Genomic DNA, 45,711 nt, shown 5'->3' on the forward strand with positions numbered 1-45,711 from the left:
GTTTGATTTTTTCATCTCACCAAACAAATAGACAATCGTCAAGTCGAAAATAGCTGGAAAAAAAAATTTCGGTAATTAAGTTATCCCGCTTGAATGTTTAGGTGTTTTTTTACGAGCTGAATTGCTGTCGGTCCAGAAGCTGATATGGAGAAAATTATCCAGATAATTTCCGGTATTCTGAACAAAGGCATCAAGAATCATTACGGTGGGCCCCAGGATCAAAAGAAAGATCAGAAGCAGGGCACCCAGATTGAGGTTCATTTCACTCAAACGCTTTACTCCGCGATCCAGGCCCAAAACAACCGATACGGTAGCCCCCAGGGTGATGCAGACCACCAGTACGACCTGCATGGGCATTGTGTCCGGCCATCCAAAGAGATGATGCAATCCGGCACTGACCTGTTGCACCCCGAATCCCAGTGAGGTGGCCAATCCGAACAGGGTGGCCAGAACCGCCAGAACATCAATGCAATCCCCCCAGAAACCATGTACTTTATCTTTGAGCAGGGGATAAAAAATTGAGCGGATGGCCAGAGGCAGCTTGCGGTTGAATGTAAAGAACGCCAGGGACATGCCCACCAGTGCATATACCCCCCATGGGTGCAAGCCCCAGTGCAAAAAGGTCATTTTCATGGCCGTACGGGCGGCATCCTCGGGTGAGGCCCCGGCAAACGGGGGCTCCAGAAAATGGTACACCGGCTCGGCTACACTCCAGAAAAGGATACCGATACCCATCCCGGCACTGAACAGCATGGCGAACCAGGAAAGTCTTGAAAAATCAGGCACTGCGTTTCGGCCACCGAGACGGATGGTTCCCAGTCGGCTGAAGGCCAGAAAGATCATGAGAAACAAACAGGTATTGATGACAAGGATCAGGAACCAGCCGAAGTTGTTGGAAATGACGCGCTGGATCTCCGAAAACACCTCTGTCATCGGATCTCCCACCATCAGGGTGACAAGGATGAACAGCACACTGAGCAGGGCTGCTGGCCAGAAGACCGGAGGATGAACATCAAAATACCTTTTGCTTTTTTGGCTTTTGGCTGGGTTTGAATGGGTATTGTTTTCCATAGCTGTGGTGTTGTCTCGACGCCTACCTTGAAGCGCCTTTTTGGCGTCACATCATATTTTATACCCAAAGATCTCTTGTGATGCGACAGGTCGGATTTTCATTAAGATAGAGTCAGCGCATGAGCTTGATGTCGTTCATGTGCCGGGCACTGCATACGTTTTATTCTTGTTGCAAGCGAATCAAGCATAGCATACAGTCGCCTTGCTTGACAAGTCTTTGAACCAGCTGGATGGAGGTATGTGCTTTGGCCGGGGGAGCCTTTCGCGAAAGATATTTTCAGCAATCCGACTTTACCCAATTCTCAAGGCGAAGTCCTGGGACTCTTTCAAATTCCTTGGTATTATTGGTCGCCAGAATAAGCCCCAAAGATCGGGCATGACCAGCAATCATCATATCGTATGGCCCTATGGGTTGACCGATCCGATAAAGTTCCGCCCGTATCTGACCGAAATGGTAGGCTCCGCTATTGTCAAAAGGCAGTACCTCCATTCGGGAGACCATCCTTTCAATATCAGCAAGGTTGCGTTCCACCTGTTGTGAACGCTCTGCACCAAAGATTAATTCACCGAGGGTGACGGTGGAAATACACATCCGCCCCTGATGCGCTTTGAAGGACTGGCGTATCTGCCGGGGACGGTTTTTTATCGCATAAATAACGATATTAGTGTCCAGCATATACTTCAGCATTACAGGGTCTCCCGAATCTGATCATCAGGCTGTCCCCTTTCTTCCATGAAATCATCGGAAACACCCGGAGCATTGAACCAGTCGTCCCAGGATTGGTCTGTCGGAGTAATAATGCGTTTGTTACCGACAGCTATAATTTCAACGTTTTTCACAGTTTCGGGAAAAGAAACAGCTTTGGGCAGGCGGACTGCCTGGCTTCTGTTGCTTGTAAATATTTTGGTTTGAGCGCAGTTCATGGGGGTACCTTTGTACAAAAATTGATCATAACAAAGTTCATCAATACAACAGGTATATTATTCCGTTCGGGGAGGGATATGTCAAGGGGATATACAATATATGCATATAACTTTACTGCTGCTTCTTGGCCCATTCCAGCACTTGGTCGAATTTGCTTTGGCCGGGGGGCAGCGGCAGTGTCAAGCTCATCCGGTTTGACTTACTTTTTTCCTGTTGCCAGCAACTCGAAACCTTCTGCTTTGCCTGCCCCGTCATCCTGCACAATGTATCTTGCCAACACATTGGTGTCGATGCCTGTCACAATTTGCCTCCTTGTTCCTGCACGGCATTGTTCATGTCTTCTATTGAGACGTATTTTTTCGGCTTTGGAATCATTCCTTTTAATTCTGTAACGTCAGAGGTGACCGGCAGGATGGAAACCGCTCCGGTCTTATCCACCATAAATTCAACTTTACTTCCTCTGTCGAGACGTAAAAGTTTTCTGGTTTGTTTCGGTATAGTTACCTGTCCTTTTGCTGTGACGGTTGCTGTTGCCATGTTTTTTCCTCCTGTTGTCATGAAGCGGAAAGGGTAGTTGCTGGTGAAAATATAGGCCCTTATTACAGGATACAGCGTGATCAATCAGGACGCAAGGAAGGTGTAAAGGCGTTTCCCGCAATGCTTCTATTTCCCCTGCTGCTTCTCAGCCCATTCCAGCACCTGGTCGAATTTGCTTTGGCCGGGGGGCGGGGGATTGAGTAGGGGGCGGAATTTGGGATCATAGACGAAGTTATAGCCGTCTTGGGCATATAAAGAAGGTTTAGAGTAATCATAGTTTGGTACAAAGTTTAACCCGTCTCGTTTTGCCTGCCAGAGAAATTTTACACCCTGTATAAAATTTTTGTACAAAGGAGTAGGTTTAGTACCTTGTTGGAAAAGCAAATAAGCTCTGATGTCCAATATTTTTATATTAATTTTACTACTAAAAGGGGCCCAGAAAGCCGATGCTACTTTTTTACCATCGGCACTAAATGACACGCTATGGACAGTATGAGGATATTGATCCAAGCACATTAGTTCGTTGCCAGTTTCAGTATCCCAAAGGCTCACTGAATTATCTCTGGAAGCAGAAGCAAGCAGTTTGCCATCAGGGCTAAAGGAAACGCTCAGGACAGCATTTGCATGTCCTTTTAATATATTAAATTCCTTGCCACTTTCAATATTCCAAAGCCGAACCGTCTTATCTTCGGAACCAGATAGAAGCAGTTTGCCATCAGGACTAAAGACTATATTATTGACAGAATCTGTATGACCTTTAAACAGCTTTAGCTGCTGCCCGTTTTCAACATTCCAGAGACGAATTGTCTTATCTTTGGAAGCAGATGCGAGCTGCGTGCCATCAGGACTGAAGGTAACACTATTGACAGAATATGTATGCCCTTTAAATACTCTCAGCTCCTGCCCGTTTTCAAGGTTCCAAAGCCGAATAGTATTATCTGCGGAAGAAAACGCCAGCAAAGTTCCTTCAGGGTTAAATGACACGCTGCTGGAGTCATCTTCCAGCCGTATCAGCTCCTGTTTGCTTTCAACATTCCAGATCCGAACTGTATCATCCATGGAAGCCGATGCCAGCCATCTTCCATTTGGGCTGAGGGATACACTGGTGACAGCAGAAGTATGGCCTCTGAACACGATCGACTTTTGAGTTTTTCCAATATCCCAAAAGCGAACTGTACCATCAATGTAGCCTGATGCCACTCGTCTGCCGTCGGAACTGAAATATACTGCATTGACATCGAAATTCTGCCGCCCTTTGCCACCTCCTAATATTATTATTTTTTTGTCTGCATCAACCATATTCCAAAGGCGAACAGTATTGTCCCAGGAAGCCGATGCCAGCTGTTTGCCATCTGGACTGAATGCCACACTCTCGACCCAGCCAGTATGCCCTTTGAGTATCTTCAGCTGTCGACCATTCTTAATATCCCAGATTTGAATCGTCTTATCTGCGGAAGCGGATGCCAGTCGCCTACCATCGGGACTAAATGATACGCTAGTGATTAACTCAGGTGCCCTGATCACGATAAGGTTTTTTCCTGTCTCAACATCCCAGAGCCTAATCGTTTTATCTCCAGAGGCAGATGCTAGTAATTTGCCGTTAGGACTGAACGATATGCTGTTCACATCATAGGTATGACCTCTAAGTACAGTTTGTTTCCCGCTCTCAACATCCCAGATCCGAACTGTATTATCCTTACCACCTGAGGCCAATAGTTTGCCGTCAGGACTAAATGAGACACTGGTTACGCCATTCAATATGCTGGAGACAGTTTCGGTATGCCCTTTGAATGTAGCCAATTCGTTACCGCTTTCAATATCCCAGATTCGAGCTGTATTATCTGAAGAAGCAGAGGCCAGTCGAGTTCCATCAGGACTAAATGAGACACTGCTAACAGAAGCAGTATGACCTTTGAGCGCAGTTAGTTCTTTACCACTCTTGATATTCCAAATTCTAACTGTGTTATCGTTGGAAGCTGAGGCCAGTAGTCTGCCATCAGGACTGAACGATACACATTCTGCATAGCCCTTGAGTACAGTCAGCTCTTGGCCGCTCTCAACATCCCAGATCCGAACTGTATTATCCCTGGATGCAGAAGCTAATTGCTTGCCATTAGGGCTAAAAGATACACTCACAACATCTTGAGTGTGACCTTGGAATTCGGTCAACTCCTCACCATTTTTAGTATTCCAGATTCGAACTGTATTATCTCTGGAAGAAGATATCAAATGTATATCATCAGGATGGAATAATGCACTATTGATGCCGCCAGTATGTCCCTTGAGTAATGTCAGCTCCTCACCGCCCTCAACATCCCATATCCTAATTGTTTTATCCGATGAGGCAGACGCCAGTCGTCTTCCATCAGAACTGAATGATACGCTGGTGACACCGTCGGTATGACCTTTAAAAATAGCAAGTTTTTGACCACTTTCAACGTCCCATATCCGAATTGTTTTATCTCTGGAGGCGGATGCCAATCGTCTCCCATCAGAACTGAATGATACGCTGGTGACACCGTCGGTATGGCCTTTAAAAATAGCAAGTTTCTGACCACTTTCAACGTTCCATATCCAAACAGTTTTATCACTGGAGGCGGATGCCAGTCGTCTTCCATCAGAATTGAACGATATGCTGGTGACATTATTGGTATGGCCCCTAATTACTTTTAATTCCTTACAGCTCTCTATCTCCCATATCCGAATCGTCTTGTCCCATGAGGCTGATGCCAATCGTCTGCCATCAGAGCTGATGGATACGCTATTCACTCTACCTTTATGGCCCATTATCTGTTTTATCTCCTGACCACTTTCAATATCCCAAAGCCTCACCGTATTATCATAGGAAGAAGATGCTAGCTGTTTACCATCTGAGCTGAAAGAGACACTGGTGATACTTTCTGTGTGACCTTTCAACACGATCAACCTCTGCCCGCTCTCTATATCCCAAATCTGAATCGTTCTACTTGAAGCAGAAGCCAGCAGGCTTCCATCAGGGCTTAAAGATATACTGTTGACATCACCATAGTGAATATCAGCAACTGGAGAACGCCATTCTTCTGCCAAGGACCTATTGAATACTTCGGGAGAAAAAAGTCTCGCTGTGGACCTTGGGTTCAAGGCGGATTTATCTTCTTCAATTACCTGATCCAGGGCTGCTGATGTAAAAAGAACTGCTTCCTTATATGCGCGGTTATCATTTTTTTCTTCTACTGTCTTTAGATCCCGTAATGCCTTTTCTTCAAAGATTTTTGCAAGATTAAAATTGGCTGCACGAGTTTGTTGTTTCGCCTCAACGGCATTTTGTTCGGCAATTTTGCTCTGCTCAACAGCATGCTGGCGTTCCTGCTCGGCAACGGTTTTCTGCCGCTCTGCATCCTTCCACAGCACAAAAAACGTCACCATCACCATAGCGGCAAGCAGCATCCCTGCGACTACAGCAATACCTTTCTTTCTTCGTTGTTTTCTTTGCGCCTCTTCGCTGGCCTTGATAAACCCCAGCTCTTCATCCACCAAATGAACTGCATGAGTTTCCCGCCACCGCAAAGCCTCATCCAAAGGCAACCCCCGCAACAAAGCCCCCTCATCCTTCCCGCTCTCCTTCCACTGCCGGAGCAGCACCCGCAACTTTTCCTGCCAGACCAAAAACTCTCGTTCCTCATCCACCCATTGCCGCAGGGTCTGCCAACGACGAATCAAGGCCTCATGTACCACCTCAACAGTCTCTTCCTCGCGCTCCTCATCCCGCCCGGTCACGATGAGTCGTTTATCGGCCAAGCGGGTAATCAAAGTCCGATCTTCCGCCCGAATCTGCTCTAAACTAGCCACCTGCCGGGTATCCTCAGTGCCCTGTCCCGGACGGACCAGCTTGAGAAAGATATGGCGGAGCTGCTCCCGTTCCTGTTCATCAAACTCCGCATAAACCGCATCAGCATGATTCGCCAAGGCCTGCTGCACCCCGCCGATGTCTTTATAGGCATCATGGGTGATCCGGCGGAACTCCTGCCGCTCCCAGAGCTGGGTCAGGCAGAACTCCAGCAAGGGCAGGCTGCCCGGTTCTTGGCCCACATCCCGGATAATCAGATCAATCAGGCCAGCTTCAAAGCGGATACCGAGTGACTTGGCAGGTCGTTCAATCACTTCCCGTAAATTCTGCTCATCAAGCTGAGGTAGAATGATCGGTGCATAGCTGTCCAGAGCCTGGGCAAGGGCAGGGTGGCTGACAGCAGCGGCAAAGAAATCGGCCCGCATGGTAAAGAGGACTGTGAAATCGTCCTCGTCCATGCGCAGGCATTCCAGCAGGATGGCGATGTACTGCCGGGTTAAATTCTGATCTGTATTCAGGGTGAAGAGTTCTTCAAACTGATCCACGATCAGGAGGAAACGCTGGCTCTCGTGTTGTTCCCTTCGTTCCGTGATTTGGCGAATAATTCCAAGCAAGCCGACGGAACCGGCTTGCAGCTTTTCTTTCAGCTCGTCGGTCTTCTCCAAGCGAAGAATGGGATCATCGTAGAGCAAAGGAATCAGACAGGCGGCCAGCTCGTAAAAAGGCTCTTTCTTGGGACGGCAATGAGCGATGAGCCAATTTCCGGTCTGGCGCAGGGCCGGAACCAAGCCAGCAAAGACCACCGAGGATTTGCCACTGCCGCTGGCACCGATCACCGTCGCAAAGGGCTGTTCTCTTACAACCTGCCGGAGTCGCTCAATGGTATGCTCCCTGCCGAAATAGAGAGCCGCATCCTTTTCCCGAAAGGCCTCCAGGCCGCGATAAGGATTGGCCGGACGGCTGTGCTGATCCAGCTCAGGAAAGGCCTTGATCAGGGTGGCAACTGGCAACATGTAGCCGGTAATAACCGGCCCGTTTTCCAGATCCGGCTTTCTCCGCAGCCTGCTGCTGATCATGCCGCAGACCGCATTCTCCTTCACCGCCCAGACCGATGTGCCGCTAAAGCCCTGCTCAATCGGTCGGGTCTTATCCAGCGGGTGGATTTCCCAATAACCAGCCCCGGTTCGCCCTTTGAGCAGCCCGTCAATATGCGTGCCCTGATCAACACCACCAGGAAAACCACACATCCTGAGCTGGTGCTCGGTAAAGGAGGGAGAGCTGTCCAAGGCAACAAGCGGTGCGGGCTGGGCCTCGACAGGCAGAGGTGTTTCCGGGCACAGCTCCAACACGGCAATATCTTCCAGCCTATCAGGAGGAGGTCCTTCGGACACCGGAAACCAATGGAGAATCGTTGCCCTGAGCAGGGGCTGATCATCCAGGAGAGGAAAATCAAGAAAGATCTCGGCATCAGGCGGGTCTATGGTGTACTCATCCCGCCCCAGCACTGCATTGACCACATGGGCGCAGGTGAGGATATGCTTTGGCGTGACCAGAAAGCCTGCACCCTCGGGGCGGCGTGGCTCCTGGTCATCAATCAGGATGCGGACAAGGGAGGATTCCAGAGATGGGGAGGACATGGGATTAATCCTTGCTTCAGAGTTGTAGATTCAGTACTCTGCAAGAGTCCATGAAACAACACCTCATTTGCAGGAGAACTCAACTATGGAAACAACAAACATTTCTTTGAGATATAAAACTGTGATTCAACAATGGATCAGAAAGACTCTTCAGTTGATTCCCAGAAAGAATGTTCAGCTTGTTCTTCACGAGAACGGAGGAGAACTCATTCTCCCAAAAAGCGTCAGAGAAATGCGCGGTTTTTTGAACGGTATTAACACCGATTTTCAGCGGGATGGAGACAGGGTATAAATATCCGTGATTCCTTCCTTGCTATCTATCCTCTTTTCCATGCCAAATTCTGAGGATATACAAAGTCGTGCCACGTATCTCATACCGCACCACATAACGACCGAAAATCAGCTCCCGAATTTCTCCGGGAAACCCCTCAACTGGTCTTCCGATCTTCGGGGTATCCGTAAGATTGCTGATAGCTCCCCGCAGCCTTTTCGCCACCTGTTGTGCCGCTGTCGGATTATACTTCGCAATAAATGCACGCAATCGTGCCAAGTCATTCAATGCAGCTTTGGAGAATTGCAGTTTCATTGGGGCGGTTCCGGCTCGTCTTCATCTCCCCAGCTTGCCAGCCAGCTCATAACCTCTTCACCCGCAACGACTCTGCCGCACTCAATATCTTCAAGGGCTTCCAAGGTCTCCTTATGTCGGCGGAGCTTTTTTTTCTCCTGTTCGACATACTGCGTCATGAGCATGCGGATCACATGGCTTAAGTTCATCTCGTGAGACGCAGCAACCGCCTCAAAATTCTTTTTTAATTCTTCTGGTACCCTTGCCCTTACCACAGCTGTTTTCATTATTTTACCTCCGTTGTTCTACATTGTAGAACATCAACAAGGGAAAGACAAGCCTTGTTGTTATGGTCATTTTTTGTCATTCGTCCACTTCAACGAAACCTTAAAGGTGGCCTCACTGTCTGCGGAAGCAAAGACCACCCCGGTCTTGGCATTGAATTTCAACCCGAACTCCAGCCCGATTTCATCCGGGGTATTCATCTCCTGAAAGGCCTTCAATACCACCTCAGCAGCCGGTTTAATCCGGGCCACTGCATCAACAAAACGAGATTCCGCCTGAAGTGGTTCACTCTCTCCGCCCCGGCTGACCCGCTGCATTTCAGCCTCAGAGACCTCGGCCTCCACATAGACCGGTTGGCCGTTCAATTCAAATTCAATGAGTTTTTTCATGGATATTTGTTCCCGCATCTACACGAACATGTATTTTGTATTTCACAATCTTTTTCTGATGTCGGCAATTACTTCGTTTGCACTGCGTCCCTTGATGCCGTCAGTTTTATAGGCATCCAGGCGTCGGTCGAGTTCATTTTTTTGATCTCCCGTAAGGGATAATGCGGCCTGATCAGACGCTATGCTGTCCCAAAGTTCTTCGACTAACCGGATTCTTTCAGATATCGGAAGCATGCGTAGTTTATCGGTCATAGTCTTTCCTCAATGAAGTATTTTTAGTATGTTGTAGCAGGATCATCCGCTCCTTCCTTTTAGCTGTAAAAGACCACCACGGGAGCGGCTCCCCGCCTTCCATAAAATGAATCACTGCCATAAACACATCAAGCACACAGGGATCATGTCTTGTCCCGGTTTGCGCACAGAGAAGATCATATAGCGCAACGGCATCCTGCCCGATGAGCTGCTGCGGCTGATTCATGCCAATGGCCTGGAGATCGGCTGCCATCTTCTTGCCAATGTTTGGTAGCTCTTCAAGGCGGGTAACGGTTGCTCTGTCAGGATTTTTCATGTCCCTGTATCTGCTGCCAACAGCAAGGCCAGATTCTCCGTAGCAAAGGTAATACTGGGATCCTGTCCCAAGGCGATTTGATAATTGGTGATGGCCTCTTGGTTGCGCCCAAGCCGCTGTTGATTCAGGGCCAGGTTAGCGTAGTCAATGGAAGAGACCGGGTTCAACTGCACTGCCCGTTGAAAATGATGAACAGCCTGTTCAAAACGATCTGCCTTATAATGACATACCCCGAGGATATTATGGATATCCGGGCGTTCTTCATCACAAGCCAGCCCCTGCTCCAGGATGGGCACAGCCTCCTCAAAGCGTCCCAGATCACGGAGACAGCTGCCGAGATAGGAATACAGATAGGGCTTATCCTCTTCATTGGGCTGCATGGTCAGGGCCTGCTGAAAATGAGCCAAGGCCGGTTCCACCATGTTTTGATCGTAACAATTGCGTCCTCTATAGAACTCCAGATAATAGGCATCAGGGAGCTGTTGCTGCATTTCTGCCAGCTTGACTTCCAGTTCATCAGGGGCCAGGAGATCTGCTGCCAATTTGGCTGCAAACAGAGGCGCATCACCCGAGGCAGCACGTTCCCGGAAATGGGCACCAGGGATTATGGTGTAGGCAGTGGGGATCTGGAGGTCTGGATGCATGGTATTGACCATCAGAACCTCCATGTCGATCTTCTTCAATGCATCAAGGCTGTTTTGCAATTCCTCAAGCATGTCATCCGCATCAACCTGGGGCAGTTGGTCAATACTGACGGTCTGTTCAGGGGTAAAGAGATAATCCACTTCATCCAGACTGAGTGGTTTGGGCAGGCCCGAGGCTACATAATTAGAACCAGATTCAAAATCACCAGCCAGCTGGGCCACCTCGGTCAGGGCACGGATCAGGGCTTTATTTGCATCCGGCGTGGTGCCCGCTGTATAGACCAGTTCACTTTTTGCCGGGAAGGTGGCAGGATCCCAGGCCAGAGCAGCTACAGTTGGGATACCGGTATCCAGAGAGAAATCATTGACCTGTAATGTGATACCGTTATGTCTGAATTTTTCGACCAAGGTCCGGGCCACCGGATCAATCACTGTGTCCAGATCAATGGTCGGGGTACGGAGTTTTTTGTGGGCAACCACCGCACAGACATGGCGTTCCACCACCTCAGAGATCCCCTGCAGGACTGCTTCTTCAATGGTGTTACCAGCACAGGGGCCGTTGAATTCATTGATGGCATAAAACCAGGAGAAAGGCACCAAGACATCCTCATCCCTGGTGATGTTTCTGGCCCAGGTCCAGCGTAGGGGCAGCCCGATTAGCAGTTGTTCCAATTCTTCCGGGCTACGCTGTTCATCATGGACAGACTGGAGCAGGGAAGAGATCGGCAGAACCGGATAGCTAGCCTCTTGCATGGTGGGGTAGTCACCGCTGATGAAATTATCTGCATTTTTGAGAAAGGAAAAAAAGCTGAAGCGTTCAGCAAGCTCCATGCAGGCACTGGCTCTGGATTGTTCAGGCGTGGACCCCTTGCCCATCTGTTTCTTGGTGCCAATGGTTGCCAGGGCATCCTTGCCGCAAACACTAAAGAAGACCGGGATATCCAGTCTGCCAGTATCAATCCGTTTCACCTCTTTCAGGATATCCAGACCTGTGGCCTTCAGACGTTGGTGAAAACGTTCCACGGTCTGTTCAGGGGTGCAGGCTTTGTCCTGATCATAGGTATATTCTTTCAGGCAACTGTGCAAGCGGATGGTATTTTTTTCCATTTGTCTTTCTCAGAAAATATGAGTAGATGGTATATATTTTTTATTCTGGCTTAATTTGGTAGCCACACATCAAAACGATAATGCTGCGATTCGGTCATACCATGATTCTCCGTGGGGGTGCAAGGTGCAGGTCCTTGTTGTTGCATCAACGGCTTCGAGAAAGAGATCCAGCCGCTCCCTGGGCTGAAGGCTTCCCAATCTGTCCGGCCATTCGATAACAGTCAGGCCAGGGCTGTTGATATAATCAGCCAGGCCTGCTCCTTCTATATCCTCTTCTCCAGCCAGGCGGTAGCAGTCCATATGAAAGAGGGAAAGACGACCAGAATACTCGTGCATCAGAGCAAAAGAAGGACTGGAGACGTACTGGTCTTCTGGTACGTCCAGGCCTTGGGCGATGGATTGGGTCAGGGTGGTTTTCCCTACCCCCAGATCTCCATGAAGGAGGATGACATCGCCTTTTTGGGCGAGTTGGCCCAACTGTTGGCCCAAAGCGGCTGTTGCTGTGCTGTCTTGTAGGGTATGCGTAATGTTATGTTGCAAAAAGGGTTCAGTGTGCATTAGTCTTTTTCAAACCACCAGGTATAAAGCAAATCATAGGGATTGTAGTACAGTGGAAGCTGTTTGGGTTGTTTGAACCTGGAAGAAAAGGTCAGGCGGTGATAGGCCAGATACCAATTCGGCACCACATAATAGCCATACCAGAGCACCCGATCCAGGGCCTTGCAGGCTGCTGTCAGCTCTTCCCGGGTTTCAGCATAGATCAAAGCATCGACCAGACTATCGACAACTGGTGATTGAATGCCTGCCAGGTTGGCAGAACCGTTCCGGGAGGCCGCAGCAGAAGTCCATTTATCGCGCTGTTCATTGCCTGGTGATTGTGACTGACTAAAGACATACACCGTCATATCAAAGTCAAAGTTTTTGAGACGATCCGTATACAGGGCCGGGTCAATGGTGCGATAGCTTGCCTTGACACCCAGCTTCCGCAAGTTTTTTACATAGGGGGCCATGACCCGCTCAAACGAAGCACTGGAAAGAAGGATCTCAAACTCGAAATGTTGTTTACCATCTGCAGAGGTTAGAACACCGTCTTTCACCTTCCATCCCTGTTCTGTCAGGAGTTTTTGAGCCTGACGAAGATTGCTGCGCAGACTGTTGGGAGGCGTGGTTGTTGGCGGGGTCAGCGGTGTGGTAAAGACCTCGGGCGGAAGAGCTTCTGGATATTTTTCTTTGAGAGGGTTAAGGAGTTTCAGTTCCGCTTCACTGGGCAACCCGGTTGCTGCCAGTTCAGAGTTACTGAAATAGGAGTTTGATCTGGTATATTGATTAAAAAAGAGGGCATTATTGGTCCATTCAAAGTCAAAGGCCAATCCCAGGGCCTGACGTACCTGACGGTTTTTAAAAAGTTCTTTTCGTGTATTAAAGACAAAGCCCTGCATGCCTTGGTTGTTTTTATGGGCAAAAGTTTTTTTGACCAGTTTTCCTTGGTCGTACGGGCGTCCCACCAGATCGCGTTCCCATTGCTTGGCAATGTTAACCGGCATAAAATCAAACTCCCCTGCTTTAAGGGCTTCTAAGCTGACGATTTGATCCTTAAAGTATTTTACGCTAATACTATTATAGTTGAACATACCTCTACGGGTGGGATGGTCTGTGGCCCAGTACTGGGGATTGCGTTCATAGGTAATAGATTTCCCTGGATTAACCCCTTTAACAATATAGGGGCCACTGCCAATGGGCGGCAGCATGGGGCCTGCTTTATTCTCAGTACCAAAGCCATGCTCTGTATAGAATTTTTTACTCAACACCGGTATTTGTGCGGCTATCATATGGAGTTCTCTGTTGGGCCGACTAAAAAGAAAACGGATTTTGCCTTGTTTTTTATCTTCTATTTTTGCTTCACTGATATCCTGATAATACATCTGGTAAAAGGGGTGGGCAAGGTCGGATTTCAGCGTATCAAGAGAAAACTTGACATCTTCTACCGTTATTGGGGTGCCGTCGGAAAAACGGGCCTTTTCATTCAGGGTAAAGAGGACGGATTTCTTATCTGCTGCCAGCTCAATATCCTTGGCAATCAGGCCATAGGCAGCAAAAGGTTCATCCAGGCTGGCTACAGCCAGGGGCTCAAAGATCAAGCTCTTTTCGTACCCATACAAACCAAAGGCTTCTGTGCCTTTCAGGGTAAAGGGATTCATCTTGTCAAAGCTGCCCAAGGCGTGTAAGGTCAGCAGTCCTCCTTTTTTTGCTTCTGAATCGACATAATCAAAATGGTCAAATCCGGCAGAGTATTTCAACGAGCCATCAAGGGACACTCCGTGGGCTGCATAGGTGCTCCTCGGGATGAGCAAGGCAACAAAGGCGGAACAGAGGGCCAAGGTGAGGAAAATTTTTTTTAATAAGTGCATAATCCGTTTACTGAAGAAAAATATTAAGGTTTAATTGGAGACCAATGAACGATCATAATCGAAATTGGTTAAGAGAACAAGTTTTGTCCGGCTCTTCTTCTTATGAAGCAGGTAGAAAGTCTCCTGCAAGAACATCGTGATACTTTCCCGAACAACACAGGAGGCACAGTATATTCGGTTGACCTGGCTGGTTCTTGGACTGGGGCTGATTGTTCGCTTATGTATGAGTGGGCAGTTTCTCCTGGCCCCGGATGAGGCCTATTATTGGCAATGGAGTCGTTATCTTGCCCTTGGGTATCATGATCATCCCCCCATGATAGCCTGGGCAATTTGGTTGGCAACCCAGCTTCTTGGTCATACAGAATTTGCTGTCCGGTTGCCAACGGTGCTTGCCCTTGCCTTTGCCTCTGTCTATCTCTGTTTGCTTGCACGGTATTGGTTTTCCTGGCAAACAGCCTTGCAAGTTGCACTACTGAGCCAGGGCGTCTTATTAATGACAGGGTCTGCTCTGATCGCCACACCGGATGGTATGTTGCTCCTGTGCTGGGCCGCAGCCTGTTATCATGCAGCCCGTGCTGTTGAGCGTGATACCCTGTTGCAATGGTTATTGACCGGTATCTGGTTCGGCTTGGGTATGCTTACCAAGTATACCATGTTGCTTTTCCTGCCTTCGCTCTTTTTTGCGATAGTGTTTACCACAGCTTATCGGCAGCGGCTGTTGAGCATCCGGCCTTGGTTAGGATTGGTAGTCGGCTGTATGCTCTTTACCCCGGTGATTCTCTGGAACATGGAGAACAATTGGGTGACCTTTCGCCATGTGCTTTTTCAGGGTGGTGGACAGGGAGGTGGAGATCAAGGCCCTTTCTTCACACTGTCCTTTCTCCCTGAGTTTTTTGGGGCTCAGGCAGCCTTGGTTTCTCCGCTGATTTTTTTATGTATCCTTGCTGGTTGGGTAAAAGGATGGGCAGGGAATCAGCTGCCCAGGGCACAGGCGTCCTTTCTTATCTGGATGTCTTTGACCACATTTTTGGTATTTACCCTGCTGGCTCTGCATGTCCGTATCTATGGTAACTGGCCAGCTCCAGCCTATCTGACAGCCTTTGTTTTGATTGCTGCGCTGTATAATAGTCCAGGGCAGGCGAGGAAAACAGGGCAGAAAGTTTCACGTTATTATTTATGGTGGTTTGGGCTGGGCCTGAGCTTTGTGGCTTCAATGCTTATTATGGCTCAGTTGCTGTATCCGGTCCTGCCGCTCAGGGCAGAGTTAGATCGGGCTGCCCAGGAGACCAGGGGCTGGGATACCTTGGGAGAGCTTGTTGATAAGGAAGTGCAAGGCATGCCACAACCTGATGAAACCTTTGTCTTCGGGCTTCGTTATCAGTTTGCCAGTGAGCTAGCCTTTTATATGCAGGAGCAACCGCATACGGTCTCTATTAATCGTTGGTCCAGGCCCAATGTCTATGATTTTTGGTTTCAGGATGAGATGTTGCTTGGACAGGATGCTGTTGGGATTTTTGAGCATGAACCCGTGATCACGGTTTTGCCTGAGGTTTTTGAACGGGTGGATCCGGTGGAGCCGGTCACGATTAAACGCACAGGTCCTTGGTTTGGTGAGGAGAAGCTGCATACCTTATATCTGGCCCGTTGCTATGGCTTTAAAGGCGGGTTGGCCTGGATTCCCAAAAATCCTGCTGATGTCCGGGCAGTGCAATAATAAGGAAAGTTTTGTAAAATCATTTTGTTATATTGTAAAATATTAAGAGGAAAAGGATGACATTTTTGCAGGCAATTATTCTTGGTATTGTGCAGGGACTCACTGAGTTTATCCCGGTCTCCAGTTCTGGTCACCTGGTGTTAGTGCCTCATTTTTTGGGCTGGCAGTTTGCCAAGGAGCAGGCCTTTATTTTTGATGTCCTTGTTCAATGGGGAACCCTGTTTTCTGTTTTTATTTATTTCTGGAAAGATCTCACAATAATTGGTACGGCCTTTGTACAGGGTATTATGCAGAGAACGCCCTTTGTTGACCCGGATTCGCGGATGGGCTGGTATCTTATCATCGCAACTCTGCCAACAGTGATCTTTGGTTTATTGGGCAAGGATCTGATTGAGTACGCCTTTGCCAGTGCCAGGATGACAGGGTACTTTCTTTTTCTGACAGCAATCGTACTGGTTATTGCTGAAACCACAGGGCGGCGAAACCGTTCTATGGAAGAGATGAGTTGGTTGGATAGCCTCCTGATTGGTTTTTCTCAGGTACTTGCCTTGCTGCCTGGTGTTTCTCGTTCCGGGGCAACCATTGCAGGTGGAATGACCCGTAACCTGGATCGATCCGCAGCAGCCCGCTTTTCCTTTTTAATGTCTGTACCTATCATGGTGGGGGCTGGAGCGTTGGCCCTGAAAGACTTGGCAGAATTGCCCGCTGTCCATGACTTCCTCCTCCCCTTGCTTGCAGGTTTTTTGGCAGCCCTGATTTCCGGTTATATCGCTATCCGCTGGTTAATTGCCTATCTCAGTAAACATTCCCTGTATGTCTTTGCAGGGTATTGTACTGTACTCGGCCTGATCGTTATTCTGACATCCTGAGCGGAGAAAGCAAGAGAGAATTATGCTGTCCCCTGATGAGCTTCAACAGCGTTCCTACATGCTTCAGAAGATCCGTGTTTTTTTTTATCAGCAGGGATATATTGAGGTAGACACCCCGGTTCGTCTTCCGCTGCTGATTCCTGAAGCGGAAATTATTCCCCTTTCCTCTGAGAAATGGTTTTTGCAGACCTCACCTGAGCTTTGCATGAAACAGCTCTTGGCTCAGGGAAACGAGCAGATTTTTCAGATTTGTCCCTGTTTTCGCAAGGGAGAACTGGGACGGCTTCATCAGGAAGAGTTTACCATGCTGGAATGGTATCATGTGGGATGGAGCTATTTGGAGCTGATGAAAGAGTGCGAGCAGCTGATTTGTCAGGTTGCAGACCAGGAGGTTGTCCAGCGCGCTGGCAAGGAAATTCCTTTACAGATTCCTTGGCAGCGGCTTTCTGTGAATGAAGCCTTTCAGTGCTATGCCGGGGTGTCGGCTCAGGAGGCTGTTCGTACAGGAGCCTTTGACCTTCTGCTGGTGGAAAAGGTGGAGCCGGAACTTGGTTGGGAACACCCGGTTTTTTTGTATGATTACCCTGTTGAACTTGCTTCACTGGCCCGACCAAAGGCGAAATGTCCTGAGTTGGCAGAGCGTTTTGAACTCTACATTGGTGGTGTTGAATTAGCGAACGGTTTTTCTGAGTTAACCGACCCAGCTGTACAACGATACCGTTTTGCAGAAGAGATGAAAAAGGCTGAGAGATACGGCAGAACCTGCACAATGCCTGAGAAATTTTTGTCTGTCCTTAAACAGTTACCAGCTTGTGCCGGAATAGCTCTGGGGCTGGATCGCCTGCTTATGATGATTTCTGGCCAGGACTGTCTTGCCAAGGTGCTTCCCTTTGCACGGGAAGATTTGTAAAATGATAACATTTGAGAAAGTTGTTTGTTTTTACCGTATTTCATGGTTAATTATTTTTTGTTTATAGAGGAAATCCCTCCAAAAGGGACTGGGTACTTCTTGGTAAGAAGAGAGAAAGGAGAATATTGTGATGAATTCTAAAGTATTATTTCAGCGTCCCGCCCTGGTGGCGATTATTCTTGTGCTAGGCCTCAGTTTTCCCGGGTTGGCTTTTGCTCAAGCGAATTATGGACAGCAGTCTGTTCACCATGTTTTTTCTGTTGATGGTCGTTTTGGCTTGGGAGGGATAGTGAATTCGGTGAATTATGGGACGGGTCCCACGGCTGAGTACTGGTTTACCGAGCACGTTGGTGTTATGTGTACCTTGGGGGTGACCGGTGATTTTAAAACCACAGCGCTCCGCGGTCAGTACCTCTTTAATTCACTTGTGGTGATGAGTTCTTTTGCCATGCGTCCTTATTTGGGAGCCGGTTATGCGCATGTTGAAGCGGATCGTACCTCTGGGGGCATTCAATTTGAGGCAGAAGAGGACGGTTTTGAAGGATATGCAGGTATTATGCATAATGCCAGATGGCTGCATAAAAATCTTTTCTTTCGGGGAGAGATTGGAATATCAGCCTATGATATGGCCTTGCCTGACGATGATCTGGAGAATGTAACAGCGAACTTTGGTGTGTTGTTGCTTTTCTAGGGAGCAATTTTTCCTGTCCGGCAGAGACCGCGACCCGCCCCTTGCTCTGCCGGTTTCTTTTTACAGGCTTTTCCCTGTCTTTTTCATCGCAGCTGCATAGTCGTCCTGATAATATGGCTGATCATTACATTCTTTTTTAAATTGAGCTGTTTTTTTTCGGTACGGTTCGCTTTTTTCGTTATACGCAGTTTCCAGTTTTTTGAGTGCATCCAGCTTTTTGTTATAAAGACTCACCTGCTCATTATACTCAATAAGTGGAACCTCAGCTTCCGCTGGCATTTCTGCTGCAATTTTTTTAACCCCATTGTTGAGCGCGTCAAATTCTTTTTTGGAGGCACTAATTTTTTCATACTCTTCATCAATCTCTGCTTTGAGGTTGATACAGGCTTCAAGCATTTGCTGGGTCAAAGCCCCTTCGCCTGCTCTTGTTGCTCGGTACTTGCGCTCTGACTTCTTCGTATCCGTACTTAAGGGGTCAGCAGCGGAAAAACCAAGGTTGGGGAGAGTGACAGCCAGAGTAAAAGCAGCAGCAGGAGCCAGGAAGGATTTCAGGATAGGCATGGGAATGCTCCATTTTTTGAGTTGTTTGAGTGTTAGAAAGTTACAGTACAAGTGGCATGACTCGTATTTGTGTATTCCCCTTGGTACAGGGGGATATATATTTTGTTTTCAGAAAAATAGTAGCTGGTTATCTGCCAGTATGACCAAATCCTCCTGTTCCTCGCTCGGTTGCTCCTAACTCCTCGACCTGTTGCAGGCGGGCCTGGCAGACTGGAGCAAAAATCAGTTGGGCAATGCGGTCTCCTCGTTGGACAGTAAAGGGGGACTGACCAAGATTGATCAATCCGATTTTTACCTCACCCCGGTAGTCAGCATCTATGGTGCCAGGTGCGTTGACAACAGTAATACCATGTTTTATAGCTAAACCAGATCGGGGCCGAACCTGCATCTCAAAACCATCTGGCAGAGCAACAGCAAATCCTGTAGGAAAAGTTTTGATTTCTCCAGGCTGCAGCTCTGTGTCCTGAGTAATTGCCGCTACTATATCCATACCTGCTGCCTGTGCAGTTGCGTAGGCAGGTAAAGAAAGATCCCGACAGTTGTCGGGATCAAGCCAGCAGAATAGTACGTCTAATGGGTTCATATTTTAGTAACAAAGTACCTATTACCTATATACCTCGACCCATTTTCTCCTCTATTGCCTTATAATCGTCTTCGTAGTAGGGCTGGTTGTTACAGTTCTGTTCAAATTTCACCTCTTTTTCCTTATAAGGTTTGATCATATCCTGGTACATTTTGGTTTTTTCCTTTAAAAGAGGAATTCTGGCGTTGTACTCTTTTACTTTGGCATCGTATTCTGCCCTTGCTGCACTGGTGTCGTTCTCGTCAAATTGCCCTTTATTGTTTTTGAGATAGGCCCCAAGCTCTTTTACTTCATTGTTTAATGTTCCCAGTTCTTCTCTGAGGTTGTCAAGTTGTTCCATATCCTTTTCCATATCGGTCTTCAGGACAACACATGCTTCAATCATTTCCTTGGTTAACGCTCCGGGGCTGTTAGGTTTCTCCCTGTATTCCCGGGCCATCCTGTCCACGTCAACTTCTGCATCTGGGGATGGAGGAGTAGCTGCGTGGATGCCACATGGTGAGATGATACCGGCAAGGGCCAGAAAGCCCAGCGTTAATGATATTTTCTGCATTTTCTTCCTCTTATATTGAATTCATCTAACTACGATTCAAATTATTCCCATCGGTATCTCTTATATACCATAGATTGTGGCGAGATTCACTGGAAAATATTCTTTTCTAGCCTGTTTTGGCGACACTCTGTGGACAAGCATTTCGTGATGAAATGTTCTTTTTTTTTCGTTTTTTCGTGTGTGTTGTAGTCTTTTTTGCTTGGTTTACTGGATAACCTTCCTTAGTGAAAGTAAGTATTGTTTTTTTGTGCCGAGCAAGGTATAGTTTTTTTTACCATTGAAATGGGCATTGTATTGTAAATTGAACTTCTTCGTTGAGGCAGTGTTTGTGTTATGGAAGATGAAAATATAAATTGCTGGGAATTCAAAGAATGTGGGAGAGAGCTTGGTGGCAAGAATGCAGCTGTGAACGGTGTTTGCCCAGCTGCAATTGAGTCCAGAGCAAATGGTATCCATCAGGGGAGAAATGGTGGGCGTTGTTGTTGGGTTGTTGTTGATTCTTATTGTAAGATTAAGACGACAGGAGGAATTGCCAGGAAATTTCTTGAGTGCAGAAACTGTGATTTTTATGCTATAGTAAAAAAATCTTCTGAATTACTTGTTGTTGTCTAGTATAGTTTTTTAAATTAAAATAAACAGCGGTTTTTTTTCAGAGTGTGATAATATTTCTTCTGTCGTCTTCCTGCACGATACAAGAGGTTTTTGTTTATCCCGGTGTGTATGCATCGGGATTTTTTTTTGTCTGGTACTCTGGGGTTCATGTTCTCCTGCCTGTCATCATCTGGAAGAGCAAAGGAAAAATACCTTTTTCGCCTTCTTGCCTTTTGGCGTATTTATTGTACAATAAAATATTATGAGTAAGAGTAAAAGCAATAACGATGCCGTTGCAATGTAGGGGCAGCGGCTTTATCATAGCTTACAGAGCGGTGTGCCAATGTCTATCATGAGAAAAAGAATAACCTGCTTGCTTCTGTTTTTTGCAACGATTGTACTGATTGATGGGCGATGTGAGGCTGGTTCCCGTTTTCCTATTTATCGGATAATTGCGCCCAATGTACAATTCTGGGAAAAGATTTATGGGACATATACAAGCAACCAGGGCGTGTTGCATGATAAAGACGACGTAAGTATTATTTATGGTGTGATAGACTTTATTCCGAGGAGAACACCAGGGGCAGGCAAGGTGAATGCCCAGCTGGAAAAAATGGTTCGCTTGCGCCATAAAAAAATGCTGGAAAAATTCGCTGATGGTAAAAAGCCAAGGACAAAAGAAGAAGAAAAAGTCTATGCCCTCTTTAAGGGGAAGCAGAAAGCTGATGTCTTCCGTGAGGCCATTAAAAATCTTCGTGTACAAACAGGCCTGAAAGATAATTTTCGTAAAGGAGTCATTCGTTCTGGTGCCTACATGCCCCTTATTAAAAAGATTATGCGGGCACGTAATCTGCCGGTCGAATTGGCCTATCTTCCTCATGTAGAATCTTCCTTTAATCTGAATGCCCATTCAAAGGCCGCAGCTGTTGGCCTTTGGCAGTTTACCAAGTATACCGGGCGAGAGTATATGACCATTAATGAGCTTGTTGATGAGCGTTTTGATGTGTACTTATCCAGTCTGGCAGCCGCAAAATTTCTTCAGGAAAATTATCGTCAGCTTGGGTCGTGGCCTTTGGCCCTGACAGCCTATAATTATGGACGGGCCGGGATGGTACGGGCCCAAAAAAAATGGGGAACGTATCCACGGATTATTAAACATCATGAAACAGGGATCTTTAAGTTTGCTTCAAAGAATTTTTATGCAGAATTTATAGCTGCTGTTCGGGTGGCAAGACGGCTGGAAAATGAACGCTCATTGGTGAAGGATCGTCCCTGGATTAATGTCACATTTCGTTTACGTGACTATGCTTCTGCATCGGAACTGAGTGAGTATTTCGGTATAAATGCTGAAGAGTTTGAGCGATTGAATCCGGCCCTCCGTGATCCTGTTCTTGAAGGCAGGAAATATATTCCTGAAGGTACTCTGGTTCGTCTGCCAGCGACAAAACGCATTCGCAAGCAGATAAAGACGATTCCTTCCCGGCTCTTGTATGCTCAGCAAATTCGGGATAAAGAGTACAGGGTCAGAAGGGGAGATACTGCGTTGAGTGTTGCAAAGAAATACAAGGTGCCGTTAAAAGAGCTTATTCATGCAAATGATCTCGGAAGAAAAGCAACCATACGTTTGGGCCAGAAACTCAAAATACCTGCTCCAGCTGTTGTGAAGAAAAAGGCAAAGAGCAGCAAAGAAGTGGTTACCTTGGAGGCCACTCCAAAAGAGGAAAAAAATACTCTTCCGACCCTTGCTGATACGAGTAACCGTATCCTTACTCTGGATAAATTATCCAAGAGAACGCCATGATTCTTCAGATTTCCTGGAAATGACGATCTGTTGTTTCCAGGAAAAGCTTTTGCTGCTCTCTTCTGAATATCTGTTTTTTAAACAGGTAAAGAACTTAATATATCCTTCCTTATGTCGCATTCCTCTATCCCGTCAGGTACTCCTGTAAGCCCTGCTATGCAGCTCAGCCCGCTCAAGGCAGGTGGACGGCTCAGTCGCTGGGCCTTTGAGTATGTTCCTGAAGAAAAAAAAATTATCAGATTCTTGCGCAGTTTACTCCGTATTTTGCTGATCATGGTGTATGAGTTCAGCAATACCAATATTTCCTTGCGTGCTTCAGCCCTGACCTTCTCTGTTATGCTGTCTATGGTGCCCTTGTTGGCAATGAGCACGGCCATTTTGAAAGGGTTAGGCAATGGTGATCAGATGCGGATAGCGGCCTATCACTTTATTGATCAACTGGATCCTGATGTCAGTCAGCAGGGAGCAGATATTCTGGCAAATCAGTCTGCTCCTCAAGCTTCTCCTCAATCCTCTCAACAGGTTGACCTGGAAAAACCTGCTTCTGAAGATACGCCGGAAGCGGTTGCTCCAGAAGACCTTGCTCCGGCAGATGCTGTACAAGAAGATGCAGTTCAAAAAGATGCAGCCCAGGAAGACCCCGAACCACCTCCCTCGTTGAATCGTCATCTGCATCAGGCCATTGATACTATTTTCGACTATGTGGATAATACGAATTTTGCTGCCTTGGGGGCCTTTGGTATTGTTGGTCTGTTGATTGTGGTGATTATGGTGCTCAGCTCTGTGGAAGATGCCATGAATGCTATCTGGCATACCCGGCGTGGACGCTCTTTGTTCCGTAAAATTATGGACTATCTCGCCCTGCTTGTTCTCCTGCCCATTTCAATCAATATTACCCTGGCTGGCGATGCTATCCTGCGATCACCCAAAATAATGGAATATATTATTACGGTGATTCCTTCAATCTGGACTGTGCAGATGCTCCTGAAGCTGCTGCCCTTCCTCTTTATAACCCTGTCCCTGATGATGATGTATCTTTTTTTCCCTAATGTGAAGGTCAAAACCACAGCGGCCTTTTGCGGGGCCTTATTTGGGGCGGTTTTCTGGTTTATTGTCCAGCGTGGCTATGTGGTTCTCCAGATCGGGGTGGCAAAGTATAATGCTATTTACGGCTCCTTTGCCACGGTTCCGCTGTTTTTAGTGTGGATTCAGTTGGGATGGATGTTTATTCTCCTGGGAGCGGTGCTTGCTTACGCTATTCAGCATCGTAATAGTTATCAACTTTCAGGGGCAGAAAGCAGTACTCGTCAGGATCTCCAACGGACCTTTGATATTTTGATTGCAGTGTATAATAATTTTGCCCTTGGTCAGGGAACCTCCCTGGAGCACTTGATTGGTCAATGCCAGGTGGTGAATGAGACTGACCTGGCCCATCCTCTGGATATACTTGTGCAGGGCGATTTGCTGCATGAGATTGAGCAGGAGGGAACAGCGGCCTTTATTCCATGTCGCCCTCTTGAACAGGTTGATGCGGTGCAGATTATTCGTTTGATACTTGGCAAGGCAGGAAACGTGGAATCTGTTGGTGGCGATCTTGCTGATCAGGTCATCCAGGCAGCAGAGCATGTTATTCCGGCAGAAGATTTTCCAAAAGAATATTTGACCAAGTCTCTTACCCATTCTCCTGCTCATCCTGCTCATCCTGCACAGGCAGTGTAATATCTCCCTGCAAAAGCCACTCTCTTGTTTCCCTTTTTCCTCTGTTTATGATAGACTAGGCCAAATCTCTTCCTTGTCAGGATATTCGTGTCTTCTCTTCAGGGAAAAGAATGATGGGATATGAGTGTGGCAATATGTCGCTCGCAGCGAGGGGCATTTTACAAATGATGACGTGCTGTGTACAACCATGATCGGAGAAATTATTGCCATCGGCGATGAGCTGACCTCGGGCCGGATAACCAATACCACCAGTGCCTTTGCCGCCAGAGAGCTTTTCCTGGCCGGTCATGAGATCTATGCCATGCACACCATCGGGGATACGCCCAAGCTGATCGGCGAGGCCCTGAAGCGGGCGATCCGGCGGGTGGATTTTGTGATCGTTACCGGTGGACTGGGGCCAACCACGGATGATTTGACCAATGAAGCTGTGGCCGCGGCCCTGCAACGTCCTGCCACCCTGAATGAGGCTATCCTGGAAAAGGTTCGCTCCCAGTTACAGGACGCGGACGGGCAGCTGGATGCCCTGGAAAAACTGGCCTGGCTGCCGGAAGGTGCCGAGGTGCTGAGTTCTGAAGAAAGAATGGCCGGGCATCTGCTTGTCCATGATGATATTCCTGTTTTTTTTCTGCCCGGAGTGCCAGTGCAGGCCCAGAAACTGCTGGTGGATATCGTCCTGCCGCGCTTGGCAGGCTGGAGCGGTTGTCATAAATATCAGCAGATGCGTTTGTACAAGACCGTGGGCCTGCCCGAGCACGAGATCAATCAACGCCTTATGCCGTTGGAGCAGGAAAAAAAGGTAACGGTGGGCTATTATCCGGTGGATTTTGAAGTACATGTCAGCCTGATTGCATCCGGCAGCAGTGCAGAGGAGGTGGATGTCCTGTTCATTGATGCGGAGCAGCGAATCCGGGAAGCCCTAGGCGATCATATTTACGGCACAGATCGGGAGACCTTAGCCGAGGTGGTGGGTAATCTGCTCCGGGAGAAACGCCTCATGCTCTCTACTGCCGAGTCCTGTACCGGTGGCTTGATCAGTTCACAGCTGACCATGGTTCCAGGCAGTTCTGAGTGGTTTGCTGGCGGGGCAGTGGCCTATTCAAATCATCTCAAAGAGGTGCTCCTTAATGTGGACCGGGATCTGCTGCGCAACTACGGGGCGGTGAGCGGGCAGGTGGCCAGGGCAATGGCGGCCCGGCTTGCGGCCCGGGTGGGGACCAAGGTTGCTCTTTCTGTTACCGGCATTGCCGGACCAGGCGGCGGTACAGCAGAAAAGCCGGTGGGCACAGTCTACATCGGGCTTTTTTATAAGGAGAAGGTCAGGGATGTCCTGCATCATTTCTCCGGCAGCCGGAAAGAGATCCAGGCGTTGACGGCCCAGACAGCCTTGGACATGGTGCGGCGGGCCTTGTTGAAAGATGCAGTATGATAAAGACTGAAGGTATCTGGAGATAGGAAGAAGCATACCAAGGGATAGGTTGAGGCATACCCGAGGTATGGTCGAAGCTATCCAGAGAGGGGTTGAGGCATACCAAGGGATACCCTGAACCATACCCAAGGTATGGTTAAAGCTATTCCGTGAGCGGTTGAAGCATACCCAGGGTATGATTGAGCCACCAAGAGTATGTGTTGTTTAAAACATGCAGATAATGGTATACCTCTCACAGGGGGTGAAGCAATAATGCTGTTAATTGTAAAGGAAGGTGTACTATATGAGTGTTACTCTTGAGATACCTGATCAGATCGCCCATGCGATCCGCTTGCCGACAGGAGAACGTGAGCAGTCTCTTATGACGGAACTTGCCATCGCTCTGTATGCCAGGGGGCTTCTTTCTTTTGGCAAAGCCTGCGAGATGACCTCGCTGACCCGTGTCGAATTCGGGTTGCTTTTGGGACGTCGTGCTGTTCCTCGTCATTTTACCGATCAAGACCTGGAGGATGACCTTGCCTACGCCCGCAGTCATAGCACTTGCTTTGGAGATGGAAATCAGCAGGATATTGATGGACGAAACCGAAGGACGGTCTGTCGCAAAAATCATGGGCTTGCGCCCGACAGGAATACTGGGTATCCTTCTGCGTGCAAAGAGTGATGGAAAGGTTATATCGGTTTCCGATGAAATGATACGCCTTCGGCACGAAGCAGGCTTTTTTATTTCAGATTCGCTTTTCCAACATGTTCGAAGAGTCGCTGGAGAACGTGACTGAAACAGATTGACTGCTGTGTTGTGCGTAACTGGCAGTTTTTATTTTGAGAATTACTGGTGCAAGGAGAATATTCATGGCAACAGCACAGGATAAACAGGACGAAGGAAGGCGAAAGAGCGTTGATAACGCTATGAGCCAGATAGAGCGGCAGTTTGGTAAAGGGGCCATTATGCGCCTCGGCGAGCATGAGCGGGAGAATGTCCCGGCTATTTCCACCGGCACTCTGGGCATCGACATCGCCCTAGGCGTGGGGGGCTTACCCAGAGGTCGGATGACCGAGATCTACGGCCCGGAGTCTTCCGGGAAGACCACCCTGGCTCTGCACGTTATTGCGGAGGCCCAGAAAGCAGGGGGCAATGCGGCCTTTATTGATGCGGAGCATGCCCTGGATATTGACTATGCGGGACGATTGGGCGTGGACGTGGACAACCTGCTGGTCTCTCAGCCGGATTTTGGTGAGCAGGCTTTGGAGATCTGCGAGGTGCTGATGCGGAGCGGCGGGCTGGATGTTATTGTTATCGACTCCGTGGCCGCTCTGGTTCCGAGGGCGGAGATAGACGGTAATGTGGGTGACCAACATGTGGGCCTTCAGGCCCGGCTTATGTCTCATGCCATGCGTAAGTTCACCAGTGTGCTGCAACGGACCAACACGGTGCTGATCTTTATCAACCAGATCCGCATGAAGATCGGGGTGATGTTCGGCAATCCGGAAACCACCACGGGCGGGAATGCGCTCAAGTTCTACAGCTCCATCCGTATTGATATTCGGCGTATGACCCAGATCAAGGACGGCCAGGAAGTTATCGGGAACCGCACTAAGGTCAAGATAGTGAAGAACAAGGTAGCTCCTCCGTTCAAGCTTTCTGAGTTTGATATTATTTATGGTGAGGGAATTTCCAGGACCGGCGACCTGTTGGATCTTGGAGTTGAGCAGGAGATTATTGATAAGAGCGGATCCTGGTATTCCTATAATGACGAGCGGATCGGGCAGGGCCGGGAGAATGCCAAGACCTTTCTCAAGGAACATCCAGACATGCTGATGGAGATTGATCGCAAGGTTCGGCTGGGATTTGGGCTTCCAGTGACTGGTGAAGCACCAGCAGCAGCTGAGGAGGTTGCTCCGCCCAAAGAAAAAGAAGCAGAGGCGGCCAAGGAGAAGAAGGACAAGGAGTAGGCATGGAGATTATTCTTATCGCGGCAATGGCGGCCAATCGGGTCATTGGGAGGAAAGGGGACATCCCCTGGGATATTCCTGGAGAGCAGACCCGGTTCAAGGATATCACCATGGGCCATAGCCTGCTCATGGGGCGCAAGACCTGGGAGTCCATCGGCAGGCCCTTGCCCGGACGACGCAGTATTGTTGTCACAAGAAATCCGGCCTTTCAGGCGAGCGGTGCCGAGGTGGTGCATTCGCTAGAGGAAGGTTTTACGCAGACAGCAGGCGAAGAAAAGGTCTTTATTATTGGCGGGGCCCAGTTGTATCAGCTGGCTTTGGACCGGGCTGACACATTAATTTTGACTGAGCTGGAACAGGAAGTGGCAGGCGATGCCTTTTTTCCGCAATTCTCCTGCCCGCCTTTTGCTGTAGTGGAGACAGAAGAAGTTGAAGAGCCGGTTCGCTACAGCATCCGAACCTACCGACGAAGAAAGGGTGCGGGGTTGTAGGGGCACGGCGTGCCGTGCCCGTAAACGGTGTTGGATAGACACAGGGGTCTATCCCTACGTAAGGTTCGATTCAGCGGGTCTTCCGCACTACGCGGAATCCCAAAGAATCACTGCGAAAGGTTGGAGCATTGAGGCCGCGAAAGGCGGAACGAAGGTTGGTCACAGAGCCGTACCAGCTTCCACCGCGAAAACAGCGAAGTCGTTCCGTGCGAGGGCCAGTGGGATCGACCTTGGGACTGTTTTGGTAATAGGTTGCGCTGTAGCCATCATTAACCCATTCCCAGACATTGCCAGCCATGTCATATAAGCCCCAGGCATTGGGCTTTTTCAGGCCTACCGGGTGAGGGAAATCTTCTTTTTTGCCAAACTCTCTTTCAGAGAACCACATGCGCAGATCAGCCTGGTCCATATTGAACCAGGCATACTCAGGGGCTTGCTCCGGGGTATCGCCCCAAAAGTAGACGGTTTTGCTCCCGGCACGAGCAGCATATTCCCATTCCGCTTCTGTGGGCAGGCGATATCTTTGCCCCCCTTCTTTTCGGTTCAGCCACGCAATAAAGGCTTGGGCATCTTCCCAGGAAACACCAGCAACCGCTGCTTTATCACCATGTTGGTTGGCTTTTTTGAAGTCTTCCGTCTCAATTTGGCTTCGTTCTTCATTATTAAGGGAGGAGAGAAAATGCTTAAATTGTCCCAGAGTGACCTCATACACGCCTATCTGAAAGCCTTTGCTGATCTGTACCTCATGCTGGGGAGTTTCTTCTTCAAGCGCATCTGTGTCAATCGGAACCTGAGCCGGGCAGGTAGGCCCCTGAGGTGAGAGTCCTTGCTTTTTGAGCTGGTTATCACGTTTTTTATCAGCCTCGCTATACATGCAGCTTCCCATAAAGAAGGTACCAGCAGGGATGTTTTTAAATTCCATTCCAATGGAGTTGGTATAATCAGCTGCCTGGGCTGCCGGGATAAAAAGAAGAGCAGATATTGACAAGAACAAGGCTTTGGTAAGGGACAATTTGGTTTTCATTATTCTCTCCTGGGGTATTATCTGTTGAACAAAATGTCGTTTCAGTAATGTGGGCAGTGATACTAAAGGTCAGAGTAAGTTTACTGCTCTTTTGGTACTTGTCAATTAAATTTGCAGTTGGGGATTCAACAAGAAATTAACAAGCCATGAAAATAACAATTATTGGTGCTGGTGCTATGGGCTGCCTGTTCGGGGCCTTACTCACCGAGCATGGACAGGATGTCCGGTTAATAGATGTGCGCAAAGAACAGGTTGATACGCTGAATAAACATGGGCTGATAATCGTTCGTGAAGGGAAACAACGGGTAGTTCAAGTACGTGCCACAGTTGATCCGACCGACATCATTGGCACGGAGCTGGCTCTGATTTTTGTCAAACATGCCCAGACTGAAGCTGCCGCCCGTACCGCTGCTTGTTTATTGAAAAAGGACGGTTATGCGCTAACCTTGCAGAACGGTATGGGTAATGCTGAGATTCTTGCTGATGTCCTTGGGGAGGACAGGGTGCTCTGCGGGACAACTGCTCAAGGTGCGATGGTGCTTGGCCCTGGAAAGATTCAGCATTCAGGAGTCGGGGACACGGTTATTGGTATGTGGGGGCAGGGGAGGGGGGCAATTACAACACAACTGGCTGAAGTTTTTACAGCAGCAGGTATCAGTTCACGGGTTGTTGCTGATATTGAGCCTGTTTTATGGAAAAAGCTCTGTGTTAATGTAGGGATCAATGCTATTACTGCCCTGACAGGTTTGCGCAATGGTCAACTTCTTGATCAGGAGGCAAGCAGGATGCTGATGCGGGATCTTATTGCAGAGACAATTAAGGTGTCCAAGGCCTGTTCTGTCAGCCTCCCTGACGATATGGTGGCGCATGTTGAGCAGATCGCCAAGGCAACAGGTTCAAATCGTTCATCTATGGGGCAGGATATTGATCAACAGCGTCTTACAGAAATTGAGGCAATTAACGGCTATATTGTTCGCAAGGCCCAAGAGCAAGGAATTGCTGTTCCGGTGAACCAGACCTTAGTTCGTTTGGTGGAGATTGTGCAGAGGCATTATCCTGTTTCCTGATTTCACTTTCGTCCGGCCCTTGCAGTGCTCTCTTTTGCTTGATATACCGGCACAGGCTCATTCAAAAACGGGAAAAAATGACAACGCAGCAGGGAAATAACGCAAAGGAACAGGAAAAACAGCCCCTGTAAGGGGAGAATAGGGCATTGTAACGGGTAAAACCCATCCTGCAGCAGGTGAAAATGGTTCTGCACCGGTCAAAAATGATGGAGGAGCGGGAGGAAATGACAATGGAGCAGGAGAATGTCATACTGTAGCGGGTAAAAACGGTTCAGGAGCAGGGAAAAGCCAGTCGGCACTGCTTCTGTGCCCGTTTATGCGTTCTCACGTCCTTTTCCTTCCCGCACCCTCATCCTTAAAACCAATGTCCTGTCCCTGCCGGTATCAGAAATAATTTTTTACCAAAGAATGTAACCTGCTCTTAACCTCATGCCAACTTGTACCCACCAGAACCATCGGCTCAGGATCAGCCTCGGCATCTTCAAAATAGGTTAAACTTTTCAGGACAGTGAAGCTGTTTATCTGCGCATATTTTTTTTCAAAAAAGGCAAGAAGTTCTGCCAAAGTGAACCGCTCCAGCAAGCTGTGGACATCAAAAAAATCTTTCTTGCTTCCACGATTCGCAATCGCGTTCAGTTTCATGGCAGCAATATCCTTCACCGAAAAAATCCGTATATCATCAATGTATTGAACCGGCATCAGCAATGGATAATGATGTCTGATAAAATCGACTTTGACCTCCATCCCTTCTGTATTGATAAACATCGACAGGGAGTTGACGGTTTGAGAACAATTTGAAACAGCACTATGGAATAACGCAGAATTTCTTAGAGATTCAAATAATGCGTTGCTGTCAAACTGATCTTGCGTAAACAAATCAAGATCAATTGAAATTCGATGGCCGAGATGCAAGGAAAGTGCGGTTCCACCAGCTAAGGAGAAATGACGGCATTCTCTGTGAGCCTGAAGCTCCCTCAATAATTTTAAAGTTTCCGGCTCGACAGTGTTGAAGTACAGCATTTGAACAATGTCCTGTCAATATCATAGTAACAACTTAGAAAGCTTAAACTCTTCGCATCAAGTGAGCGAATATGGATAACCTCCTTCCTGATCCGTTGATGTCCGTATAATTCTTTCAACGTATTCCAGTCGCTCATATCCCCTCTTGTGATGACTCTCCCGATGATATATTGAGCATGAGTTTTAGGGTCAAGCGTTGCAATATCTACATCCCAGAATAATGCGGATCGAAGAAGGCACAGCTTTTCCCTCTTGCTCTTTTTACCGGAATCACCCATAAATATTCTCCTATTCCGCCTTAAGCCCCTGAACCTCCTCCACCGTCAGCCCGGTCATCTCAGCAATTTTCTCAATATCAAGTATACCTGATTGGAGCAGATTGAGGGCAACCGATCTTCTCCCTTGCTCAATCCCTTTTTCAATTCCCTTCTTCTCTCCCTCCATCATTCCTGCTGTCCAAGTGGATTCGGCCATACTGGCCTGATAATGGAGATTCTCCAGATACCGCGAATATGCCCTCCGCTCTTCTTCGGAAAGCTTCATGATGTCCAGCTCCTGTTTTGCCTTGTCCAGCCCCTTAGCACTAAAATCGTCCCTGATCTCCTCGTTCTTGAGAAAATATATCCATTCGTCCAGAGTATCTTTCGCGATATCATCAAAGCTGTTCACCTTGATGAGCCAGTATTCCGGCAGGAGTTCGTAGACCTCATCCCTGCCGAACATGGTCCGCTGCCGATCAGACAGTTGCAGCGTATCGCTGGTGTGCAGCCCTTGGAACGAAGTCGTACCGTGATACACATAGTCACTTCCCTGGCCCAGATCAAAATACAGGATGCTGACAGAGACGATTTTTTTGATCTCTGCATAGGCTGTTCCTTCCTCCATATGTTCGGTAATCGCCTTGGCTGTGCCAAAGAAAATTCGTTGGAGAAAGTCGAACTCCCTGTCGTACTGCACTTCGATAATGATTATGTCTCCCTGTCCGTCCCTGACTTTCAGATCGACGCGATTGAACTTGTCCGGTCGGTCCTCCTTATTGCTTTCGCTGTCAAGAATTTCCTGGATACGGACATCCTCTCTGAGCAGCTCGCTGAGAAATCCTTCAAGTATTTCAAAATTGGCCTTGCTCCGCAGGAGCTTTTTCATGGCCCAGTCAAAGCTGATTAACTTTCTTGCGGACATTTTTGTTCTCCGTTTTTGTACGACACAGGGGAGGCATTTTTCAGCATCTCCGGCAGGAAGAGTAGTTGGTCAACTTAACTATAAACATTCCGATGTGAGGATGCAATAGCGAGACCGGAGGACAGAGACTCGCGAATGGCTACCGGTTGTGCAATTGGCGCAAATTGATTTTAATGTCTCAGCGGTTTTTCTCCGACAGCATCAAATCAGAAAGCTCAACAGCCTTACGTACAGCTCCGGTGAGCCTGCTCAGATCTTCACTGCTGATAATATACGGCGGCATCAGATAAATGAGCTTGTTAAAGGGGCGAATCCAGACGCCGTGATCAATAAAGAATTTTTGCAACATGGCCATATCAATCGGCTGCTGCATTTCCACGACCCCAATGGCACCGAGAACCCGGACATCCGCTACAGATGCGATCTCTTTGGCTGGTTCGAGTTCGCGTTCTAACTGCTGCTCAATTTTCGCTATGTTATGCGACCAATTACTCTCTAGCAACAGGTTGATGGAGGCAAGGGCAACAGCACAGGCTAAAGGGTTACCCATAAAAGTAGGACCATGCATGAACAGGCCCGGTGTGCCTTGAGAGATTGTTTCCGCAACCTGATCTGAGCAGAGAGTGGCTGCCAAGGTCATGTATCCACCTGTAAGAGCCTTGCCCAGGCAGCATATATCCGGGCTGACTCGGGCATGTTCCGCAGCAAAGAGTTTACCTGTTCGGCCAAATCCGGTAGCAATTTCATCAAAAATAAGCAGAACATCATAGCGATCACAAAGGCTGCGTAATTCATGGAGGTATTGCGGATGGTAAAACCACATCCCGCCAGCCCCCTGAACGATTGGCTCCAGGATAACCCCGGCGATTTCCTGGTGATGTTCAGCCAGCAGGTTGTGGAGTGAAGCGATGTCGGTTGGATCCCAATCTTTGTCATGCGTACTGAACCGGCATTGCGGGCGAGGGGCAAACAGCTGCTCAGGTAATGCTCCTGAGAAAACCGTATGCATTCCGGTAATTGGATCACAGACAGACATGGCATGGAAGGTATCGCCATGATATCCACCACGTATTGTGAGGAAACGTTTTTTGTTGTGTAGTCCTCTGGCTTGCTGGTACTGAAGTGCCATTTTCAGGGCCACTTCGACAGAGACTGAACCTGAGTCAGAAAGAAAGACTTTATCTAATCCTGTTGGGCTTAACCTGACCAACAGGCGACATAATTCTACCGCAGGCTCGTGAGTAAGTCCGCCGAACATAATATGGGCAACATTGTCCATCTGTTCAGCGAGTGCAGCATTGAGCTTTGGGTGATTATAGCCATGAATAGCGGCCCACCAGGAGGACATGCCGTCAATCAGTTCTTCACCGTTTTCCAGGGTGATCCGAACGCCCTGTGCCCTTGTAACCGGATAAACCGGTAGTGGATTTTGCATGGAGGTGTAGGGATGCCAGATATGCTGACGGTCAAAGGCGAGTTGCGTATGTATATTCTTCTTCTCGTCAGTGTACATTGTTTTGAAGCTTTTGCAACTTATTGGGGAGAGGGACGGGTCTGGAGAAACAACAGTTGAATCGCACAAAAAAGACGAGGACAAAACGCTATAAGAAGCAGAGTTGCCCTCGTCTGGATTGTTTTATCAAGAGGAGAAAGAAAGCTCAAGAGAGGATATGTTATTTCTTCTCAGAGCCGCTTTTATTTTTATTGGCAGATTCGCCGGTCTTTTGGGATTGTGTACCAGCTGTATTCGGATTTGCATTCTGTTTCCGAGAGCTGGAATGAATTTCACCTTCAAGGGAAGCTCCAGATTCTACAGTGAGGTTTTGTGATTTCAGGATACCGTGTATCTCTGAGGTGGCATGCGCTGTCACGACCTCTGCAATCACATTTCCTTCAACCTTTCCGTGGCAGACCAAGGTAGTCACCGTAATATTGCCCACCACCTGCGCTGTATCACTGAGAATGAGATATTCTCCGGTAATATCCCCTTGAACTGTTCCGTCAAATCGGGCTTTGCCTTTAAAATTAATTTCCCCAGTGATAACCATTTCTTTTGCAAGAACACTCGCAATAGGGTCTTTCTCATTTTTCACTGCTTTTTTCTCCTGAGGGCTGCGTATTTCATTTTTTTTCGGCTCTTTTTTTTCTTCTTTTTTAAATAAGCCCATTGATGCAACGTCTCCTCATCGCCTGTTATTCAGGTACGGTAAATGATAATTTGGCAACTGACAGGTATTTTATGGGATTGATGGATTTTCCTTTATAACGCACCTCGTAATGCAGGTGAGGGCCTGTTGAACGGCCAGTGTTTCCCATTAAGCCAATTACCTGCCCACGCTGGACTCTCTCGCCTTGTTTAACGAGTCTTTTGCTCATATGCCCAAACAGGGTTTCATAACCATTCCCATGACGAACAATCACATAATGGCCAAACCCATTTCTTTCATAGGATGATGTTTCAATAACACCGTCTGCGGTGGCCTTAATTTTTTGTCCTATTGTTCCCTTAAGATCAATCCCCGCATGAAATGCCGGACGATTATTAAAGGGGTCCGAACGGCGACCAAAATTACTGGTTACTTTTCCCCGCATTGGGTAGCCTAATGGCATTTTTTTGATGGTTTTTAAGTATTTATCGCTTCTGTTGAGTAGATTCTCGCTGTATTGTTCATTAATGGCTATGAAGGGACCACCACGACCACTCGTATTTGCTCTATTTTTTCTGTCAACCTTGACGTCCACACCTATTCGACTCATCACCGATTCTATCATCCGGCTTCGCTCGTCAAGGCGTACAGCTGTTTTTTCGAGAAGGTCTTGTTTTTCTTGTCTCTCCAGTTCAAGCTCTGCAAGTAAACCTGAAATTTTCAATGCAGTGGAAACATCAGCAGAAGCAATTTCTTCCTCGTAGCGACAGATAATACTTTCTTTTTCTTCCTTGAGGTGTTGGAGTTGAGCTTGATACGCATCTTCTTTGGCATGCCAGCTGTTTTGTTGTTCAGCCAGCTGTTGTTTCAGGTTCTGTTCGAAATTTTCTGAGAGTTCTTTGAGGGCATCAGCCTGAAGTGAGGTCTTGAGAGCAAGAGAATTTCTTTCCTGGAAAAAGCCGATTCCCAGCCAGGTGCCAACAGCCAAGGCTGTTAAGGTGGAGAGTGTGACCGCTAAAATTATAGCCACATGATCTCGACGAACAACGAAAGATAAGCCAGCTCCCACCTCACCGGTGATGACAACGTGAAGTCTTTTAGGAATCATAGAGTATGCTAGCTTTTTCATGATATAATATATGCAAGTTTGATTGACAGATAAATTATCTTATTGAGCAAGAAGAGTTCCTACTTTGTAGTTTATACCAAGAATGCATCTCAAGGCAACTCAAAAAGGGAATGCCAAGGGTGAGAATGAGAATATTTGGTGTCCCGCAACATAAAACCTTGATTACAGCTCAAGGACCCATTTCGGGATACGATGCAAAATATACTCGGTGACTTCTTGTTTCCCTTTATCACCCTTGCCTGGTTTTACCTCTTGCACAACTTCATCAAAATCATACCAACACAGTTCCTTGTTATCTTTTGAGTACACTGTGAAAATCCGATGTTCTGGATCGTCAATATCCTCTTCCTCCTGGATTGCTCCCACAAGGTTTACAGCTTCTTCAAAAGGAAGGAAACTAATCTCGTCACTGCTCACAACTTTCTCCTGCAATATAGGCTGTTATTTTGTTAATACGGCTTTTCCTGCTTTACCAAGCGTGGTTCTCCTGGCAACAAAAAAAGGGCGGAAGAAAAGACTTTTCCCGCCCATACAAAACAGATAAGCAGATCAGGCTGGTTTAACAACAGCTCCAGAGCGAATACAACGAGTGCAAACAAGCAGACGAGCTTTTTGGCCGCCACCAGTTACTGTTCTGACTTTTTGCAGATTTGGTAACCAACGTCGTTTTGTTTTATTATGAGCATGACTCACATTATTGCCGGTTACCGGCCCTTTTCCACAGATTTCACATTTACGCGCCATGATATATATGCTCCTTGCAACGGGTTATTTATTAGAGTGGATATTATACATACAGGAGACAAAAAAGCAATATTTTTTCATATATTAATTTAGCTCAGTTATCTGATAGGCTCTACTTCCTTTTTGTATAACGACCTTGTTTGATTGTACAGTAACCATACTCGAGTAACTGTACTTGGCTCAAGGTTGAAGAAGCCGAGGAAAAGGAAAGCATTTTGTCAGGCCATGTTTATGTAGTTTGACAGCCAGGAGGATAGCATTGTTGTGTATCGTTGTGTGTCAGCAGTTGATTAAAAGCGTTCCCCCCGGTCTGTGGCCGGGGCCAAACCTCAAAGTAACAGTAAAGTACACGTCATGTTACTTAAAAGAAATCTTAGAAGAAATATTTCACGCCCACATTGACTTCATAGCGATCCAGAGAGCCTTCATCTTCTATTTGTACTTGACCATGTACGGGATGCATTGCGTTTCCTGTCATATCTGCATCCCCCATTGTATATCGTCCAGCTAAGAATAATGCGTAACAATCATTGACAGGATACTCAACTCCAGCTGTCAGGTAGTAAAACATGCTATGGTCATGCTCGGCACTCATGCCTTGATTGCTGATAAATTCACTTACCGTTGAATCATTAAAGGAATAACCGATTCCTGCGCCGATATATGGATCAACAATACTCGTATCAAAATAATAGTTGACCCCGAGGGAAATGGGGATATGGCTGTGCTCGGCAAGTACATGGTCTTCTTCATCGGTTATCTCAACTTCCTGAATATACTCTATGCCGAGGTTGAAAGAAAAATCATTATAGTACTTACTAAGAATTATTCCGAAGTTAACGGCTGTTTCTGATTCCATTTCATGGGTAACTCCTGGTCGAAACGGGTCAGGCTTCTCTTCGCCGTCAAAATCCACCATTCCGATATATCCACTGATGGCCCAGTCACGAGATGCGGTATGTTGCCCTTTTTCCTGCCTTACCTTGTGGTTGTCTGCATGTGCCAGCTGGGTGGTGCCAGCTACTAAAAGGGCAGCACCTGTTGCTATTATTTTGTTCATCTTCCTCTCCTGTGTTGGATTCAAGCATTGAGTAAATAATTATAGATCAATGCAATGATACAATATACTGAATCAAACGGAAAGGAAGTAAACATAGAAAAATACCTTTGGAAAAGAGATGGTCGGGAGGGAAGGGGGGGGTGCGGAGTATGGGTGAAGTGTTTTCTGTTTGGTATCCCTGAACGAATGGAGTATATATTGCACAGTCTATCATCTTGTTTGTATTGTATGAAAATTTAAAGGAACAGCGAATTAATTAATTATGCCGACCCAACTTTTTTTGCTGCGCCACGGGCCCACAGCGGCACCTTCCGGCTGTTTTGTCGGCAGCACTGATGTGTCTCTTTCTGGTAAAGGGTTGACCCGTTTGGATACTCTGATTCCCTTGCTCAGAGAAACAGACTGCTGGTACTGTAGTCCCATGCTTCGTACCCGGCAAACCCTGGAGCGGCTGCAACAGCTCGGCTGTTCAGTGGATACCCCTGTTTATGATGAACGACTGCGTGAAATTGACTTTGGTCGCTGGGAGATGCAAACCTTTACTGACATTGCTGTTCAGGACGAAGATCAGCTTGCAGCCTGGAATCAATATTTGGATTTTGTTTTTCCTGAAGGAGAAGCTGTTGCAGACTTTATAGAACGGGTTGACGCCATGCTGGCACTATTCAGCGCATGCGAACAAAAGAGCATTGCTGTCATGACGCACGGCGGTATAATTCGTACCATGATTTGTCTTGCTCTGGGGATTTCCCCGCACAATTATTTGTTGTTCGATGTTCAACCTGCTTCGTTGACTGTCTTGCAATTGTTTTCCGAGGGCGGAGTCCTTTGTGGGTTGAATCTATGAACTCTTTACATGCTCTAAAAAATTATTTCAACACGTTATAAGGTGCGATTATGAGTACCCAACAATCCGGTTTTACATCCAAGGCATGGGAAGCGAATAAGGAACAAACAGCCAGTGTTGTAGAAATTCCAGGGCGTTTTCAGGTTCTTCGTGATGCCGTGGCCCGTTATCAAGGGGTGACCAAAAAGCTGGAGCATTTGCTCTATGAGATCAGTCATCCTTATCGCAATTGGCAGATGATTATCCCGGAGCTCCGACCTTTTGTGCTTAAAAATTTCAATCAATATCGCAGGCACGAACATGGGCCTGCCTGTTTTTCCCTGTTTACAGGAATCTTTCTTGATGCTCTCAGAGAATCAAGAAAAAATGGTAAGGTCGTTTCCATGACTATGGAGGCCATGCTTGCCTATGTTGATAAGGTGATTGCCTCGCTACATACTGATTCGCTTGGCCTGTATCGGGAGCAGCTGGACAGCTTTTTTGAAAAGCTCGTTCGTCTGGATGAAATGGATGAGGCAGTGATGATGTATATGGTGCAGGGGCATCATCCCATGAAGAAAATGGCGTTGCATCTGATGAAAATTGGCCGCAATAATGAGGATGCTTTTTTTTCCTGCGCTTCCCTTGCCCGGTTGATGAAAAAGATCCTGCGCCTTAATTACAATTATTGGCTTAGTGAAGAGAATCCGCAACCTTGGTTTGAATCCCAATGTGGTTCCTTTTGCAGTGGATGGCAGACAGGAACGCTTCTCACGGCGATTTCTCATGATCGTTTTCAAGAGCATTTGGCTGCCCTTGATCTGGTTAAGATTGAGGAGGATCCTTACCAGGCTTTGAGTGAACTGTTGGAGTTGCCAGCCCATATTGATATTGTTCGTCTTTATCGGGAAATTCCCAAGCAATTAACCTTGGACACGGATGATGAAGAAGATGCCTCTTTTTCCGAGAACCGGAAGCTCTTTTTTCTCTTTCGGATCATGGATACCTCGGGTCTGTATTTAATTCACGAGGAAAGCCTGCGCGAGATCAACCGTTCTTTGATTCAGCTTATTCGTAAACAGAGTTTTGAGGAGATTGAGCAGTTTTTTATCACAACCTTTCAGCTCCTCAAGGCCAATGTGCGTAAGTACCCTCATACTTCGCTGCAATGCATTCAGGTCATTGGGGGTGAGGTTTTTCGCCGTAATAACTCACGATTAGTGGAGGCATTTCTTTTTGAGGCAGTTCGTTTTGGGTTCCAGTATGCCAATGTCATGGGAGTGGATGAGGACTGGCAACCCATCACAAATCCGGCCCACCTTACCAATATCCGGGCCTGGTTGGGCCTGATCATGCAGGAGCCTAAGTGGTGTTCTACGCTGTTTTCAGCCTTGATCATTAATATCAAATTGTCAGGGACCTGTGTCAAGGATACAGATCTTTTCCAGCGTGATATTACTGACCTGTTGAATCATCCCATTGTACCTATTTATAATCTGGCCAAACAATTCACCAAGCTTATGCCGGTTTTCTTTAATGAGATCGGTGCAGAAGGCGAATTGAGGGATGTGTCCACTGAGCTGGATGAAATGCATAAGCGGCATGATGTGCTTGTTCATTTCCTGCGCAAGCAATCCCATGTGGAATCTTCCAATCTGATTGTTGATTTTATTAAGGGAATCTTTGTCTTCTGGTTAACCTTGGATAAGGAACATCTTCGTCCTTTTCTTCCTGATGAGGTTTTGATACAGGTGGCTACAGAAGGTCCGTTTATTGATGAATTGCATGTTTTGATCAAGCGGATTGATCAGGAGTTGAAAATTCACTCTATGGATGACGTACTGGATTGGCCCAAAGAAGAACGGAATGTTTGGCTTGCCCAGCAAGAGGATATTTCAGCCGGGGAACGGAAACGCTTTAGCCTGCTGGTCAGAATGTTCAAGCTGTTGCAGCATAAATATACCCTTGGCTTGCAGGAGTTGCGCCATCAATTACATCATGCAGCCCAGACTGGTTTTCCTGAAATAAAAGGATTACTGGAAGTTTTGGAAAAGGGAGATAGCTTTACCTGTCTTGATGCCTTGCTCACCCAGCTGGAGCATTTAAAAGACATTATTCTCAGTGAGGAGCGATTTGAGCCCAAGGAGGAGATCTATTATAAAAGACATATTGCTGTGGACATCCCCTCAGTCTATGGGCGCTATTCGGAACGAAAGTTTGATGCTCTGGGGTTGAGCTTCCGCTTAGAAAATTTAGCAAATATTTATATAGAACGGTTGACCCGATCCATTAATCTGGGTTTTATTACTCAGGCTACTTTTATTCGGATTTCCAGATGCCTATTGCTCTTTTTACGGGCCTTAAAGGTGGATGGCATTACCAGTCGGCGGCTGGATACCTACACCAGTCTGCTCAGTTCGTCCATCACCATGAAGCGGTTTTCCTATACCCAGCATCTGGATATTGTCCGGGGGCTGTCTGAAGGGGTCAAGGATGTGATCTATGCCTATTACACCAATGTGCATCAGACTAACCTTTCCATGATTATTCCCCAGATCGGTCAGGAAAATCTGTTGATCAAGTACCGCTCACTGTGGGAAGACCATGACACGGCTTCCACGGTTCATCGTCTGTCTGAGTCTTTTTTCCGGGATCTGATTGCCACTACCTTTGGCTTGCAGCATCTGGATAATTTTATTACCCGTATTATTCATACATTGGAAGCGCAAAAAGATATTCTGGATGAAAAGACCATTGATCTTCTCATGACCTATAATCCCGAGAAAACAATATCTTCCCTGTATAATGAAAATCTGCGAACCCATAACCTGATCCACCTTGGTAATAAGGGCTTTAACCTGATGGTATTGGCTGGTGATGGCAAGCCGGTTCCCCCTGCCTTTATCATTACCACAGAGATCTTTCGTTGCTGGCGGGCAGTGCAGGGTTTTAAGCGGGCCAGAGAAGAGTTTATGCAACGGGTACGGGGAGCTATTACTACCCTGGAAGAACAGGTTGGTCGGGTTTTTGGTTCACCCCAAGAGCCGCTGTTGCTTTCTGTTCGCTCTGGCTCGGCCATGTCTATGCCCGGGATGATGACTACGATTCATAATGTTGGGCTTAATGAGGAATTGGTCAAGGAACTGGTGACAAATCATCCTGAAAAGAAGTATTTTCTCTGGGATAATTACCGCCGTTTTCTCCAGTCCTGGGCCATGTCCAGAGGTATGGAACGGGAAGAATTTCAGAAAATTATGAATGCGCATAAACAGCAGCATGGTGTGAAGCTGAAACGGGAGTTTTCTGCGGACCAGATGCGGGAGCTGGCATTGGATTATCAGGCAGCACTGCGCAGGCGTGGTCGTAATGCCCCGGAAGACCCTTGGTTGCAGTTGATCGGCGCAGTGGAGATGGTGCTCTCGTCATGGAATACAGCTAAGGCAAAGCAGTATCGTAAGCTTATGGATGTGTCTGATGATTGGGGAACTGCGGTGACTGTTCAGTCCATGGTCTATGGCAATATGAGTAAACAGGCAGGAAGTGGGGTATTATTCACTGCTCATCCTTACCGTAAGGTACGTCGGGTAGCCCTGTGGGGGGATTATGCCTCTGGAGATCAGGGCGAGGATATTGTTTCCGGCCTGGTCAACAGTTATCCTGTTTCCGTGGAGCAGGCTGAGCTTGACGGCAGGCCTGTTGATTGCACTTTGGAGCGAAAATTCCCTGCAATTTACGAAAGATTACTCAGCATTTCGAGAGATTTGGTCTATACCAAGGAATGGAATCCCCAGGAAATTGAGTTTACCTTTGAAAGCCCTGATGCGAAAGACCTTTATATCCTGCAGACCCGTGATATGATCACAGTGAAAAAGAAGGAGTGCTTTCATGTTTTTATTGAATCAGAGACCTTGCAGGACAGCATCCTTGGGAAAGGCATAGGAGTGAGTGGGTCTGCTTTATCTGGTTTAGCGGTGTTTACGGAAGAGAATATCCTGCATTTGCGACAGGAGCAACCAGATGTGCCGTTGATTCTGATTCGTCAGGATACGGTACCTGAAGATATCCGGGAAATTTCTCTGGCAGACGGCCTGCTCACTGCCCGTGGAGGCCAGACCTCCCATGCCTCGGTGGTGGCGACCCGGCTGGAGAAGACCTGTGTGGTGGGCTGTCGGGATCTTCAGGTCTTTGAAAGCGGGGAGTATGCTCAAGTGAACGGAGCGCGGATCAATTTTGCTGATCCAATTGCGATAGACGGGCGTAATGGATTGTTTCTGAAAGGTATTCATGGAACACATGAAGAAGTGCATATTTTACCGCTTTGACTCGAATTGGGTAAAATAAGGCGGAAGTTGTTATAGTTGATGGAATGTTTATTCGCCCAATCTGTTAACTCTTAATAAGAGATGATCTTGTCATACAAATGCGGATTTTTTGCGAATCAAAAGCCTACCCTTTTATATACTAAAAGGTCTCCCTTTTGAGATGTAAAACCCTCCCTTTTGATATATAAAAGGGAGGGTTTTTGATAGGTAGAAGCCTGGGCTTTTGACAGGCAAAACCTATGCCTTTTGCATGGTAAACCCTACGCCTTTTGGAAGGCAAAACCTATGCTGTTTTTCAGACGGTCGAGGCAGGGGCTGCCGGATACTGTAGAGGCTAGTTCCTAAAAAGTCAATACGTTCGGTCAAGAAGAAAAAACCTGATAATCGGGTTTGAGTACTTACTCCTATTATTCTTTATTTTCTTTGAGGATTTTTTTTCAAAAAAAATCCTTGTACCTTTTTTTTTTGCTGACCTATAATAGTTTTTAATAATAAAGGATGTTTGTGAATAACAATGGGTGTTTGTTTAACTGTAACAAAGAGAGAAAAGGAGGAATAATGAGACGCAAATACATTGGCTTGGCGATGGGATTATTAGCCGGGTTGCTTGTCACGGCGACGTCAGGCTTTGCAGAAGAAAAACCAGAGTTGCTTTCGTTTAAGCCGTCAAATCTGCAATGGGAGAAAACAAAAGCCGACTTTGTTGCACCGTCCATTGCGACCTGTGCTGGCTGCCATCCGAGACAGTATGAAGAGTGGCGCGGATCAATGCATTTCATGGCATTCCAGGACCCGATCTATCTTGGCGAGTTGAACCTGGCCATTAAAGCTGTGGGAAAAGAGGTTGCCAAACAGTGTGAAGGCTGTCATACTCCGGCTGCCGTTGTCCAAGGTGAAACAGCAGACCTGGATTTCAACAATCTCAGTCCCTTGGCCAAGGCCGGTGTTTCCTGTGATGTATGTCATTCCATAAAACGATTCACCCATTGGGAGACCCCGTCTCATGAGCCGGAAAATGGTTCTTTTATCCTTTCTCCGGGCAGAAACGACGACAGTGATCCAAGAGGCTTTGTCCGTACAAAATATGGTCCTTTCCCCGACTATGAGGGATGCGGCGGCGGTTTTCATGAATGTGTTGAGTCGCCCAAGCATCTGACTGCCGAGCTTTGTGCTGGTTGCCATCATGTCTACCATTACGACAAGCATTTTCCCTATGAGTTTACCTATGGTGAGTGGAAGAAGAGTTTGTACGCACTGAACGGTATCCAGTGTCAGGACTGTCATATGGTTGACCTTGAGACCTTCAAGCGTTCCGCTGATGAATATATCAAACCGAAACGGAGTGACTATCATCATTACTTTAATGGTGCCAACTTCCTGATGTACTACCTGAGAGGGCTGCAGGCCGAGAGAGAGGGTGATCAGAAGCTGGTGGAGAATTTGAAGAATAAGTACGAGATGGCTGTGGGGAGGCTCCAGGCTGCTGCTGAGATTGAGATTGATCCCATATATAATAAGAATGGTGATCTGTATAAGATCAGGGTTCGGGTCCATAACCGTCGAGCCGGACATAACCTGCCCACCTCTCTGACTGCTGTGCGAGAAATGTGGCTCGAAGTCAAAATTACCGATAAGACGACTGGTAAGGTGCTGATTGAGAGCGGATATGTAGATGAAAAGGGTGAGTTGGACGGTGATACCCACATCTTCAACACCAAGGGTACCGACGAGCATGAGATCTTCCAGATTGATCCCTGGAAGGTTGTGTCCAATGCCGAGGTAGGTACTATTCCGCCCAAGGGATATCGGGATATCGTGTACACCATCCTGTATCCACAGGGACCAGGCCATGATCTGGATGTTCATGCCAAACTTCGTTTCCGTCAGGCCAGCCAGAAAGTTGCTGAAAAACTGCTGGCCGCAGTACCAGAGGGGATCAGCCTGGAAAAATGGTATGGTATAACCGAAGTTCCTGCAGTACCCATTGTTGACATGACTGAAACCAATGTAACGGTGAAGTCAACCGGGGAACCGAGCAAGGAACCCAATGTCATTGATAAGCTGACGACAGGTTGGTCGCATGTGCATGGGCTTGGTGGGCTTGAAATGATTAAGGATGCCAAAGATAAGGCTAAGAAATAAAAGTAATATGAGCAAAACCCCGTGATTATCTTGTGAGCGGGTTGCTCCAAGTAGACGCACAAACACCTGTCATCCGGCATTTTCTTTAGGGAAGATGCCGGATTTTTTTATTTTTTTTTGCCTCTACTCTTCAGATGCCGAATGTATCGTAGGGGCGAAGCTATGTGCTCGTCCTTTTACCGGGGAGACACGCAGGTCTGCCCCTACAGTTCCGAATCGAAAACAGGATCTTCTTTTTCGGAAGATCTCTAGATAAAAATAAGGAGTGTGGAATATGCAGAAAATAATTATTTTTGCCTTTCAGGGAAACCCCATGTGTTTTATTCATGTCTTACTTAATAGCCAGAATATGGCTGAACAAGGGATGGGAGGGGACATTATTTTGGAAGGCGAGGCTGTTAAGCTGGTGCCGGAAATGGCAAAATCAGATCATTTTCTCAATAAGCTCTACACAGAAACTAAGGGAAAAGGGCTTTTTCTTGGGGCCTGTCGGGTTTGCTCGAATAAAATGGGGGTTGTTGAAGCAATAGCAACAGAAGGTATTCCGTTGATTGGTGATATGGCAGGACATCCGGCAATGGCAGAATATATCAAACAGGGATATACAATTATTACCATGTAGAGTTATATGGACTTAGCTTTATGCGAAGAAAGGGAAGGGGCTAAATAGTTATTAGCAGGTGCCAGCTTCCCTTTTTACGTCCAGCGTTGAGTCATGCAAATGCATTGTATGATTCAGCCTAATTACTGACGAGCATAGGGGCGTCGTCCGTGATTACTTCAATTTCATGTGCGGTGAACACACCATCAATGTGGCTTCCTCTGGCTATAATTTTTGCACCAAAATGGGCCTTTGACTTATCACCTTTAATGACGGTCTGTTCAGTAAATTTGACCCTTTTGTTATCTACTATCCATATCCCATGGGGCCAGCCGATTCCAGGCGTTTCTTTTACAATTCCATGAATATCCTTTCCGTTTGGCTGTGCTGAAACCTGTGCAGGTACTGCTGATAGTAAGAGTATTATGATGAGTACAGCAGGAATCAAGGTACGGCATCGGCTGCGGAACACGCTGTGGTTTAATTTTATGTTGTACATAAGGGTGTTGAAAAGTACCCCAGCATAGAGCAATTTCAGTTGTCCGAGATGCCCAATAAGCATTTTTTTTCGTTTGTCAGTGTTACTGCAGCTTGATGTCGAACACTTTCCAGGCGGAATTCAGCCT

Annotated in this window: 45 protein-coding genes; 18 read left to right on the plus strand and 27 right to left on the minus strand. The window is 47.3% G+C overall.

Annotation, left to right across the window (positions count from 1 at the left end):
- Positions 1-75: 75 nt before the first annotated feature.
- The 5 genes from L2082_RS04370 to L2082_RS04390 form a co-directional block, all read right to left on the minus strand.
- Entirely contained in the window at positions 76-1,071 is a 996-nt protein-coding gene (locus tag L2082_RS04370) for a BCCT family transporter (protein WP_446010933.1), read from the minus strand.
- A gap of 277 nt (positions 1,072-1,348) precedes the next feature.
- Positions 1,349-1,759 carry a type II toxin-antitoxin system tRNA(fMet)-specific endonuclease VapC gene (gene vapC, locus L2082_RS04375; RefSeq protein WP_446010934.1) on the minus strand — a complete coding sequence of 137 codons (411 nt, stop codon included), beginning with the start codon at positions 1,757-1,759 and terminating at the stop codon, positions 1,349-1,351.
- Positions 1,759-1,995 (minus strand): type II toxin-antitoxin system VapB family antitoxin, encoded by a 237-nt coding sequence (gene vapB / locus L2082_RS04380; RefSeq protein ID WP_446010935.1) that lies wholly within the window; start codon positions 1,993-1,995, stop codon positions 1,759-1,761. Before vapB ends, vapC begins: the two co-directional genes overlap by 1 nt.
- A gap of 298 nt (positions 1,996-2,293) precedes the next feature.
- The gene (locus L2082_RS04385; RefSeq protein WP_446010936.1) at positions 2,294-2,533 is read right to left on the minus strand and encodes an AbrB/MazE/SpoVT family DNA-binding domain-containing protein; all 240 of its coding nucleotides are present in this window, start codon (positions 2,531-2,533) and stop codon (positions 2,294-2,296) included.
- Positions 2,534-2,659: 126 nt separating this feature from the next.
- Entirely contained in the window at positions 2,660-7,996 is a 5,337-nt protein-coding gene (locus L2082_RS04390) for an nSTAND1 domain-containing NTPase (RefSeq protein ID WP_446011476.1), read from the minus strand.
- Between the two features lie 85 nt (positions 7,997-8,081).
- Between L2082_RS04390 and L2082_RS04395 the strand changes: the two genes are divergently transcribed.
- Positions 8,082-8,288, plus strand: coding sequence for an AbrB/MazE/SpoVT family DNA-binding domain-containing protein (locus tag L2082_RS04395; RefSeq protein ID WP_446009896.1), 207 nt, complete (start codon positions 8,082-8,084; stop codon positions 8,286-8,288).
- Positions 8,289-8,309: 21 nt separating this feature from the next.
- Here L2082_RS04395 and L2082_RS04400 read toward each other — a convergent pair whose 3' ends face one another.
- The 8 genes from L2082_RS04400 to L2082_RS04435 form a co-directional block, all read right to left on the minus strand.
- Positions 8,310-8,582, minus strand: coding sequence for a type II toxin-antitoxin system RelE/ParE family toxin (locus tag L2082_RS04400; protein WP_446009897.1), 273 nt, complete (start codon positions 8,580-8,582; stop codon positions 8,310-8,312).
- Positions 8,579-8,848 carry a type II toxin-antitoxin system RelB/DinJ family antitoxin gene (locus tag L2082_RS04405; RefSeq protein ID WP_446009898.1) on the minus strand — a complete coding sequence of 90 codons (270 nt, stop codon included), beginning with the start codon at positions 8,846-8,848 and terminating at the stop codon, positions 8,579-8,581. The genes L2082_RS04400 and L2082_RS04405 overlap by 4 nt, the downstream gene beginning before the upstream one ends.
- Before the next feature lie 66 nt (positions 8,849-8,914).
- Complete coding sequence (locus tag L2082_RS04410; protein ID WP_446009899.1) at positions 8,915-9,235, minus strand: CU044_2847 family protein; 321 nt, start codon at positions 9,233-9,235, stop codon at positions 8,915-8,917.
- Between the two features lie 42 nt (positions 9,236-9,277).
- Positions 9,278-9,487: an addiction module protein gene (locus L2082_RS04415; RefSeq protein ID WP_446009900.1), complete on the minus strand. Its 210-nt coding sequence runs from the start codon at positions 9,485-9,487 to the stop codon at positions 9,278-9,280.
- On the minus strand, positions 9,477-9,803 hold the full coding sequence (locus L2082_RS04420; protein WP_446009901.1) for a helix-hairpin-helix domain-containing protein: 327 nt from the start codon (positions 9,801-9,803) through the stop codon (positions 9,477-9,479). Before L2082_RS04420 ends, L2082_RS04415 begins: the two co-directional genes overlap by 11 nt.
- Entirely contained in the window at positions 9,800-11,554 is a 1,755-nt protein-coding gene (locus tag L2082_RS04425) for a YcaO-like family protein (RefSeq protein WP_446009902.1), read from the minus strand. Before L2082_RS04425 ends, L2082_RS04420 begins: the two co-directional genes overlap by 4 nt.
- Before the next feature lie 69 nt (positions 11,555-11,623).
- Positions 11,624-12,112, minus strand: coding sequence for a tRNA (adenosine(37)-N6)-threonylcarbamoyltransferase complex ATPase subunit type 1 TsaE (tsaE, locus tag L2082_RS04430; RefSeq protein WP_446011477.1), 489 nt, complete (start codon positions 12,110-12,112; stop codon positions 11,624-11,626).
- Complete coding sequence (locus L2082_RS04435) at positions 12,112-13,962, minus strand: extracellular solute-binding protein (protein ID WP_446011478.1); 1,851 nt, start codon at positions 13,960-13,962, stop codon at positions 12,112-12,114. Before L2082_RS04435 ends, tsaE begins: the two co-directional genes overlap by 1 nt.
- 178 nt (positions 13,963-14,140) lie before the next feature.
- Here L2082_RS04435 and L2082_RS04440 point away from each other — a divergent pair, with 178 nt between their 5' ends.
- From L2082_RS04440 to L2082_RS04455, 4 genes are all read left to right on the plus strand, one after another.
- Complete coding sequence (locus L2082_RS04440) at positions 14,141-15,676, plus strand: ArnT family glycosyltransferase (protein WP_446011479.1); 1,536 nt, start codon at positions 14,141-14,143, stop codon at positions 15,674-15,676.
- A 56-nt stretch (positions 15,677-15,732) separates the two neighbouring features.
- Complete coding sequence (gene uppP, locus L2082_RS04445) at positions 15,733-16,545, plus strand: undecaprenyl-diphosphatase UppP (RefSeq protein ID WP_446010538.1); 813 nt, start codon at positions 15,733-15,735, stop codon at positions 16,543-16,545.
- A 22-nt stretch (positions 16,546-16,567) separates the two neighbouring features.
- A complete protein-coding gene (epmA, locus tag L2082_RS04450; RefSeq protein ID WP_446010539.1) occupies positions 16,568-17,455 on the plus strand; it encodes an EF-P lysine aminoacylase EpmA in 888 nt (295 codons plus the stop codon).
- A 130-nt stretch (positions 17,456-17,585) separates the two neighbouring features.
- A complete protein-coding gene (locus tag L2082_RS04455; protein WP_446010540.1) occupies positions 17,586-18,146 on the plus strand; it encodes a hypothetical protein in 561 nt (186 codons plus the stop codon).
- A gap of 60 nt (positions 18,147-18,206) precedes the next feature.
- Here the strand turns inward: L2082_RS04455 and L2082_RS04460 are convergent, their stop codons facing one another.
- The 3 genes from L2082_RS04460 to L2082_RS04470 all read right to left on the minus strand — a co-directional run bounded on the left by L2082_RS04460 (position 18,207) and on the right by L2082_RS04470 (position 19,843).
- On the minus strand, positions 18,207-18,707 hold the full coding sequence (locus L2082_RS04460) for a hypothetical protein (protein ID WP_446010541.1): 501 nt from the start codon (positions 18,705-18,707) through the stop codon (positions 18,207-18,209).
- Between the two features lie 127 nt (positions 18,708-18,834).
- The gene (dut, locus tag L2082_RS04465; protein ID WP_446011480.1) at positions 18,835-19,290 is read right to left on the minus strand and encodes a dUTP diphosphatase; all 456 of its coding nucleotides are present in this window, start codon (positions 19,288-19,290) and stop codon (positions 18,835-18,837) included.
- A gap of 25 nt (positions 19,291-19,315) precedes the next feature.
- Entirely contained in the window at positions 19,316-19,843 is a 528-nt protein-coding gene (locus L2082_RS04470; RefSeq protein WP_446008084.1) for a hypothetical protein, read from the minus strand.
- A 333-nt stretch (positions 19,844-20,176) separates the two neighbouring features.
- Here L2082_RS04470 and L2082_RS04475 point away from each other — a divergent pair, with 333 nt between their 5' ends.
- The 8 genes from L2082_RS04475 (at position 20,177) to L2082_RS04510 (ending at position 27,821) form a co-directional block, all read left to right on the plus strand.
- Positions 20,177-20,455 (plus strand): two-CW domain-containing protein, encoded by a 279-nt coding sequence (locus tag L2082_RS04475; RefSeq protein WP_446008085.1) that lies wholly within the window; start codon positions 20,177-20,179, stop codon positions 20,453-20,455.
- A gap of 331 nt (positions 20,456-20,786) precedes the next feature.
- Positions 20,787-22,235, plus strand: coding sequence for a transglycosylase SLT domain-containing protein (locus L2082_RS04480; protein WP_446011481.1), 1,449 nt, complete (start codon positions 20,787-20,789; stop codon positions 22,233-22,235).
- A 111-nt stretch (positions 22,236-22,346) separates the two neighbouring features.
- Positions 22,347-23,954 carry a YihY/virulence factor BrkB family protein gene (locus L2082_RS04485; RefSeq protein WP_446008087.1) on the plus strand — a complete coding sequence of 536 codons (1,608 nt, stop codon included), beginning with the start codon at positions 22,347-22,349 and terminating at the stop codon, positions 23,952-23,954.
- A 124-nt stretch (positions 23,955-24,078) separates the two neighbouring features.
- Positions 24,079-25,380 (plus strand): CinA family nicotinamide mononucleotide deamidase-related protein, encoded by a 1,302-nt coding sequence (locus L2082_RS04490; RefSeq protein WP_446008088.1) that lies wholly within the window; start codon positions 24,079-24,081, stop codon positions 25,378-25,380.
- Positions 25,381-25,663: 283 nt separating this feature from the next.
- Positions 25,664-26,041, plus strand: coding sequence for a UPF0175 family protein (locus L2082_RS04495; protein ID WP_446008089.1), 378 nt, complete (start codon positions 25,664-25,666; stop codon positions 26,039-26,041).
- Positions 25,989-26,156 carry a DUF3368 domain-containing protein gene (locus L2082_RS04500; RefSeq protein WP_446008090.1) on the plus strand — a complete coding sequence of 56 codons (168 nt, stop codon included), beginning with the start codon at positions 25,989-25,991 and terminating at the stop codon, positions 26,154-26,156. Before L2082_RS04495 ends, L2082_RS04500 begins: the two co-directional genes overlap by 53 nt.
- Before the next feature lie 73 nt (positions 26,157-26,229).
- A complete protein-coding gene (recA, locus tag L2082_RS04505) occupies positions 26,230-27,330 on the plus strand; it encodes a recombinase RecA (protein ID WP_446008091.1) in 1,101 nt (366 codons plus the stop codon).
- A gap of 2 nt (positions 27,331-27,332) precedes the next feature.
- Positions 27,333-27,821 (plus strand): dihydrofolate reductase, encoded by a 489-nt coding sequence (locus L2082_RS04510; protein WP_446008092.1) that lies wholly within the window; start codon positions 27,333-27,335, stop codon positions 27,819-27,821.
- Positions 27,822-27,891: 70 nt separating this feature from the next.
- Here L2082_RS04510 and L2082_RS04515 read toward each other — a convergent pair whose 3' ends face one another.
- Positions 27,892-28,845, minus strand: coding sequence for a formylglycine-generating enzyme family protein (locus tag L2082_RS04515; RefSeq protein WP_446008093.1), 954 nt, complete (start codon positions 28,843-28,845; stop codon positions 27,892-27,894).
- A 146-nt stretch (positions 28,846-28,991) separates the two neighbouring features.
- Here L2082_RS04515 and L2082_RS04520 point away from each other — a divergent pair, with 146 nt between their 5' ends.
- Positions 28,992-29,912, plus strand: coding sequence for a ketopantoate reductase family protein (locus tag L2082_RS04520; protein WP_446008094.1), 921 nt, complete (start codon positions 28,992-28,994; stop codon positions 29,910-29,912).
- A gap of 384 nt (positions 29,913-30,296) precedes the next feature.
- Here the strand turns inward: L2082_RS04520 and L2082_RS04525 are convergent, their stop codons facing one another.
- The 9 genes from L2082_RS04525 to L2082_RS04565 all read right to left on the minus strand — a co-directional run bounded on the left by L2082_RS04525 (position 30,297) and on the right by L2082_RS04565 (position 37,194).
- Positions 30,297-30,932: a nucleotidyl transferase AbiEii/AbiGii toxin family protein gene (locus L2082_RS04525; protein ID WP_446008095.1), complete on the minus strand. Its 636-nt coding sequence runs from the start codon at positions 30,930-30,932 to the stop codon at positions 30,297-30,299.
- Entirely contained in the window at positions 30,896-31,210 is a 315-nt protein-coding gene (locus tag L2082_RS04530) for a DUF6922 domain-containing protein (protein ID WP_446008096.1), read from the minus strand. The genes L2082_RS04525 and L2082_RS04530 overlap by 37 nt, the downstream gene beginning before the upstream one ends.
- A gap of 10 nt (positions 31,211-31,220) precedes the next feature.
- Positions 31,221-32,114 (minus strand): Rpn family recombination-promoting nuclease/putative transposase, encoded by an 894-nt coding sequence (locus L2082_RS04535; protein ID WP_446008097.1) that lies wholly within the window; start codon positions 32,112-32,114, stop codon positions 31,221-31,223.
- A 178-nt stretch (positions 32,115-32,292) separates the two neighbouring features.
- Complete coding sequence (gene bioA / locus L2082_RS04540; RefSeq protein ID WP_446008098.1) at positions 32,293-33,627, minus strand: adenosylmethionine--8-amino-7-oxononanoate transaminase; 1,335 nt, start codon at positions 33,625-33,627, stop codon at positions 32,293-32,295.
- 160 nt (positions 33,628-33,787) lie between these two features.
- A complete protein-coding gene (locus tag L2082_RS04545; protein WP_446008099.1) occupies positions 33,788-34,282 on the minus strand; it encodes a bactofilin family protein in 495 nt (164 codons plus the stop codon).
- Positions 34,283-34,307: 25 nt separating this feature from the next.
- Positions 34,308-35,369, minus strand: coding sequence for a peptidoglycan DD-metalloendopeptidase family protein (locus L2082_RS04550; RefSeq protein WP_446008100.1), 1,062 nt, complete (start codon positions 35,367-35,369; stop codon positions 34,308-34,310).
- Between the two features lie 183 nt (positions 35,370-35,552).
- Positions 35,553-35,807, minus strand: a complete 255-nt coding sequence (locus tag L2082_RS04555) for a hypothetical protein (protein WP_446008101.1) — start codon at positions 35,805-35,807, stop codon at positions 35,553-35,555.
- Between the two features lie 132 nt (positions 35,808-35,939).
- The gene (gene rpmB / locus L2082_RS04560) at positions 35,940-36,134 is read right to left on the minus strand and encodes a 50S ribosomal protein L28 (RefSeq protein ID WP_446008102.1); all 195 of its coding nucleotides are present in this window, start codon (positions 36,132-36,134) and stop codon (positions 35,940-35,942) included.
- Between the two features lie 373 nt (positions 36,135-36,507).
- On the minus strand, positions 36,508-37,194 hold the full coding sequence (locus L2082_RS04565; RefSeq protein WP_446008103.1) for an OmpW family outer membrane protein: 687 nt from the start codon (positions 37,192-37,194) through the stop codon (positions 36,508-36,510).
- A gap of 262 nt (positions 37,195-37,456) precedes the next feature.
- On the opposite strand from L2082_RS04565, the gene L2082_RS04570 reads away from it, so the two are divergent.
- The 4 genes from L2082_RS04570 to L2082_RS04585 all read left to right on the plus strand — a co-directional run bounded on the left by L2082_RS04570 (position 37,457) and on the right by L2082_RS04585 (position 45,106).
- Positions 37,457-38,041, plus strand: a complete 585-nt coding sequence (locus L2082_RS04570; RefSeq protein ID WP_446008104.1) for a histidine phosphatase family protein — start codon at positions 37,457-37,459, stop codon at positions 38,039-38,041.
- Positions 38,042-38,091: 50 nt separating this feature from the next.
- The gene (locus L2082_RS04575) at positions 38,092-42,342 is read left to right on the plus strand and encodes a PEP/pyruvate-binding domain-containing protein (protein ID WP_446008105.1); all 4,251 of its coding nucleotides are present in this window, start codon (positions 38,092-38,094) and stop codon (positions 42,340-42,342) included.
- Between the two features lie 558 nt (positions 42,343-42,900).
- Entirely contained in the window at positions 42,901-44,484 is a 1,584-nt protein-coding gene (locus tag L2082_RS04580) for a cytochrome c family protein (RefSeq protein WP_446008106.1), read from the plus strand.
- A 274-nt stretch (positions 44,485-44,758) separates the two neighbouring features.
- Complete coding sequence (locus tag L2082_RS04585) at positions 44,759-45,106, plus strand: cytoplasmic protein (protein ID WP_446008107.1); 348 nt, start codon at positions 44,759-44,761, stop codon at positions 45,104-45,106.
- A 118-nt stretch (positions 45,107-45,224) separates the two neighbouring features.
- Here the strand turns inward: L2082_RS04585 and L2082_RS04590 are convergent, their stop codons facing one another.
- Positions 45,225-45,647 (minus strand): hypothetical protein, encoded by a 423-nt coding sequence (locus L2082_RS04590; RefSeq protein ID WP_446011482.1) that lies wholly within the window; start codon positions 45,645-45,647, stop codon positions 45,225-45,227.
- Between the last annotated feature and the right edge of the window lie 64 nt (positions 45,648-45,711).

It is taken from the genome of Candidatus Electrothrix sp. (assembly GCF_052785085.1).

Excerpts from the sequence above, each read along its gene's own strand:
- L2082_RS04370 (WP_446010933.1), bottom strand. The coding sequence starts at position 1,071 with ATGGAAAACAATACCCATTCAAACCCAGCCAAAAGCCAAAAAAGCAAA.
- vapC (WP_446010934.1), bottom strand. The coding sequence starts at position 1,759 with ATGCTGAAGTATATGCTGGACACTAATATCGTTATTTATGCGATAAAA.
- vapB (WP_446010935.1), bottom strand. The coding sequence starts at position 1,995 with ATGAACTGCGCTCAAACCAAAATATTTACAAGCAACAGAAGCCAGGCA.
- L2082_RS04385 (WP_446010936.1), bottom strand. The coding sequence starts at position 2,533 with ATGGCAACAGCAACCGTCACAGCAAAAGGACAGGTAACTATACCGAAA.
- L2082_RS04390 (WP_446011476.1), bottom strand. The coding sequence starts at position 7,996 with ATGTCCTCCCCATCTCTGGAATCCTCCCTTGTCCGCATCCTGATTGAT.
- L2082_RS04395 (WP_446009896.1), top strand. The coding sequence starts at position 8,082 with ATGGAAACAACAAACATTTCTTTGAGATATAAAACTGTGATTCAACAA.
- L2082_RS04400 (WP_446009897.1), bottom strand. The coding sequence starts at position 8,582 with ATGAAACTGCAATTCTCCAAAGCTGCATTGAATGACTTGGCACGATTG.
- L2082_RS04405 (WP_446009898.1), bottom strand. The coding sequence starts at position 8,848 with ATGAAAACAGCTGTGGTAAGGGCAAGGGTACCAGAAGAATTAAAAAAG.
- L2082_RS04410 (WP_446009899.1), bottom strand. The coding sequence starts at position 9,235 with ATGAAAAAACTCATTGAATTTGAATTGAACGGCCAACCGGTCTATGTG.
- L2082_RS04415 (WP_446009900.1), bottom strand. The coding sequence starts at position 9,487 with ATGACCGATAAACTACGCATGCTTCCGATATCTGAAAGAATCCGGTTA.
- L2082_RS04420 (WP_446009901.1), bottom strand. The coding sequence starts at position 9,803 with ATGAAAAATCCTGACAGAGCAACCGTTACCCGCCTTGAAGAGCTACCA.
- L2082_RS04425 (WP_446009902.1), bottom strand. The coding sequence starts at position 11,554 with ATGGAAAAAAATACCATCCGCTTGCACAGTTGCCTGAAAGAATATACC.
- tsaE (WP_446011477.1), bottom strand. The coding sequence starts at position 12,112 with ATGCACACTGAACCCTTTTTGCAACATAACATTACGCATACCCTACAA.
- L2082_RS04435 (WP_446011478.1), bottom strand. The coding sequence starts at position 13,962 with ATGCACTTATTAAAAAAAATTTTCCTCACCTTGGCCCTCTGTTCCGCC.
- uppP (WP_446010538.1), top strand. The coding sequence starts at position 15,733 with ATGACATTTTTGCAGGCAATTATTCTTGGTATTGTGCAGGGACTCACT.
- epmA (WP_446010539.1), top strand. The coding sequence starts at position 16,568 with ATGCTGTCCCCTGATGAGCTTCAACAGCGTTCCTACATGCTTCAGAAG.
- L2082_RS04455 (WP_446010540.1), top strand. The coding sequence starts at position 17,586 with ATGAATTCTAAAGTATTATTTCAGCGTCCCGCCCTGGTGGCGATTATT.
- L2082_RS04460 (WP_446010541.1), bottom strand. The coding sequence starts at position 18,707 with ATGCCTATCCTGAAATCCTTCCTGGCTCCTGCTGCTGCTTTTACTCTG.
- dut (WP_446011480.1), bottom strand. The coding sequence starts at position 19,290 with ATGAACCCATTAGACGTACTATTCTGCTGGCTTGATCCCGACAACTGT.
- L2082_RS04470 (WP_446008084.1), bottom strand. The coding sequence starts at position 19,843 with ATGCAGAAAATATCATTAACGCTGGGCTTTCTGGCCCTTGCCGGTATC.
- L2082_RS04475 (WP_446008085.1), top strand. The coding sequence starts at position 20,177 with ATGGAAGATGAAAATATAAATTGCTGGGAATTCAAAGAATGTGGGAGA.
- L2082_RS04480 (WP_446011481.1), top strand. The coding sequence starts at position 20,787 with ATGAGAAAAAGAATAACCTGCTTGCTTCTGTTTTTTGCAACGATTGTA.
- L2082_RS04485 (WP_446008087.1), top strand. The coding sequence starts at position 22,347 with ATGTCGCATTCCTCTATCCCGTCAGGTACTCCTGTAAGCCCTGCTATG.
- L2082_RS04495 (WP_446008089.1), top strand. The coding sequence starts at position 25,664 with ATGAGTGTTACTCTTGAGATACCTGATCAGATCGCCCATGCGATCCGC.
- L2082_RS04500 (WP_446008090.1), top strand. The coding sequence starts at position 25,989 with ATGGGCTTGCGCCCGACAGGAATACTGGGTATCCTTCTGCGTGCAAAG.
- recA (WP_446008091.1), top strand. The coding sequence starts at position 26,230 with ATGGCAACAGCACAGGATAAACAGGACGAAGGAAGGCGAAAGAGCGTT.
- L2082_RS04510 (WP_446008092.1), top strand. The coding sequence starts at position 27,333 with ATGGAGATTATTCTTATCGCGGCAATGGCGGCCAATCGGGTCATTGGG.
- L2082_RS04515 (WP_446008093.1), bottom strand. The coding sequence starts at position 28,845 with ATGAAAACCAAATTGTCCCTTACCAAAGCCTTGTTCTTGTCAATATCT.
- L2082_RS04520 (WP_446008094.1), top strand. The coding sequence starts at position 28,992 with ATGAAAATAACAATTATTGGTGCTGGTGCTATGGGCTGCCTGTTCGGG.
- L2082_RS04525 (WP_446008095.1), bottom strand. The coding sequence starts at position 30,932 with ATGCTGTACTTCAACACTGTCGAGCCGGAAACTTTAAAATTATTGAGG.
- L2082_RS04530 (WP_446008096.1), bottom strand. The coding sequence starts at position 31,210 with ATGGGTGATTCCGGTAAAAAGAGCAAGAGGGAAAAGCTGTGCCTTCTT.
- L2082_RS04535 (WP_446008097.1), bottom strand. The coding sequence starts at position 32,114 with ATGTCCGCAAGAAAGTTAATCAGCTTTGACTGGGCCATGAAAAAGCTC.
- bioA (WP_446008098.1), bottom strand. The coding sequence starts at position 33,627 with ATGTACACTGACGAGAAGAAGAATATACATACGCAACTCGCCTTTGAC.
- L2082_RS04545 (WP_446008099.1), bottom strand. The coding sequence starts at position 34,282 with ATGGGCTTATTTAAAAAAGAAGAAAAAAAAGAGCCGAAAAAAAATGAA.
- L2082_RS04550 (WP_446008100.1), bottom strand. The coding sequence starts at position 35,369 with ATGATTCCTAAAAGACTTCACGTTGTCATCACCGGTGAGGTGGGAGCT.
- rpmB (WP_446008102.1), bottom strand. The coding sequence starts at position 36,134 with ATGGCGCGTAAATGTGAAATCTGTGGAAAAGGGCCGGTAACCGGCAAT.
- L2082_RS04565 (WP_446008103.1), bottom strand. The coding sequence starts at position 37,194 with ATGAACAAAATAATAGCAACAGGTGCTGCCCTTTTAGTAGCTGGCACC.
- L2082_RS04570 (WP_446008104.1), top strand. The coding sequence starts at position 37,457 with ATGCCGACCCAACTTTTTTTGCTGCGCCACGGGCCCACAGCGGCACCT.
- L2082_RS04575 (WP_446008105.1), top strand. The coding sequence starts at position 38,092 with ATGAGTACCCAACAATCCGGTTTTACATCCAAGGCATGGGAAGCGAAT.
- L2082_RS04580 (WP_446008106.1), top strand. The coding sequence starts at position 42,901 with ATGAGACGCAAATACATTGGCTTGGCGATGGGATTATTAGCCGGGTTG.
- L2082_RS04585 (WP_446008107.1), top strand. The coding sequence starts at position 44,759 with ATGCAGAAAATAATTATTTTTGCCTTTCAGGGAAACCCCATGTGTTTT.
- L2082_RS04590 (WP_446011482.1), bottom strand. The coding sequence starts at position 45,647 with ATGCTTATTGGGCATCTCGGACAACTGAAATTGCTCTATGCTGGGGTA.